This window comes from Shewanella sp. KCT, from assembly GCF_007636505.1.
Classification (GTDB): Bacteria; Pseudomonadota; Gammaproteobacteria; order Enterobacterales; family Shewanellaceae; genus Shewanella; species Shewanella halotolerans.
Genome location: NZ_LVDJ01000004.1, coordinates 1 through 56,809, shown reverse-complemented (window position 1 = coordinate 56,809; position 56,809 = coordinate 1). Strand labels below are relative to the sequence as shown.

General features: G+C 54.0%; 58 protein-coding genes and 1 pseudogene (1 of these 59 cut by a window edge). 27 read left to right on the top strand and 32 right to left on the bottom strand.

The window, feature by feature from the left end:
* The 3 genes in view from AYI87_RS07275 to AYI87_RS07265 are tightly spaced (each overlapping or abutting the next) and all read left to right on the top strand, a layout consistent with a single transcriptional unit that may run on beyond the window.
* Window positions 1-974, top strand: the final stretch of a protein-coding gene (locus tag AYI87_RS07275; RefSeq protein WP_144200890.1) for an ATP-binding protein. It extends 1,786 nt beyond the left edge of the window; only the last 974 of its 2,760 coding nucleotides appear in the window; the start codon falls outside the window, past its left edge; its stop codon occupies window positions 972-974.
* A complete protein-coding gene (locus AYI87_RS07270; protein WP_144200888.1) occupies window positions 964-1,302 on the top strand; it encodes an Hpt domain-containing protein in 339 nt (112 codons plus the stop codon). The genes AYI87_RS07275 and AYI87_RS07270 overlap by 11 nt, the downstream gene beginning before the upstream one ends.
* Complete coding sequence (locus AYI87_RS07265) at window positions 1,299-2,483, top strand: response regulator (RefSeq protein ID WP_144200886.1); 1,185 nt, start codon at window positions 1,299-1,301, stop codon at window positions 2,481-2,483. The genes AYI87_RS07270 and AYI87_RS07265 overlap by 4 nt, the downstream gene beginning before the upstream one ends.
* Here the strand turns inward: AYI87_RS07265 and AYI87_RS07260 are convergent.
* The 5 genes from AYI87_RS07260 to AYI87_RS07240 all read right to left on the bottom strand — a co-directional run bounded on the left by AYI87_RS07260 (window position 2,480) and on the right by AYI87_RS07240 (window position 8,948).
* Window positions 2,480-3,046: an acetate uptake transporter gene (locus AYI87_RS07260; protein ID WP_144200884.1), complete on the bottom strand. Its 567-nt coding sequence runs from the start codon at window positions 3,044-3,046 to the stop codon at window positions 2,480-2,482. The genes AYI87_RS07265 and AYI87_RS07260 overlap by 4 nt on opposite strands.
* A 556-nt stretch (window positions 3,047-3,602) precedes the next feature.
* Window positions 3,603-4,124: a GNAT family N-acetyltransferase gene (locus AYI87_RS07255; RefSeq protein WP_144200882.1), complete on the bottom strand. Its 522-nt coding sequence runs from the start codon at window positions 4,122-4,124 to the stop codon at window positions 3,603-3,605.
* Between the two features lie 157 nt (window positions 4,125-4,281).
* Window positions 4,282-5,358, bottom strand: a complete 1,077-nt coding sequence (locus tag AYI87_RS07250; RefSeq protein ID WP_260865098.1) for an ACP S-malonyltransferase — start codon at window positions 5,356-5,358, stop codon at window positions 4,282-4,284.
* 14 nt (window positions 5,359-5,372) lie between these two features.
* Window positions 5,373-7,664 (bottom strand): dehydrogenase E1 component subunit alpha/beta, encoded by a 2,292-nt coding sequence (locus tag AYI87_RS07245; protein ID WP_144200878.1) that lies wholly within the window; start codon window positions 7,662-7,664, stop codon window positions 5,373-5,375.
* A 108-nt stretch (window positions 7,665-7,772) separates the two neighbouring features.
* Complete coding sequence (locus tag AYI87_RS07240) at window positions 7,773-8,948, bottom strand: acyl-CoA dehydrogenase (protein WP_144200876.1); 1,176 nt, start codon at window positions 8,946-8,948, stop codon at window positions 7,773-7,775.
* Window positions 8,949-9,137: 189 nt separating this feature from the next.
* Between AYI87_RS07240 and AYI87_RS07235 the strand changes: the two genes are divergently transcribed.
* From AYI87_RS07235 to AYI87_RS07215, 5 genes are all read left to right on the top strand, one after another.
* Entirely contained in the window at window positions 9,138-9,974 is an 837-nt protein-coding gene (locus tag AYI87_RS07235) for a LysR family transcriptional regulator (protein ID WP_144200874.1), read from the top strand.
* A 174-nt stretch (window positions 9,975-10,148) separates the two neighbouring features.
* A complete protein-coding gene (locus AYI87_RS07230) occupies window positions 10,149-11,030 on the top strand; it encodes a MipA/OmpV family protein (protein ID WP_041406431.1) in 882 nt (293 codons plus the stop codon).
* Window positions 11,031-11,044: 14 nt separating this feature from the next.
* Window positions 11,045-11,446 (top strand): DUF3019 domain-containing protein, encoded by a 402-nt coding sequence (locus AYI87_RS07225; RefSeq protein ID WP_144200872.1) that lies wholly within the window; start codon window positions 11,045-11,047, stop codon window positions 11,444-11,446.
* Window positions 11,446-12,159 carry a response regulator gene (locus AYI87_RS07220; protein ID WP_011864701.1) on the top strand — a complete coding sequence of 238 codons (714 nt, stop codon included), beginning with the start codon at window positions 11,446-11,448 and terminating at the stop codon, window positions 12,157-12,159. Before AYI87_RS07225 ends, AYI87_RS07220 begins: the two co-directional genes overlap by 1 nt.
* A gap of 10 nt (window positions 12,160-12,169) precedes the next feature.
* A complete protein-coding gene (locus AYI87_RS07215; protein ID WP_144200871.1) occupies window positions 12,170-13,453 on the top strand; it encodes an ATP-binding protein in 1,284 nt (427 codons plus the stop codon).
* Window positions 13,454-13,531: 78 nt separating this feature from the next.
* On the opposite strand, the gene AYI87_RS07210 is transcribed toward AYI87_RS07215, so the two are convergent.
* Window positions 13,532-13,804, bottom strand: a complete 273-nt coding sequence (locus tag AYI87_RS07210; protein WP_144200869.1) for a DUF1289 domain-containing protein — start codon at window positions 13,802-13,804, stop codon at window positions 13,532-13,534.
* 191 nt (window positions 13,805-13,995) lie between these two features.
* Between AYI87_RS07210 and AYI87_RS07205 the strand changes: the two genes are divergently transcribed.
* The gene (locus tag AYI87_RS07205) at window positions 13,996-14,535 is read left to right on the top strand and encodes a DUF4136 domain-containing protein (RefSeq protein ID WP_144200868.1); all 540 of its coding nucleotides are present in this window, start codon (window positions 13,996-13,998) and stop codon (window positions 14,533-14,535) included.
* 12 nt (window positions 14,536-14,547) lie between these two features.
* Here AYI87_RS07205 and AYI87_RS07200 read toward each other — a convergent pair whose 3' ends face one another.
* A complete protein-coding gene (locus AYI87_RS07200) occupies window positions 14,548-16,017 on the bottom strand; it encodes an AAA family ATPase (protein WP_144200866.1) in 1,470 nt (489 codons plus the stop codon).
* A 285-nt stretch (window positions 16,018-16,302) separates the two neighbouring features.
* Here AYI87_RS07200 and AYI87_RS21495 point away from each other — a divergent pair, with 285 nt between their 5' ends.
* Window positions 16,303-17,616 carry a methyl-accepting chemotaxis protein gene (locus tag AYI87_RS21495; RefSeq protein WP_144200864.1) on the top strand — a complete coding sequence of 438 codons (1,314 nt, stop codon included), beginning with the start codon at window positions 16,303-16,305 and terminating at the stop codon, window positions 17,614-17,616.
* Between the two features lie 128 nt (window positions 17,617-17,744).
* On the opposite strand, the gene AYI87_RS07190 is transcribed toward AYI87_RS21495, so the two are convergent.
* Window positions 17,745-18,881 (bottom strand): HlyD family secretion protein, encoded by a 1,137-nt coding sequence (locus tag AYI87_RS07190; RefSeq protein ID WP_144200862.1) that lies wholly within the window; start codon window positions 18,879-18,881, stop codon window positions 17,745-17,747.
* 1 nt (window position 18,882) lies between these two features.
* Entirely contained in the window at window positions 18,883-19,272 is a 390-nt protein-coding gene (locus tag AYI87_RS07185) for a DUF3302 domain-containing protein (RefSeq protein ID WP_144200860.1), read from the bottom strand.
* Window positions 19,273-19,539: 267 nt separating this feature from the next.
* On the opposite strand from AYI87_RS07185, the gene purT reads away from it, so the two are divergent.
* A complete protein-coding gene (gene purT / locus AYI87_RS07180; protein ID WP_144200859.1) occupies window positions 19,540-20,718 on the top strand; it encodes a formate-dependent phosphoribosylglycinamide formyltransferase in 1,179 nt (392 codons plus the stop codon).
* 112 nt (window positions 20,719-20,830) lie between these two features.
* Here the strand turns inward: purT and AYI87_RS07175 are convergent, their stop codons facing one another.
* Genes AYI87_RS07175 through AYI87_RS07155 form a run of 5 tightly spaced genes read right to left on the bottom strand, consistent with a single transcriptional unit; the run spans window position 20,831 to window position 25,046 of the window.
* Window positions 20,831-21,784, bottom strand: a complete 954-nt coding sequence (locus AYI87_RS07175; protein ID WP_144200857.1) for a D-2-hydroxyacid dehydrogenase — start codon at window positions 21,782-21,784, stop codon at window positions 20,831-20,833.
* A gap of 20 nt (window positions 21,785-21,804) precedes the next feature.
* On the bottom strand, window positions 21,805-22,449 hold the full coding sequence (locus tag AYI87_RS07170; RefSeq protein WP_144200855.1) for an outer membrane beta-barrel protein: 645 nt from the start codon (window positions 22,447-22,449) through the stop codon (window positions 21,805-21,807).
* A gap of 22 nt (window positions 22,450-22,471) precedes the next feature.
* Window positions 22,472-23,248 carry a co-chaperone DjlA gene (gene djlA / locus AYI87_RS07165; protein ID WP_144200853.1) on the bottom strand — a complete coding sequence of 259 codons (777 nt, stop codon included), beginning with the start codon at window positions 23,246-23,248 and terminating at the stop codon, window positions 22,472-22,474.
* Between the two features lie 11 nt (window positions 23,249-23,259).
* Window positions 23,260-24,009 (bottom strand): N-acetylmuramate alpha-1-phosphate uridylyltransferase MurU, encoded by a 750-nt coding sequence (gene murU / locus AYI87_RS07160; protein WP_144200851.1) that lies wholly within the window; start codon window positions 24,007-24,009, stop codon window positions 23,260-23,262.
* Window positions 24,009-25,046 (bottom strand): aminoglycoside phosphotransferase family protein, encoded by a 1,038-nt coding sequence (locus tag AYI87_RS07155; RefSeq protein ID WP_144200849.1) that lies wholly within the window; start codon window positions 25,044-25,046, stop codon window positions 24,009-24,011. Before AYI87_RS07155 ends, murU begins: the two co-directional genes overlap by 1 nt.
* Before the next feature lie 156 nt (window positions 25,047-25,202).
* Between AYI87_RS07155 and lptD the strand changes: the two genes are divergently transcribed.
* The 7 genes from lptD (at window position 25,203) to AYI87_RS07120 (ending at window position 34,183) form a co-directional block, all read left to right on the top strand.
* Entirely contained in the window at window positions 25,203-27,524 is a 2,322-nt protein-coding gene (lptD, locus tag AYI87_RS07150; RefSeq protein WP_144200847.1) for an LPS assembly protein LptD, read from the top strand.
* A 126-nt stretch (window positions 27,525-27,650) separates the two neighbouring features.
* Window positions 27,651-28,955 carry a peptidylprolyl isomerase SurA gene (gene surA, locus AYI87_RS07145; RefSeq protein ID WP_144200845.1) on the top strand — a complete coding sequence of 435 codons (1,305 nt, stop codon included), beginning with the start codon at window positions 27,651-27,653 and terminating at the stop codon, window positions 28,953-28,955.
* A gap of 5 nt (window positions 28,956-28,960) precedes the next feature.
* Window positions 28,961-29,959 (top strand): 4-hydroxythreonine-4-phosphate dehydrogenase PdxA, encoded by a 999-nt coding sequence (pdxA, locus tag AYI87_RS07140; protein ID WP_144200843.1) that lies wholly within the window; start codon window positions 28,961-28,963, stop codon window positions 29,957-29,959.
* Between the two features lie 2 nt (window positions 29,960-29,961).
* Complete coding sequence (rsmA, locus tag AYI87_RS07135) at window positions 29,962-30,771, top strand: 16S rRNA (adenine(1518)-N(6)/adenine(1519)-N(6))-dimethyltransferase RsmA (RefSeq protein ID WP_144200841.1); 810 nt, start codon at window positions 29,962-29,964, stop codon at window positions 30,769-30,771.
* Window positions 30,772-30,822: 51 nt separating this feature from the next.
* A complete protein-coding gene (gene apaG / locus AYI87_RS07130) occupies window positions 30,823-31,203 on the top strand; it encodes a Co2+/Mg2+ efflux protein ApaG (protein WP_011864684.1) in 381 nt (126 codons plus the stop codon).
* Between the two features lie 26 nt (window positions 31,204-31,229).
* Window positions 31,230-32,054 carry a symmetrical bis(5'-nucleosyl)-tetraphosphatase gene (locus AYI87_RS07125; protein WP_144200839.1) on the top strand — a complete coding sequence of 275 codons (825 nt, stop codon included), beginning with the start codon at window positions 31,230-31,232 and terminating at the stop codon, window positions 32,052-32,054.
* 104 nt (window positions 32,055-32,158) lie between these two features.
* Window positions 32,159-34,183, top strand: coding sequence for a methyl-accepting chemotaxis protein (locus AYI87_RS07120; RefSeq protein WP_144200837.1), 2,025 nt, complete (start codon window positions 32,159-32,161; stop codon window positions 34,181-34,183).
* A gap of 114 nt (window positions 34,184-34,297) precedes the next feature.
* Here AYI87_RS07120 and AYI87_RS07115 read toward each other — a convergent pair whose 3' ends face one another.
* From AYI87_RS07115 to rplU, 7 genes are all read right to left on the bottom strand, one after another.
* The gene (locus AYI87_RS07115) at window positions 34,298-34,690 is read right to left on the bottom strand and encodes a DUF3718 domain-containing protein (RefSeq protein WP_144200835.1); all 393 of its coding nucleotides are present in this window, start codon (window positions 34,688-34,690) and stop codon (window positions 34,298-34,300) included.
* 85 nt (window positions 34,691-34,775) lie between these two features.
* Window positions 34,776-35,258 carry a type 3 dihydrofolate reductase gene (gene folA / locus AYI87_RS07110; protein WP_144200833.1) on the bottom strand — a complete coding sequence of 161 codons (483 nt, stop codon included), beginning with the start codon at window positions 35,256-35,258 and terminating at the stop codon, window positions 34,776-34,778.
* 40 nt (window positions 35,259-35,298) lie between these two features.
* Window positions 35,299-35,769 carry a threonine/serine exporter family protein gene (locus AYI87_RS07105; protein WP_011864679.1) on the bottom strand — a complete coding sequence of 157 codons (471 nt, stop codon included), beginning with the start codon at window positions 35,767-35,769 and terminating at the stop codon, window positions 35,299-35,301.
* Complete coding sequence (locus tag AYI87_RS07100) at window positions 35,766-36,527, bottom strand: threonine/serine exporter ThrE family protein (RefSeq protein WP_144200831.1); 762 nt, start codon at window positions 36,525-36,527, stop codon at window positions 35,766-35,768. The genes AYI87_RS07105 and AYI87_RS07100 overlap by 4 nt, the downstream gene beginning before the upstream one ends.
* 35 nt (window positions 36,528-36,562) lie before the next feature.
* A complete protein-coding gene (gene cgtA / locus AYI87_RS07095) occupies window positions 36,563-37,726 on the bottom strand; it encodes an Obg family GTPase CgtA (RefSeq protein ID WP_011864677.1) in 1,164 nt (387 codons plus the stop codon).
* Window positions 37,727-37,942: 216 nt separating this feature from the next.
* On the bottom strand, window positions 37,943-38,197 hold the full coding sequence (gene rpmA / locus AYI87_RS07090) for a 50S ribosomal protein L27 (RefSeq protein WP_011864676.1): 255 nt from the start codon (window positions 38,195-38,197) through the stop codon (window positions 37,943-37,945).
* Window positions 38,198-38,212: 15 nt separating this feature from the next.
* The gene (gene rplU, locus AYI87_RS07085) at window positions 38,213-38,524 is read right to left on the bottom strand and encodes a 50S ribosomal protein L21 (protein ID WP_011864675.1); all 312 of its coding nucleotides are present in this window, start codon (window positions 38,522-38,524) and stop codon (window positions 38,213-38,215) included.
* Window positions 38,525-38,799: 275 nt separating this feature from the next.
* Here rplU and ispB point away from each other — a divergent pair, with 275 nt between their 5' ends.
* Window positions 38,800-39,771, top strand: a complete 972-nt coding sequence (ispB, locus tag AYI87_RS07080; RefSeq protein ID WP_144200829.1) for an octaprenyl diphosphate synthase — start codon at window positions 38,800-38,802, stop codon at window positions 39,769-39,771.
* A gap of 133 nt (window positions 39,772-39,904) precedes the next feature.
* Here ispB and mdh read toward each other — a convergent pair whose 3' ends face one another.
* Window positions 39,905-40,840: a malate dehydrogenase gene (gene mdh, locus AYI87_RS07075; protein WP_144200827.1), complete on the bottom strand. Its 936-nt coding sequence runs from the start codon at window positions 40,838-40,840 to the stop codon at window positions 39,905-39,907.
* A gap of 307 nt (window positions 40,841-41,147) precedes the next feature.
* Here mdh and argR point away from each other — a divergent pair, with 307 nt between their 5' ends.
* The gene (gene argR, locus AYI87_RS07070) at window positions 41,148-41,618 is read left to right on the top strand and encodes a transcriptional regulator ArgR (RefSeq protein WP_011864672.1); all 471 of its coding nucleotides are present in this window, start codon (window positions 41,148-41,150) and stop codon (window positions 41,616-41,618) included.
* Between the two features lie 197 nt (window positions 41,619-41,815).
* On the top strand, window positions 41,816-42,274 hold the full coding sequence (locus AYI87_RS07065) for a cupin domain-containing protein (RefSeq protein WP_144200825.1): 459 nt from the start codon (window positions 41,816-41,818) through the stop codon (window positions 42,272-42,274).
* Window positions 42,275-42,417: 143 nt separating this feature from the next.
* Here AYI87_RS07065 and AYI87_RS07060 read toward each other — a convergent pair whose 3' ends face one another.
* From AYI87_RS07060 to AYI87_RS07045, 4 genes are all read right to left on the bottom strand, one after another.
* On the bottom strand, window positions 42,418-43,362 hold the full coding sequence (locus AYI87_RS07060) for a Dyp-type peroxidase (protein ID WP_144200823.1): 945 nt from the start codon (window positions 43,360-43,362) through the stop codon (window positions 42,418-42,420).
* 186 nt (window positions 43,363-43,548) lie between these two features.
* A complete protein-coding gene (locus AYI87_RS07055) occupies window positions 43,549-44,577 on the bottom strand; it encodes an ABC transporter ATP-binding protein (RefSeq protein WP_144200821.1) in 1,029 nt (342 codons plus the stop codon).
* A gap of 1 nt (window position 44,578) precedes the next feature.
* A complete protein-coding gene (locus tag AYI87_RS07050) occupies window positions 44,579-46,210 on the bottom strand; it encodes an ABC transporter permease (RefSeq protein ID WP_144200819.1) in 1,632 nt (543 codons plus the stop codon).
* 157 nt (window positions 46,211-46,367) lie between these two features.
* A complete protein-coding gene (locus AYI87_RS07045; RefSeq protein WP_144200817.1) occupies window positions 46,368-47,375 on the bottom strand; it encodes a Fe(3+) ABC transporter substrate-binding protein in 1,008 nt (335 codons plus the stop codon).
* Between the two features lie 169 nt (window positions 47,376-47,544).
* Here AYI87_RS07045 and AYI87_RS07040 point away from each other — a divergent pair, with 169 nt between their 5' ends.
* Complete coding sequence (locus tag AYI87_RS07040) at window positions 47,545-48,015, top strand: hypothetical protein (RefSeq protein WP_144200815.1); 471 nt, start codon at window positions 47,545-47,547, stop codon at window positions 48,013-48,015.
* 71 nt (window positions 48,016-48,086) lie between these two features.
* Here the strand turns inward: AYI87_RS07040 and AYI87_RS07035 are convergent, their stop codons facing one another.
* From AYI87_RS07035 to AYI87_RS07025, 3 genes are all read right to left on the bottom strand, one after another.
* On the bottom strand, window positions 48,087-48,686 hold the full coding sequence (locus AYI87_RS07035; protein WP_144200814.1) for a glutathione S-transferase N-terminal domain-containing protein: 600 nt from the start codon (window positions 48,684-48,686) through the stop codon (window positions 48,087-48,089).
* Between the two features lie 10 nt (window positions 48,687-48,696).
* On the bottom strand, window positions 48,697-49,437 hold the full coding sequence (locus AYI87_RS07030; protein ID WP_144201240.1) for a ferredoxin--NADP reductase: 741 nt from the start codon (window positions 49,435-49,437) through the stop codon (window positions 48,697-48,699).
* 129 nt (window positions 49,438-49,566) lie between these two features.
* On the bottom strand, window positions 49,567-50,148 hold the full coding sequence (locus AYI87_RS07025) for a DUF5610 domain-containing protein (protein ID WP_144200812.1): 582 nt from the start codon (window positions 50,146-50,148) through the stop codon (window positions 49,567-49,569).
* Between the two features lie 152 nt (window positions 50,149-50,300).
* Between AYI87_RS07025 and AYI87_RS07020 the strand changes: the two genes are divergently transcribed.
* Entirely contained in the window at window positions 50,301-50,837 is a 537-nt protein-coding gene (locus tag AYI87_RS07020) for a phosphoglycerate mutase family protein (protein ID WP_144200810.1), read from the top strand.
* Between the two features lie 113 nt (window positions 50,838-50,950).
* Window positions 50,951-51,160 (top strand): hypothetical protein, encoded by a 210-nt coding sequence (locus AYI87_RS21405; RefSeq protein ID WP_144200808.1) that lies wholly within the window; start codon window positions 50,951-50,953, stop codon window positions 51,158-51,160.
* A 30-nt stretch (window positions 51,161-51,190) separates the two neighbouring features.
* Here the strand turns inward: AYI87_RS21405 and AYI87_RS07010 are convergent, their stop codons facing one another.
* Both AYI87_RS07010 and AYI87_RS07005 read right to left on the bottom strand, forming a co-directional pair.
* Window positions 51,191-51,448, bottom strand: coding sequence for a hypothetical protein (locus AYI87_RS07010; protein WP_144200806.1), 258 nt, complete (start codon window positions 51,446-51,448; stop codon window positions 51,191-51,193).
* Window positions 51,449-51,523: 75 nt separating this feature from the next.
* The gene (locus AYI87_RS07005) at window positions 51,524-53,299 is read right to left on the bottom strand and encodes an ABCB family ABC transporter ATP-binding protein/permease (RefSeq protein WP_144200804.1); all 1,776 of its coding nucleotides are present in this window, start codon (window positions 53,297-53,299) and stop codon (window positions 51,524-51,526) included.
* A gap of 291 nt (window positions 53,300-53,590) precedes the next feature.
* Here AYI87_RS07005 and AYI87_RS07000 point away from each other — a divergent pair, with 291 nt between their 5' ends.
* A complete protein-coding gene (locus AYI87_RS07000; protein ID WP_041406420.1) occupies window positions 53,591-53,875 on the top strand; it encodes a hypothetical protein in 285 nt (94 codons plus the stop codon).
* A gap of 125 nt (window positions 53,876-54,000) precedes the next feature.
* On the opposite strand, the gene aroG is transcribed toward AYI87_RS07000, so the two are convergent.
* Window positions 54,001-55,053 carry a 3-deoxy-7-phosphoheptulonate synthase AroG gene (gene aroG, locus AYI87_RS06995; RefSeq protein ID WP_144200802.1) on the bottom strand — a complete coding sequence of 351 codons (1,053 nt, stop codon included), beginning with the start codon at window positions 55,051-55,053 and terminating at the stop codon, window positions 54,001-54,003.
* A gap of 377 nt (window positions 55,054-55,430) precedes the next feature.
* Between aroG and AYI87_RS06990 the strand changes: the two genes are divergently transcribed.
* Both AYI87_RS06990 and AYI87_RS06985 read left to right on the top strand, forming a co-directional pair.
* A complete protein-coding gene (locus AYI87_RS06990) occupies window positions 55,431-56,210 on the top strand; it encodes a substrate-binding periplasmic protein (protein ID WP_260865097.1) in 780 nt (259 codons plus the stop codon).
* Window positions 56,211-56,571: 361 nt separating this feature from the next.
* A pseudogene (locus AYI87_RS06985) lies at window positions 56,572-56,809 on the top strand (IS4 family transposase); the annotation flags it as partial.

Sequence of the window (56,809 nt, the reverse complement as noted above, 5' to 3'; positions counted from 1 at the left end):
ACTATGGCGGCACGGGTCTGGGACTGGCTATCTGCGGCAAGCTCACCAACCTGATGGGCGGCAGCATCAACCTTAAAAGCGAACTTGGCCAGGGGGCGCAGTTCTGTGTCGAGCTTCCCTTCTGGCGCGCCCATCACCATGAACAGACCCAGGAGCTTAGCGAACACACCATAGGGGTGGTGAACCTGGGCCAGCCCCAGGCCACGCTTGACTGGATAAAACAGTGTTTGACCAACAAGGGGGGCAGAGTTAAATGCTACCAGGCCGAGCAACTGGGTATCGACACCCTGGCTCTGCCTCTGGTGATAATTCTGGCCACCGGCGAGGCTGACGAGCTAGGCTTTCTGGCGAACCAAGCGGCGAGTCCAAAAGGCCACAGCAACTGGCTGGTCGCCCTACCACAGCATCACCGCAAGGCGCTGACACAGACGATTCCCCAGATAGACAGCCTGGACAGCTATCTGCTTTCCAAGGCCTTGCTGCTCAAGGCGGTGCACAAACGCCTAGACTCAGGCCTTGCCATCGACCTCGACGAGATGGAGCTGGATCTCTACGACCCTCTGACGCAGGAGCCAATGCCAAGGATTAAGGGGGATGCCGACATACTGGTGGTTGAAGATAACCCATTAAACCAGAAGCTGATCCTTAAACAGCTGGACATGCTCGGCTATCGCTGCAACCTCGCCGAAGATGGTCTGGTCGGGGTGCATCTCTGGCAATCGGCAAACTATAAGCTGATCCTTACCGACTGCCACATGCCCAACCTGGACGGCTATGATATGTCCAAACAGATCCGCCAGATAGAGAACAGCACCCAACGTAAATCTGTACCCATTGTGGCCATCACAGGGGCCGCCATGGCCACCGAGCTAGATGACTGCTACCGCTCGGGCATGAACGACTTTGTCAGTAAACCTGTTCAGCTTAGAGACCTAAAGAAGGTCATCCAGAAATGGTATCGCCATGAAGAATAGTCCCCAGATCCTCAACCCTAAGATCATGCGTGATCTTATCGGCAATGATCCTGCACTCATCGCCCAGTTTAAGCAGGACTTCGTCGCCCAGGCCCGCACCAGCCTGCGCGAGCTGGCCACCCACTACAACAACCGTGAATTTGCCGGCCTCAAGCAGAAGGCGCACTTTCTCAAGACCTCTGCCAAGGCAATCGGCGCCGAAGAGGTTGCCGACAAGCTGCAACAACTGGAATATGCCGCCCTGGGGGAAGATATGCCTCAGTGCAAGCAGCTCATCATCCAGCTCAAAAATGCCCTGCAGTCCCTGATAGAGGTGATCAACTCATGACTCGAAAACCCAGCGTTGCTTGTCGCCACCCCGAAGTGATCATGCTCTATGAGAAGGAGGAGGATATCTCGGGCGCCGCCAACATCATTGCCGAGCAGGTCGACGAATACCGCACCGTGCCTGTAACCCGACTAGTGGGCGAGCAGATAAGAGAGCATAAGCCCTCGGTGATCCTCTTTGCCATGAGCTCGGTGAAGCTCAGCATAGAACTCTATACCAAACTCCTTAAAAACCAGCAGATCGCCTACAGGCATTACGCCATAGTGCTGTGCAAGAACAAGGAGTCCGCCCTGGCCTTTCGCAGCTGCATCAAGGGGGTATTCGACAACTACTTCGTCTACCTGCCCCTGTATGAGAAGTTTCGCCTGAAGATGATAGTCCACAACGGACTGAGGCAGAGCCAGGGGGATGATCACTACGCAGGTCTGGATGACGACCAGCTGGAGCGCATCGATACCAACCTCGCCTCGCTTATCGAACTCAGTAGCCAGTGTAAGCGCCAGCTACTGGATTCGGTCGACTCCTGCAAGGCGTCAGTCGAACAGTCGACCGAGCAGCTCCCCCATGGCAGTGAGGGCATGAGCCACGACAAGGCGCTGGTCAAGTCACTGGCCAAACAGCATATCGAGCCCCTGCTGACCCAGCTGGAACTGGAGATCAAAGATGGTCTGGACCTCATCTTGGCGCAGCTCACCAGTCGCCATAGCGAGATCAAAGACATTAAACAGCAGGTGATCGCCAAACAGCAAGCCAAGATCCCCACCCATGCCCTGGTCAGTTCGCTGCTGGATGAACAGGAAGCCAAGCCGCCCAAGAAGAAGATCTTGGTGGTGGAGGATAATCAGATCTACCGGGAGATGATCGTCAAGGTATTGGAGCAGGATGAGTATGATACCGAGCAGGCCTGTGACGGTCTCACCGCCCTCAAGATGATCAAGGGCAACGATTACGCCCTGATCCTGATGGATCTCTACATGCCTCATCTGGATGGCATCAACACCACCAAGCAACTCAAGGCAGATAACGACGGCAAGGATATTCCCGTGGTGGCGCTGACCAGCAACAACAACCGTGAGCTGATCAAGCGTTGGGCCCAGGTAGGACTGAAGGGCTATATTCTTAAGCCCTCCAATCGCACCGAGATCCTTCAGGCGGTCAAGACCGCCATCGAATATGGCTAGGCCTTAACCTCACCAATGGGCAGGATCACCCGGCCATATTCCTGGTTAAGCACCTGAGCCATGGCGAAGTAGATGGCGCTGGCGCCGCAGAAGATCCCTTCGAATCCGGCGATCACCCCGATCAACTCGCTACCTGTGAAGTCGCGGGCCGCCAGCAGGAAGAAGAGTATCGTCAAGGAGCCGAACACCACCTGCTTGGCTCTTGGGTAACGCAAAGAACCGACAAACATGAAGGCGGTAAACAGGCCCCAGAGGCTTAAGTACCAGCCCATGAAGTGACTCGGACTGGCAGCGGCGAGGCCAAGCTTAGGCAGCATGATTAGCCCCACTAAGGTCAGCCAGAACAGGCCATAGGAGGTAAATGCCGTAGTGCCGAAGGTATCTCCCCGTTTAAAACACATCATGCCCACCAGCACCTGGCCCAGACCACCGTAGAAGATCCCCATCGCCAAGATCATGGCATCGATGGCAAAGAAGCCCGCGTTGTGTATGTTCAATAGCACGGTCGTCATACCAAATCCCATCAGACCCAGAGGCGCTGGATTGGCCAATTTTGTCGACATTTAATTCCCCTCGTTATCGCTCGCAGTGAATGATGCGCCCCCGTGGCGCGGTCAAATTCGCGGCGGATTCTAGAGAAGTCTTAAGGGCATCACAATGCCAGGCCAAATGGGCAAAATGCCATAATTAAAACCGATATAAAACAATATGATAACTAAATACAGTCGAGAGAGGATATAAGCAATAAGGGAAAATAGCTAATAAATTCATTAAGATAAAGATGAGCCGCAGACCGCGCGAGACCAGCGCCACAAAAGGCGAGATTTCGAGGGGTTCATCACAAAGGAAGTTTCGTACCGTCCCTGGATAAACATCAGATGCTAATGAAAAGCGGGCCAGACAAGACAAGCCTCACGCTTCTCCATTTGTCGTGATTCAACCCACAAAAAAATCAGCAGAGGGGCTTAGTTAACCATCTGCTGATCTAGATCAGTTTTGCGCCTCAATCAAAAGCTAATTTTGCGCTTAGCTTGTGTGACTGGCTTAAGTGCTTAGCTTGTGTGACTGGCTTAAGTGCTTAGCTCGAACCAAAGCTCTTAGCCAAGTTTTTTAATGGGCTTAGCAGCATCTGGCCATCAGGAAGGCATTCACATATCCGCCATCCCGAAAGGCGTAATCTTTGGCCTCACCTTCTATCTCAAAGCCATGGGACTTATAGAGGGCGACGGCGGCCTCATTGTCGGTATAGACCTCAAGCTCGATACGCCGCACCGCCAACCAGTTGGTCGCCAGATCTATCATGGCCCCCAGCAAGGCACTGCCAATCCCCTGCCCGCGGGCCGACTCGCACACCGCCATGCCAAAGTTGGCCACGTGCTTGCGCCTGGCATTGCTATAGACCTCCATGCCGAGCTGGCCCACTATCTTGCCCTCGCGTACGGCCACCAGGCTGTAACAGTTATCCGGCAGCTCCTTCAGCCTCTTCTGCCAGAAGGCCAGCGACGGAAAGGGACGCTGCAGGGTGCCGGCATAACAGCTGCGCTGGCCATAGAGGGCAAAAATCCCCTCTATGTCGCCATCTGTGCTGTGGCGTATACTGATCTCTGGCGCTTGGGGGGAATCAAACTGATGCTCTGCCATAAACGTCCTATATTTCCTTATAAAAGAAAGCAATATGCCATAGTATCAATATGCCATAGTTGCAATAAGCTAAGCAACGACAGCATTAGCAAGGCAGCCGCTCCCCCCTGCTATAGGTTTAACCCATAGCACTAATCCGCAACACTAATTCGCAACACTAGGCCTTACCCGTAGCAAGCGCCCGCTGCGCCGGATTCCCCATGGCGATAAGCTTAGGCGCCTGTTTCTGCGCCTCGCTGAAATCCTGCTTGCTCTGCCAGCCGAACCACTGGTTGGCGATCAGCGTCTGCGCCACGGGGCCGCCTAAGGTGTTGCCCGGGCCGAGCACTATCACACAGTCAGGGGCAAACTCCTTCACCCCAACCGCCATCGCCTGACTGAAGTCATAGGGCGCCACCACCTGATGATCTAAGGTGTAGTTGTGCAGCCTTTCCATGTCGCTTGAGAAGGGGCCCCAGATCTGTCCCCGGCCATCCACCATGGGCAGCTTAGGCCGATGAAACAGCGACGCGGGCAGCGCCTGCTGACCCCGGCGAGCGATCTCTTGCAGCAGCGGCGAGTGGAAGGCGCCGTGGTTGTAGAGGCGCATAGGGTAGCGCTCCTCCAGCTTGGGCAGACGGGCCTCGGCCTGGGTGAGACCCGCCTCGTTGCCCGCCAGCACGCGATAGCCCCCGAGATGTATAGAGGTGTAGAGCTCACAGCCCGCCTCCTGGTTCACCTCATCGATGACCTTATCCAGCAATGCTGTCTTGGCATTGTCCCGGCGCCAGTTCTCATCCATCTCGGGATAGATCATCTGCCCGCCGATTAGCCCGTCACTCATCATGCTGCCCATGGTGTTGATCACCTCGATGGCGCCGCGCTCATCCAGGGCACCGGCCAATGCCAAGGCGATATACCAACCCATGGAGTTACCGGTCACCGCCACTATCTCAAAGCGCTCGCGATCGATATCCATGAAGTCGGCCATGGCGCAGGCATAGATGAGGGCAGAAGCATTCTCCCCCGGCGTATGTAGCTTGAAGGAGTACTTCCCCTGGCCATCGAGGTCGGCGATCGGCCGCTGACCCAGGTCGCGTCGATAGGCATCGATCGCCTCGATAAAGCCGGACTTATCGCCGTGGTATCTGGCGAGATAGCCGAGCTCCTCCTTGTTGTAGCATCCTCTTCCCGGCGCCACCACCAAGGCTCTTAGCTTGCCTGTCGCACTACCCGCATGATCGCTCTTCATCATCTTAGCTTCCTGTGTCATAAGGCTTGTCTCACTCCCGCATCCTGGATGGTTTCACTGCCCTCATCGTCAACGGCGTGCTCGCCAACCAGGGCCTGCTCACCAACCAAGGCCAGTGCGGCCTCGACAATTTGCGAGCGACTCGGCAACGGCAGAGTCGCCGCCTCGGCCAGTGGGATAAAGCAATCCTCGGCGGTGAGCCTGGCCATCTGCGGCGCGAGATCCCCCAAACGCTCATGGACGCTGGTCACTATCGCCTCGCTTACCGAGCCACTGCGGCGGCACTCATCGACGATCAGCAGGTGTTCGCACTCGCTCACCGCCGCGATGATCGCCTCCTCGTTGAGGGGGATGAGATAGCGCAGATCGATCACCCGACAGTCGATGCCGAGCCCAGACAGCTCGCGCTCGGCCTGACGACTGAGATAGTAGCCGTTGCCATAGCTGAGAATGGCCAGCGTCTTACCCTTGCCATAGACCCCCAGCTCACCATAGGGCAGGGCTTTGGCCTTTTCCTGAGGACAATATTCATGACTCCAGAGGCCATCGCCCTCCTCATGGAGATCCCGCGTCATGTAGAGTGCAATTGGCTCTAAGAAGATCACCAGTCGCTGCTCCTGTTCGGCCAGTCGCACGCATTCCCGCAGCATCCCCATGGCATCGGCGCCGTTGGAGGGACAGGCCAAAATAAGGCCGGGAATGTCGCGAAACACAGCCAATGAGTTGTCGTTATGGAAATGGCCGCCGAAGCCCTTCTGATAACCCAGGCCGGCGATGCGGATCACCATGGGATTAGTAAATTGACCGTTGGAGAAAAACGGCAGAGTCGCCGCCTCGCCGCGGATCTGATCCTCGGCGTTATGGACATAGGCGAGAAACTGGATCTCAGGAATCGGCAGCAGGCCGTTGTGGGCCATACCTATGGCCAGGCCTAAGATTGAGGTCTCATCGAGCAAGGTATTGATCACCCGGTTGGGACCGAAACGCTCCACCAGGCGCGAGGTCACATGATAGACACCGCCCTTCTTGCCCACATCCTCACCGCAGACCACTATGTTCTGTTGACGCGCCATCAACTCGGTGAGTGTCATGTTGATAAGCTTACCCATGTGCAACGGTTTACCCAGAGAATTTTTGTCCGCACTAAAGAGCTGAGCGAAGGCCTCATCGGTCAGGTTATGGTGAGTCAGCGGCTTGTCATTGACGGGCGGAATCACCGCCGCCATCGCCGCCTTGGCGCTGGTCAGCTTTGGCCGCTCAACCGCCACCTTGGCAATCGCGGCGATGCGCGATTTGAGCGTTTGATACTGGTTGACTATCTCGTCCGGAGTCATCAGCTTGGCTTCGATGATCTGCTTGGCACTGAGCAGCAGCGGATCCTGAGCCTCGTTATCGAAGATCTTCTGTTTGCTGAGGTAGGCTATTTCGGCGTCGCTGCCGGCATGGCCCATCAGACGCACGGTTCTGACATGCAAGAAGACAGGCTTGCGCTTGACCCTGGCATACTCTGCCGCCTGACGGCTGACCCGGTAACAGTCCAGCAGATCCCGCCCATCACAGTAGAAATACTTGATACCGGCGCGATCTTTAAAGTTGGCGGCTATCCAGCCGTTTGGGGTCGCGGTAGAGATACCTATACCATTGTCTTCACAGACAAACAGCAGCGGCAGCGGCACCTGCTGGTAAGCGGCCCAACCGGCGGCATTGATCGCCGTCTGCGCGCTGGCATGGTTGGCCGAGGCGTCACCGAAGTTACAGAACACCAAGCTGTCTTCGGGCAAGAGGCTGTCGATATCTAGCCTATGCGTCAGCGGAATGCTCAGGGCCGCCCCCACCGCCTTGGGCAGATGCGAGGCTATGGTGGAGGTCTGCGGCGGTATCATCAGCCGCTTACTGCCGAGCACCTTGTGACGGCCGCCGGAGATAGGGTCTTCGCTGGAGGCGGCAAAGGAGAGCAGCATGTCCCACAGTGAGGTCTCGCCGGGCACCTGGCGCGCCCTCTCTATCATAAAGGCCGCACTGCGATAGTGCAGAAATGCCATATCGGTCGGGCGCAGCGCCGCGGCGCAGGCGGCGTTGCCTTCGTGGCCCGAGCTGCCTATGGTGTAGAAACCCTGATTGCGGGCGCGCATCTTACGGGACTCGAGATCCAGCAGGCGGCTCTTCATCTGTGACTCGAAGATGCCGACGAAATCGGCGTCACTGAGCCCCAGGCGGGTGTGGCACCAGCCCTGCTCTATCTCCAGGAAATCTTGCTGTGATACTCGTTCGACAAATTGCCTGTCGAGGGCAATAGCTCTATCTTCCAAGTTGATCTACCTCAATTGGGCGCAACAAGGCCTATACCACAGGCGTTCATTCGGCCGCTGCGACGAGAAGGCGGAGCGACGCCGTCGCTCCGAGCTGAAGGAGAAGGATTACCCGAAGGCCTGGATGCCAGTCTGCGCGCGGCCCAGGATGAGCGCATGAATATCATGGGTGCCTTCGTAGGTGTTGACGGCCTCGAGGTTCATCACATGGCGGATCACATGAAACTCGTCGCTGATGCCGTTGCCGCCGTGCATGTCGCGGGAGGTACGGGCGATCTCCAGCGCCTTACCGCAAGAGTTACGCTTGATGAGAGAGATGGCCTCGACGGGCAGCGCGTCCTGATCCATCAGGCGACCGGCCTGCAAGCAGGCAAACAAGCCTGTGGTGATCTCTGTCTGCATGTCCGCCAGCTTCTTCTGGATCAGCTGAGTGGCCGCCAACGGGCGGTTAAACTGAATACGGTCCAGGCTGTATTGACGCGCCGCGTGCCAGCAAAACTCTGCCGCCCCCAGTGCGCCCCAGGCGATGCCGTAGCGGGCCTTGTTGAGACAGCCAAACGGCCCCTTGAGTCCCTCGACGTTAGGCAGCAGCGCCTCTTCACCCACCTCGACGTTGTCCATCACTATCTCGCCGGTGATAGAAGCTCTAAGGCTGAACTTACCCTCAATCTTAGGTGCGCTCAGCCCCTTCATCCCCTTCTCTAGGATGAAGCCACGGATCACACCGTCGAGCTTGGCCCACACCACAAACACATCGGCGATAGGCGAGTTAGTGATCCACATCTTGGCACCATTGAGACGATAGCCGCCGTCGATACGCTCGGCGCGAGTCTTCATCCCACCGGGATCTGAGCCCACATCCGGCTCGGTCAGACCGAAACAGCCCACCCACTCGCCGGTTGCCAGCTTAGGCAGATATTTCTGACGCTGCGCCTCGTTGCCATAGGCATAGATGGGGTGCATCACCAGGGAAGACTGCACGCTCATGGCGCTGCGATAGCCGCTATCGACCCGTTCAATCTCGCGGGCCACCAGGCCGTAACTGACATAGTTAGCGTTGGCGCAGCCATAGGCCTCAGGCAGGGTCGCCCCCAGGAGTCCTAGCTCACCCAGTTCATTCATGATCTCACGGTCGAAATGCTCGTTGCGATTGGCCATCAATACCCGGGTCATCAACTTCTCTTGGGCATAGTCGTGCACCATGTCGCGGATCATGCGTTCATCTTCGCTAAGCAACGCATCGAATTGCAGTGGATCTTGCCAATCAAATTTCACTCGAGCCATGAGTCTGTTCCTTGCTGTCATTTATTGTTTTGGTTGCAGCTGGTGACTAATTCACCACTTGCTAATTCGACTAGCATAGGCATAATTTATCCGTAGGAAAAATATTCTTTTTGTTTAGCTTGCATAATTATTTCCTATATCTTACGTAAGCGTAAAGATGAGTCCCAACACTATCCTAAGAGCCTAGCCATGAACCTCAGAGCCCTAAGCTACTTTGTCGCCGTCTACGATAAGGGCACCATCAGCGCCGCTGCCAAGCAGTGCTATATCGCCCAGCCCTCTATCTCCTCGGCCATTCGCCAGCTCGAAGACGAGCTCAACACTCAGCTGTTCCAGCGCCACGGCAGAGGAGTTAGCCCCACAGAGTCGGCAGAGCGCCTCTATCCCCTGGCTCAGCGGCTGCTGAACGAGTCCAAGGCGATCGCTTCGCTGTTTAATACCCCGGAGCAGCGCCAGCCCTTCAAACTTGGGCTGATCAACTCCCTCGGGGTGCAGCGCATGAGCATGCTGCTCAAGGATTTTAGCCAGGCCTGCCATGATATGGAGCTCACCCTGGTCGAGGCCAACGAGCCCTGCGACGCCCGCATCATCACCACCAGTCAGCTAAAGTCGGACGAAGTGTTTCAGCCCATCTGGCATGACGACTATCTGCTGGCGATCCCCTCGACCATGAGCCTGGCCCTGAAGAAGGAGATCCGCCTGCAGGATCTTAGCGGCCAGCCCTTCATCCACCGCGCCCCCTGCGAGGCACTGGCGGATCTGCAGCAGCTGATGGATCTCGAGGGGATAAAGATGCAGATCCGCGCGCGGATCCAAACGGTAGAGTACGCGGTAGGCTTGGTAGCGGCCGGGGTCGGCATCGCCCTGGTGCCCGCCCTGCCAGTATTGATGGAGCAAAGTAACATCATCTATAAGGCGATTGGCGATCTTCAACTCAGGCGCACCGTCGGTCTGGCCATGCAAAGAGAAGGTGAGCGCACCGAGCAGCAGAAACAGTTGCAACAAGTCAGCAAACTCTATAGCTAAAAGGGATCACAGCGGCGTACTCACCAGGAAACATCTCGCCAAAGCTTAATCAACACTAGGCGTGAAGCTGTATCATTTTGCATCAGCAGCAGCGAAAACGCTGTGCATATATGACGTAAATGGTAATCTTTTGCTCAGACTCCTGTTTGACCCGATATTAGTGTATCTATACCCATGAAGAACAAGCTGCTGACAAGCCTACTTACCTCTTTGCTCCTCTGCTTCGCCGTACAGGCCGAAGAGCAGAAAGTTTGTCATATGGATGATGAATGTGTCGAAGTAGGCCAGTGGCAACTTGGCCTGGCGCTAGGCTATGGTGAGCGTAGCAACCCTGTCCGCGACTACGACGATATCCCCATCTACCTGGCACCTACCCTGGCCTACTATGGTGACAGATGGTTTTTCGACAATGGCAATCTGGGTTACACCCTGGCGGATGAGGAGCTGTTCAGCGTCAACCTGACCACCAGCTTCAGCAGCGACAGCGCCTATTTCTACCGTTGGGACCCGTCGAACATCTTTATCTCTGGCACCAGTCAGCTCAGCTCAACACCATCGGCATTTACCTCGCGTTTTCAAGCCTTTGGTGCCGAGCCCGAGCCGGTTTTTAACGAGCTGGAAGACAGAAAATTTACACTTCTTGGCGGAGCAGAAGCGTTTATTTACACACCAATGGGTATAATCAACCTCGCCCTGGCCCACGATCTTTTCGACGTGCACTCCGGCATGGAGGCCAAGGTGAAGTGGCTCTACAACCTATCATGGACCGACTGGAAATTTGAATTCGCCGCAGTGGCTAACTGGAAGAGCGAAGAGATCATCAACTACTATTACGGCGTACGTCCAAGTGAGAACACCTATTGGAGTGAACGCTACCGTGCCGGTTCTGGCACTAATTTAGGATTAGAATTGACGACACAATACATAATGAGTGAGCACTGGGAATTGCTCTTCCTGGTACGCTATACCGACTTGGCCGATGAAATCACCGCCAGTCCGCTCGTCACAGAAAGTTACACCAACACTTACTTTATCGGCACTGCCTATAGGTTCTAAGGTTAGTGTTTTCAATGACTTTTAAGCTGATACAGGCAACCCTTGTCATCATTTTACTGTGTAACATTACCTATGCCGCGGGCCAAGAGTCTACGGCCAGCTTGTCGTTGTCACCCCAATTTTGCATCACGGCCGATGTCGAGCAGAGCTGTGAAATCGAGTTGGTACTAAACTGGGAGACCTCCTATCCCCAGGTAGTTTGCATCATGTCGGATCATAACGAGCTGGAGAAGTGGTGCGCCGACTCGCCCAATACCCATTCACTCACCCTGAAGGTTGAGACACAAAAAGATATTCAATTTGTCATGATAGACAAAGAAAGCCACCAAACCTTGGCCGGCGTAAAATTAAAAGTTACCCCTACTTCGGCGCCTCAGGTGAGACGTCGTTATCGCAACCCCTGGAGTCTATTCTAATGACAGAATCTCAATCGACCCATAGAGTCTTGCTCGTCGAAGACGATATTCGTCTGGCAAACCTGATTGTGGATTATTTAAAGTCGCATGGAATGCACGTGGAAGTTGAGCGTCGCGGTGATACCGTATTGACCCGACTGATCAACTACAAACCAGATATCATCTTGCTCGATATCATGCTGCCAGGGATGGATGGCCTTACCCTTTGTGAAAAACTGCCCGACTACTTCGCCGGCCCAATCCTGCTGATGAGCGCACTGGGTTCCAACGAAGATCAGATCAAGGGGCTAGAACTGGGCGCCGACGACTATGTGGTCAAGCCGGTAGATCCTGCCCTGCTTATCGCCCGCATCAACAATCTGCTGCGCCGCACCGCCAAGCCGCCACAGGCAGAATCTCACTGCCTGAGTTTCGGCAAGCTGAGCATAGATCCCCACACTCAGGCGATTCGCCTTGGCGATCTCGAGGTGGATCTCACCAGCCATGAGTTCGAACTCCTCTGGCTGCTAGCTTCACAGGCGGGCCAGGTACTGAGCCGCCAATATATCTATCAATACCTGCTCAACATCGACTTCGATGGAAAGGACAGGAAGATCGACGTGCGTATCTCACGGCTGCGTAAGAAGTTAGGTGACAATATCGAAACCCCATTTAGAATTAAGACGGTATGGGGTCAGGGATATCTGTTCGCCCCAGAAGCCTGGAACAACTAACGGAGCTGCGTTGAAACGACTCTTCATCAGCCTATACCTGCTACTGAGCCTCAGTTTTCTCGGTATAGGCTGGACCTTAGACAGCATCTGGCAAAGCAATGTCGACGATAGCGGTGTCCAGGATGCGCCGCTCATCGCCTTAGCCCAGCTGATCGGCAAGCTGCCAGAGAGCCAGCGCGAGGCGTTTCTCGCCGAGCTTAGCACCCAACAAAGCTATCCCCTCAGGCTACTGCCTAAGACACAGGTGGCGGTCAATCTGGATGATTCACTCGCTCGCGACAGCGTCCTGGTCACGGCGCCGGACGAACAACACGAGCTGCATTTTATTCAAGTTGATGACCAACAGATTCTGATGGCCGGCCCCATAGAGATAGATCCCAGGGAGCAGCTACGCGGCCTGTTTACCCTCTTCTTCTACCTCTCCCTGGCACTGGTCGCGCTGATCTGGGTCTGGCCCCTGTCACGGGATCTCAAGACCTTGCGCCTGGCGACCAAGGCATTTGGTCAGGCCAAGTGGGACACCCAGATTCAACTCTCCAGCCGCTCTCAGGTGCAGCCGCTGGCCAGCACCTTCAACGAGATGGCGCGCCACATCAGCGCCCTGATAGAGAACCAGAAGCATCTCTCAAACGCCGTCTCCCACGAGATCAGAACGCCCCTGGCCCGGCTCAAGTTTGCCCTGGCCCTGGTGCCCCAATACTGCGCGCCGGACTCTGATCCCGCCCAGCGACAGGCGTTTCTCGACGAGATGCAGCAGGATGTCAAAGAGATGGAGACCCTGCTGCAGGAGCTGCTGACCTACGCCAGCCTGGAGTCTCAGCAGCAGGACCTGGAATTTGAGTGCTGTGAGCTGACCCGGCTCACTCAGCAGACCATCAGCCGGCTGCAAAACCGCCACAGCATTCCGATTTATTTTGACGAGCAGACGCCTGAGCTAAAGGTAATGGGCGACCCGTCGCTTATCGAGCGGGCGCTGCAAAACCTGATCATCAACGCCCAGCGTTTCGCAAAGAGTCATATCACTATCGCCATCCGTCAGGACAACAAATCGGTACAGCTAGAGGTAATGGACGATGGCCCGGGCATCGCCGCCGTGGATCAGGAGAAGATCTTCGAGCCCTTCTATCGCAGCAAAGTAGTACAGAACGGCAATAAGGGGCATGGCCTGGGACTGGCCATCATCAAGCGCATCATGCATAAGCACAATGGCCGGGTGTCGCTGGCCAGCGAGCCTGGCAACACGGTATTTACCCTGAGCTGGCCCAGGGTGAGTACGAACAGACTAAGAAAATAGCAGGCGGAAAACGGGCTTAAACGAGTAAGTGGTATGTTGATGAGGACGAACTCGACATTGGGTTAACGCCAGCCGAGATCATTCGGCATCGATGTCGAAGTCCAGCGATTGGGTGGCGGCGGCGCGCTCCTCCAAGATAGCCGTCTTCTTAGCCTTCAATAGCGCCAGGCGACGACGGCGATGGCGCTGCTTACACAGGCGGATCACCTCATTTTTCTGGGCGTCGGAGAAGTTCAGCCAGTTGAAGCGCTCCTCTCTGCTACGCAGGCAGCCCTTGCAATAGCCCCTGGCGTCTGTCTGACAGACACCGATACAGGGACTGGGGATCTCGAAAAACTCTAACTGTTCCATGGGGGCTGGCCACACCTAATTATCTATGTCATCTTGAATTCGGGCTCACATAAGGGGACGCTAAATGAGCCTATAGTTAAAACATAACCTAATTCTCGGTAACTGGCTAAACTTTATTCATATCGCTACACTAAAAACTCTAGTATAAATAAGCTGATAGCTGAATTTATGATTATTTCACAGGAAGCCCCATGAACTCACTACGCCTGCTCATCCTCACAATCGCCGCCTTGCTGCTGGGCGCCTGTGCCAGCAAACCCACCACAGATTACGATACCCAGTATGATTTTGACTCGCTCAAGCGTTTCACCCTGCAGAGACCGGCCAATATCGGCGACCCCCTCAGCACTGAGCGGATCGATAGTGCCATCGTCGACAGCCTGACACAGCGCGGCTACAGTCAGGTCGCCGATCAATCTCAGTTTATGGTGACCTATGGCTTTAAGGTGGTGGACAAGCCCAAGAGCTCTGGTCTCTCAATCGGCCTGGGCACAGGTAGCTGGGGCAGCTCTGGCGGTGTTGGTGTGGGCACCAGCGTCGGCGTACCTTTAGGTAGCGACAGTGCCAAGATGCAGATCATCCAGATAGATATCGTCGACAGCGCCAGTAACAAGCTGATCTGGCGCGGCAGCGACAAGTTTGATTACGATGACGGCGGCGAGAAGAAGGCCAAAGAGACCCGGGAAACCGTGAACAAAATTCTCTCTCAGTTTCCCCCTAAGGCCCAATAATCACCCCGGGCACTATTGATGGGCGTTGACCGTACGCCCCTTTGCCCAATCACGCAGCGCGGCCAGCTTTTCCCGCATCACCACGGACAGGGGCCGCGTCTTCATCAACTCACCCAACAGCAGCTGCTGTGACACGCACTGCTCCAGCGCCCGCGCCGTGTAACGGGCCGAGATGATCGCCTGCTCTATCTCGGCGCCGGAGAAGCCTTGACTGGCCTGTGACAGCTTGGCCAGATCAAAATTGAGCGGGTCCAACTGACGACGTTGCAGATGGATCAGAAAGATCGCCTGGCGCACGCTATCGTCGGGCAGATCCACGAAAAAGATCTCATCCATCCTGCCCTTACGCATCAGCTCCGGTGGCAAGGCGCTGATATCGTTGGCCGTGGCCACCAGAAACACCTCAGATTTGCGCTCGGCCATCCAGGTGAGCAGCGCGCCGAGTATCCGCTTAGAGGTGCCATCGTCGCTACTGCCGCTGCTGAGTCCCTTCTCTATCTCGTCTATCCACAAGACACAGGGGGCCATGAGGTCGGCCAGCGCCAGGGCGTTACGCAGATTCTTCTCGGTCTCGCCAATATACTTGTTATACAGCGCCGACATATCCAGACGCAGCAGGGGCCGCTGCCACATGCCCGCCACCGCCTTGGCCGCCAGGCTCTTGCCGCTGCCCTGTACCCCCAGCAGCAGAATCCCCTTGGGATGATCCACCCGCCCCTCAGCACTCGATGCAGGGCTACGCTGGGACAGCCATTTCTTCAGGTTATGCAGGCCGGCCACCTGAGAGAAGTCACTGGTGTCATATTCGAACTGTAATACTCCTTCCATATCCAGCAACTTAAATTTGCCCTGGTTGATCCTATCGACATCCGAGTGGGTGATCGCGCCGTCATCCACTATCGCCTTATGGGCCAGGCGGCGGGCATCGTCGAAGGTCAGCCCCCTGAGGTTCTCCGCCAGCTTGATCACCGCATCATCGTCGACACTCTGCAATAAGCCATCGGCACGGGCCCTGTCTATCTGCTCGTAGATGAGGTTCTGCAGCTGCGCCGTATCTGGCAGCGAGATGGAGAAATGGGCACAGTAGCGTTTGATCTCGGGCGGAATGTCGAAGGCATGACTCACCAGGACTATGGTATGTTTCAGCGCCTCATACTCCAGCGCGATCTCCTTGAGCAGGCGCACATTCTTGGGGGCGTTGTCGACGAAGGGATGAAAGTCACACAACACATAGATCCCCTGCTGACTGCTAGACTTGATCTGCCCCAGGATCTCGGTGGGATCTGTGTTGAACTTCTGGGTCCCCATCTTCACATCGGCGCGGGTCAGCCCCTGGGTGATGCTCCAGGTGAACAGCGGCTGATATAAGATGGTCGACACCCGCTTTAGCAGCTCGATCACCCGGTACTCTTCATAGGTTTCTATCACCACTATGGGGGTGTTTGAGCGCAGGACGGCGGTGAGGTCCCTGATATCTTGCATAATCATCCTTAGAAAAATAGTGGGTCGCCAGGCACAATACTCGCTTAATCGGCCAGGGGACGGCATCAGCTATTGATACCCCACAAGCCGGGGAATTACAATCTCAGAGGTAATGGGCGGCACATTTCGCCGCAGCAGTGATCCCAAGGGGGCTCACTGGCGTAGAAATAGATCGCTATTGCAAAATGTCTCTAAGCGTATCAATTCAGGCTATAGTCCTAGCACGCCCTTGTCGCCAAGTTAGTGCGTAGTTAATCTATTTGTTCGTAATCTAAAGGTGTCCAGATGTTTGGTTTTAATCGAAAAAAAGCGCTAATCCCACAGGATAAGGACTATCAGGCTCTGTGTGACGATAGTCAGATGCTTAGGGCGATTCGCCAGAGCGCGCCTTTTATCGAGTTCACCATAGAGGGGAAAATATTATCGGCCAATCAGCAGTTTCTCTCCGCCATCGGCTATAGACTCGAAGAAATACAGGGTCAACACCATAGGCTGCTCTGCAGCCCGTCACTGGCAAGCAGCGCCGCCTATCGCACCTTCTGGCAAAACCTCGCCAGGGGCGAGGCCAATCACGGCACCTTTCAGCGCCAACACAAGGATGGCTCACCAATCTGGATAGAGGCCACCTATGTGCCGGTTGCCGACGACACGGGGCGCATCACTAAGGTGGTCAAGATCGCCAGCGACGTTACCCAGGAGAAACAGCAGGCAGAGCGACAGGAAGCGATATTCGATGCCTTAAATAAGTCTCTGGCTTATATCGAGTTTACCCCGCAAGGGGAGATCATCAACGCCAACGCCAACTTTTGTAGCGCCATGGGCTACTCGCTCGAGCAATTAAAGGGGCAACACCACCGCCTCTTCTGCACCGAGGCCTTCATGCGCCAGCACCCCGACTTCTGGGCCGATCTCGCCAAGGGGCGTTTTCAGTCCGGCCTGTTTGAGCGCGTCACCAGACAGGGACAAGCCATCTGGTTAGAGGCCACCTATAACCCGGTATTCGATGATGCAGGACGGGTCGTGCGAGTAGTGAAACTGGCCAGCGACATCACCCCGCGCATCTTGCATCAGCAAGCGGTACAGGAGGCGTCACAACTCGCGCACCAAAGCGCAGTAGAAACCGTAGAGATCACCGGCCAGGGGGCAAGCACCTTGAGCGCCGCCACCAGCCTGGCCAATGAGATCGATGGTGCGGTAGCCGATGCCACAAGGCTGATGGGCGAACTGGCGCAGCAGTCGCAGCAGATCAGCCAGATAGTGCACACTATCGCCAAGGTAGCGGATCAGACTAACCTTCTGGCGCTGAACGCCGCCATCGAGGCGGCCCGCGCCGGCGAACAGGGCCGTGGTTTTGCCGTAGTTGCCGACGAGGTACGTAACCTAGCGGCCAACACCTCCAATGCCACCCAGGATATCGAGCGCATCGTCGCCCGCAACAGCGAGCTGACCCAAGTGTCTGAGCAGGGGATGCAATCGATTCAGCAGAAGGTCTCCCTCTCCAATCAACAGCTGGCGGCCACCCAAGCGTTGATCGACGAGATCCGCCGCGGGGCGCAGCAGGTAGCAGATACGGTCAATGGCCTGGTCAGCAAAGAATAATCTCTTATGATTTACATTGAATAGACAGCTAAGCCCAAGAAAACAAAGCGCCAGTAACAAAGCACCAGTAAAACAAAAGGCCCACCATGGGGCCTTTTAATGACGATTTATAATCTAGCAAGTAAGGGTTAGTGGAACAGGTAGTTCAACCAGCCCTGCATCCGCAATAACACCTTACGCATCACAGCCACATGGGAGAAATGCTCGGTATAGACGGCCGCCTGACCCGAGACCCCGGCAGGGAAATTACGTTTCGCCTCGTGATCATCGAGCTCTATCAAGACGATGGCACGCCCCCTGGGCAGCAGCGCCATGGAGGAGATGAGCGCCCCCTGAGACTGAAACTCGCCCTCGGCCATGGCTGGCAGCACCTTGGCCACCCGCCCCTTAAACACCTGACCCGGCGCGGCGTCCAAGATCATCTCGGCTTCATCTCCCTCCTTGAGTCGTAGCAGAGAGTTTTGCCAGAAGGCGCCGGCAAAGTAGCGATCCTCATCGGGAATAAAGCTCACCAGAGAGCGCAGCGGCATAGGCACTGCAATCACCCCGGGGCGCAGTGCCATCTGAGTCACTATGCCATCGGCAGGTGCCCGCACCACAGTGTGCTCGAGATCGTACAGCGCCTTATCAAGCTCGGCCCGAATCCCGGCCACCTTGGTATTGACGCCATCGACGTTGGACTCATAGGCGAGCCTGACTCTCAGCTCCTCGGATCGCGCCGCGGTGAGCTGTGCCTCTGAGGCCATGTAGAGTTGGCGCTTGTTATCCAGCTCAAGCTCGGTGAAGGGCGAATTGGCCCCGCCGCGCTTACGCCCCTTCTCATACCGCTCGAACGCCGACTTGGTGCGGTCTCTGTCCGCCGTGGCGCGCTCCACGCTGGCCTGCGCCGTCTGCCAGGCAGCCTCCAACTGAGGCACCTCAAGCTCGGCCGCCGCCAGGGCCGCGCGTTTTTGCATCACCACCGCCTCGAAGGGGGCGGGATCGATACGAAACAGCACATCCCCCTTCTTCAGGGGCACATTGGGTTTGGCCTCGACGCTGGTCACCAGGCCGCGCACCGCAGGGTTAATGGGCACGGTCGCAAATACCTGACGGGCATAGGGGGTATAAGGATGGTTGTAGTTCATCAAGAGCACCAGGGCGCCGACGAGCACTATGCCGCCGAGGATCGCCGTAGGCACTGTCCATTTATTGAGCGGGATCTTGAAGGTCTTAAAGATGGCGATGCAGATGGCGGTATAGGTCAGAATGAGTAGCAGATCCATCTTATGACTCCTTCTCTTGATCGTTGGACGGCGTTTCGACCACATGCAGGGCCTTTTGTCCGCCTTCGATAGCTGTGAGTCGCTGCTCAAGCTGGACTATGGTCTGATTGAGCTGTTTCACCTCATCTTCAAGTGCCAGCTCGCGCTCGACCACCTTGTTGAAACCCCAGCCCCTGTCCTCGCGATACAGGGTCGCCCAGATCCACAGGAAGGGCCAGATGGCATGCAGGGTAAACAGGCTCACCCAGCCGGCAACATGCAGGGCATCTTGCTGCGGATGATTACGCTTCTTGGCTATCTCATAGGGAATGTCGTGGATGACGATCACCCCATAAAACAGGAAAACGGCGACAAAGATGATGACGCCTAACGCAAAGTAATCCAGAAACACGGCTCTCTCCTTACTCTTATTTAATCCATTTAACAGGCGGTGCACCACCCCATTGAAACTGGCGCAAACGAGCGAATCTCGCAACATTAACTTAACTATACTAGTCATAAATTGCTGATATTTCTTTTCTAATTGGCGTCAGAATCTTGATCGAGTACACACTTGTCGGCGCAAAGGGTCTGCTTATTCCAGTGGACGGGGTAAGATAATCGCCAAATAACCTAAGTTGGGCGAACGACCCACTCAAGATAAAAAGGTACCCACACCATGATAGGCACCCCCTATTCACGCGGCGCGCTGCGCGCCATGCTGCTTGGCTGCGGCGAACTTGGCAAAGAAGTTGCCATCGAACTACAACGTCTTGGCGTCGAAGTGATAGGCGTCGACCGCTATCCCAACGCCCCGGCGATGCAGGTCAGTCACAGATTTCACGTGATCAACATGCTGGACGGCGAGGCCCTGCGCGCCATCATAGAGCAGGAACAACCTCACCTGGTGATCCCCGAGATCGAAGCCATCGCCACCCAGACTCTGGTTGAGATGGAGGCCCAAGGCCTTAAGGTGATCCCAACGGCCAAGGCCGCCCAGCTCACCATGGATCGCGAGGGCATACGCCGCCTGGCCGCCGAGACGCTGGGGCTACCCACCTCGCCCTATTTCTTCTGCGACACCCAGGCAGAATTTGAGCAGGCGGTCGCAGACATAGGACTGCCCTGTGTCGTCAAACCTGTGATGAGCTCGTCGGGTAAGGGCCAGAGCATCATACGTAGCGAGGAGCAGATCCTCGCGGCATGGCGTTATGCCCAGGAAGGTGGCCGCGCCGGTGGTGGCCGGGTGATTGTCGAAGGCTTCGTGCCCTTCGACTATGAGATCACCCTATTGACCGTCAGTGCCGTCAATGGCATCCACTTCTGCGACCCCATCGGCCACCGTCAGGAAGATGGTGACTACCGCGAGTCCTGGCAACCCCAGGCCATGTCTGATGCCGTGCTCGCCAAGGCGCAGGAGATTGGCCGCAAGGTGGTCGAGGCGCTAGGCGGCTATGGGCTGTTCGGCGTCGAGCTGTTTATCAAGGGAGAGGAGGTCTACTTCTCTGAGGTGTCACCTCGCCCCCACGATACCGGCCTGGTGACGCTTATCAGCCAAGATCTGTCTGAGTTCGCCCTGCATGTGCGCGCCATCTTAGGTCTGCCGATCGCCAACATAGTGCAGCACGGTCCATCGGCCTCGGCGGTGATCCTGGCAGAAGGCAGCAGTCACAACATAGGCTATCAGGGGATGGCACAGGCACTCGTTGAGCCCAACACCCAGCTGCGCCTGTTCGGCAAGCCAGATATCGACGGTCGCCGCCGTCTCGGCGTCGGCCTGGCCCGTGGCAACACCATCGATGAGGCGATCGACAAGGCGCTTAACGTAGCTAAACAGGTCGAGGTGATTCTGGATTAATCCACAAAAACCAGCGCCTTGCTGGATTAAACCAGCAAAGCGATGACAAAAAGGGCGCCTCTTCTCATGAATCAGGCGCCCTTTGTTTATCTAGTTAAAACCCCTACCATAGCTAATTCACCAGGTTCACCGGCTGACCCGCCAGATAGCCCTTGAGGTTATCTATGGCTATTGTCAGCAGTTGCTGGCGCGCCTCCCTGGTCGCCCAGGAATTGTGCGGACTGATGCTGATATGAGGCGCGCTCAGCAGCGGATTATCAGCCTGTGGCGGCTCGCTAGAGAGCACATCTACCCCGGCAGCGGCAATCTTCCCCTGCGCCAGGGCATCGGCCAGGGCCTGCTCGTCCACCAGACCGCCTCTGGCCGTGTTGATTAAGATGGCGTTTGGCTTCATGGCGCTGAGCCGCTCTCGATTAATCAACTTCTCGGTGTCCGACGTTAGCGGACAGTGCAGTGAGATGATATCGGCGCAGGCAAAGAGCGCCTCACGCTCGCACCAGCAGACCCCTTCAGGGAGGTCGTGCTTAATAGAAGGCGTGTTGACCAGCACCCGCATCTGAAACGCCTTCGCAATAGTGGCCACCTGCCGACCTATGTCGCCAAACCCCACCAGACCCAGCGTCTTGCCCTTGAGGGATTGTAGCGGTGCCAGGGTAAAGCAGAAATCTGGCGCCTGAGACCAGGCACCGGCCACCACGGCGTTGTGATGGTCCGACAAACGCTGGGTGTGATGAAGAATATGGGCAAACACCATCTGGGCCACCGCATCCGGGCCATAGCCTGGCACATTGGTCACCTTGATCCCAAGCTCGCTGGCGGCGTTGAGGTCCACCACGTTGGTACCTGTGGCGAGCACGCCGATATACTCAAGATCTGGCAGCGCCCTGAGCGCATCGGCGTCGAGCACTGTCTTATTGGTCAGCAGCACCTGTGCCCCCTGAGCGCGATCCAGGAGTTCGGCCGGGGAGGTTCTGTCATAGCAGTGAAACTCGCCCAGCGCCGCGAAGGGCTGCCAGTCGAGATCGCCAGGGTTGAGGGTGTAACCATCGAGTACCACTATCTTCATTAAGACTGCTCTCTTAAGGGTTAAAAGGAGTATTTAAATCCAGCGTTCACCTGGCCCTGCCACATGATATCGGCGCGGATATTCCAGATACAGCGGTTGGCATCACAAAACAGCGCATTGTCGCTGTTGATAAAAGTGGCGTAGCCGCGGCCATCGGCAAACAGGCTGAAGTTGTCGCCGAGCAGGTACTCCACCCCGCCCCCAATTCCCATGGAGAAGCGTGACTCGTCGGAGAAATCCCCCGACGGGCGCATCTGTGTCATGCCGACACTGACGGTAACATAGGGACGCAGGTTGCCCTTGGGGAAATAGAGCGAGCCGCCCAGGTGAGCGTAATCCAGCTCAAGCTTTGCCAAACGGTTGGGGTTGAACATGCCCGAGGCATGCATATCTGTGCTCTGGTGGCTGTAGAGCAGGTAGACATCGCCGGGATCCCGGGTCTTCATCCCCAATATGATGCCATAGTGGCTGGAATCCTTGATGCTGATGTTACCCTGGGTATTGGTGTCTATATCAGTGGCATCGAGGTCACTGGCGCCGAAGCTATAACCACCGAAGGGTGCGACGAAGATATCCGACTCTGCCCAAACAGACTGGGCCCAGAAAGACTGGGCCGCCATCCATGCTAAGAGTCCTGTCAATAAGGTCAGCCTTGTTCGCTTCATCGCCCTCTCCTTTGTTAGATAATCATCTCATGGCGCGGTCTTGCTTTACCCTGTCGTAGGCGGCCTGAATATCCTGCGCCTTCTGTTTGGCCAGCTCCATCATCTCGGCGGGTAACCCCTTGGCAACCAGCTTGTCGGGGTGATGCTCGTTCATCAACTTACGGTAGGCACGTTTCACCTGCTGATCCGAGGCCTGCTCATCCAGACCCAACACCTCGTAGGCATCCTTGATGGAGGTCTGCTGGCGACCATGGCGCTGGAAGTTCACTTCCGCCTGCCAGCGCTTGAGCAGCTCGTCGAGTTGCTCGCGGCTAAAGCCCAGCTCCTGCGCCACGGTTAAGAGTATGGCATGTTCTTTGGCATCTAGCTTGGCGTCCGACAGGGCGGTTTGGATCTGGATCTCCAGAAACATCTGCAGCAGCTCCCGCCGCCCCATGGAGATCAATCTGAAGGTACGCAGCGACGCCTTAAGATCGAAATCGGCGGCCTTGCCCTGGGTAAAGGCCGCCTGGGCCTCACGGCGGGCATCGCCGCTCAGGCGCATCTGATCCATCAGCGCCGTCGCCAAGCGGATATCATGTTCTGTCACCTGACCCGAAGCCTTGGCCACGTGGCCCATCACGGCAAAGGCGGTATTGAAGAACAGCGCCTGACGATCGCTGCCCTTGCCCATCAACTTTTCCACCTCACCGCGCTTCTTGTCATAGAGGTGGCCAAGCCAGAGGCCTATGAGTCCACCTATGATGCGGCCAAACATGAAACCTATGGCAAAACCGAAAAACTTACCCCAAATCTTCATCTAACAACCCTTCACCTAACAACCTTAGTCTTTGATAATGCTGGACCTGTATGTGAGAGTGCAGTCCTTAGCTCGGCGTCCAGTGACTCAAGCCTTGCCAGCGTGCCCACGTCGCACCAGAGGTGAGGATAATGCTCGCCGCCGATCAGCCCCTGCTGCATCTTGGCTCTTAACATAGGCGCCAGGCCAAAGCGGCCACTAGGGGCACCGTCGAAGAAACGCGGATGATAGATGGCCATGCCGGAAAAAGTCAGCTTAGGCTCATCCTCATCATTCACCTTGCCATCCCTCAGGGCAAAATCGCCCTCTGGGTGCTGCTTAGGGTTATCCACTAGCCAGAGATAGGCCTCCTGCTCCCTCATCAGCTCGGCAATCTTTGCCGTATTGAGTGCGGCATCCAGCGCCAACCCCTTAACACTTGGCAAGCTGTCAATATAGACATCACCATTGAGCACCAGAAAAGGCTCATCCCCAAGCAGAGGCAAGGCCTGCTTGATGCCGCCGCCCGTCTCTAACGCCTCTGTCTCTGGGCTGTAGCTGATACTCACGCCCCAGGCGCTGCCATCGCCAAGGCTGGCCTCGAGCTTGTGGCCCAGCCAGGCGTGGTTGATCACTATCTCAGTGATGCCAAGGGCTGCGAGACGCTCTATGTGATAGACGATCAGCGGCTTGCCCACGACTTCTGCCAGCGGTTTAGGCAGGGTGTCGGTCAGGGGGCGCAGGCGTTCACCGCGACCGGCGGCGAGTATCATGGCCTTCATCACAGCGCCTCCGTTTCATTTGTCAGCTGCGACAGCTTGTCGCTCGTCATCTGCGGCATCACCTCTCGCCTTAACCAGGCAACAAACTGCTCAAATTCAGGATATTGCTCCCCTATGTCACACACATAACTTAGAGTCAGCGGAATATCTTTAAGGTAGCCCGGCTTGGCGTCACGATAGTTGAGGCGGCAGAAGATCCCCGCCGCCTTGAGGTGGCGCTGCATCCCCATGAGATCGAACCAACGGCGATACAGGCTCAAGTTCACCTCATCGCCTATGCGTCCCAGGGCACGCATCTGATTATAGTGCTGCTCGAGTAAAGGCTCGACCACGTCGAGCGGCCAGCGCACATAGCAGTCGCGCAGCAAGGAGACGGCGTCATAGGTGATGGGACCTAAGACAGCATCTTGAAAATCGATCACCGCCAGCTCGTCATCACATAGCATGAGATTACGGCTGTGATAGTCCCTGTGCATGCCTACCTTAGGCTGCTGGGCGACGTTATCGATAAGCAGATCGAAACAATTATCGATTATCTGCCGGGTATGGCTGTCGAGACTCAGCTTAAGATGACGTTCGAGCAGCCACTCTACGAAAATATTCAGCTCACGCAGCACGAAGGCGTCATCATAATCGGGCAAGGGCTGCCCCGCCGCCGAGGTGATGGTCTGTAGCTTATCGAGCAGCCCAAGAGCCTTGCCATAATAGTGACCTACGTTGTCTAAGGTCAGCACCTCCAGCAGCTGGGTATCGCCGAGATCCGAGAGCAACAGAAAACCTTGAGACAGATCGGCGGCCTTAACCTCAGGCGCCAGTATGCCATGGTCATGATAGGCGTTTGCGAGGGCGATAAAAGGGGCGACGGGCACCAGATCCGGCGGCGAGTCCATGGCGATAAACGTCTGGTTTGAAAACTGGACACGATAGTAGCGGCGAAAACTGGCGTCACCGGAAATTAAGGAGACTCGCGCCTCATCGCCTAAAGTTCGCGCTATCCATGAATTAAGGGCAAGAAATCTTGGATCTGACAAGGGCACCTCATGGCTCTTAGAAGAAAATTGCTTTATTATAAAGCAAAATAGAAACAGCAATTAAGATGATTCTATCTCTTTTGCTAAGTTGCTTCCCAAGGGGGATGCAACTATTCTCACCGATAACTTGTCTAGACTAAGAAATCACAAAAACGATAAAAGATGCATATCCGTTACTTATTGGCATTGGCGCTACTCCCGCAGCTAGTCTTGGCAGACGAATCGGAAACCACTCCCGCGCCCGGTGCCCAGTGTCTGGTGCTCCCGCCTGTTCCTATTCCTGAGCCCAGCACAGACGAACGTCCCCTAGATCTGCAGCAGATTAAGATCGTTTCCGACTCATCGGCAGCTAAGATGGGGGACAAGGCCAGTTTCCAGGGAGATGTGACCTTCAGCCAGGGCGGCCGCCATATTGCCGCCGACAGCGCGGTACTGGATCAGGCTAACGAGCGCCTGGATGCCAACGGCAACCTGGTGTTCCAGGACAATATGTTTACCGTCACGGCCGACTCACTCAGCGCCGAGATGCGCAGCAACAGCGCCCAACTTAAGGGTGCCCAATATTGGCTCCACGGTCAGCAGATCCACGGCGAAGCGGAAAACCTGGAGATCACCCAAGACAACAACCTGCACCTGTCGAACACCAACTTCACTACCTGTCCGCCGGGCGATAGCTCCTGGCTGCTTGAGGCCGAGACCATCAAGATAGACAGCAGCGAAGAGTGGGGCGAGCTTTGGGATGCCAAGCTCAAGATAGGCGATGTGCCCGTCTTCTATCTGCCCTACATGACAATTCCCGTGTCGGAGAAGCGCAAGTCAGGCTTCCTGTTCCCCTATTTCAGCACCAGCACCACCAATGGTGTCGAGGTGGCGACACCCTACTACTGGAACATAGCGCCAGAGTATGATCTCACCTTTACTCCGCACTATATGTCGGCCCGCGGCCTGTTCCTCAAGTCGGAATTTCGCTATCTCGCCGGCGAGGCCCAGCAGGGGCAGTTGAATGTAGAATACCTGAGCAATGACGATCTGGTGCCCAACCGCGCCGACCGTTACCTCTACCACTGGGAGCATCAGGGGGCCATCGCCGACAACTGGCGAGTACTGGCCAACTTTACCGATGTGTCGGACAACAACTACTTCAACGATCTGCCCTCCGACGTGCTGCGCGCCACCGACAACCAGCTCTCTCGCATAGGCGAAATCGCCTATTTCGAAGATAACTGGGACATGTCAGCCCGGGTGCAGGATATCAAGGTATTGGGTGAAGAAGAGTCTCCCTATCAGGTGATGCCGCAGATAGGCTTTAACTATCGCGCCCCAGGTTTCTGGCAAGGCTTGGACTTCAACCTCATGGGGGAAGCCAGCAACTTTCGTCATAAGGAAGACCAGTATGCCACCGCCAGCCGTCTGCACTTCGAGCCCAGTGTCTCACTACCGATCCACGGGCCGGCTGGATCGCTGACCAGTGAGCTTAAGCTGCTGCAGACCAACTACTGGCAGGACACCAAAAACTACACAGGCACTGAGCCGCTGGACAGCTCGGTGAGCCGTACCCTGCCCCAGGTGCGTATCCACGGTCAGATTAACTTCGAGCGTTTCACCGACTACTTCGATGCCAACTACCGTCAGACCCTGGAGCCACAGTTCCAGTATCTGTATGTCGGCTATGAGGATCAGTCCAACATCGGCATCTATGACACTGCGCTGCTGCAAGAAGACTACTACGGCCTCTTCAGGGATCGCCGCTTCTCGGGTCTGGACCGTATCGCCGACGCTAACCAGATGACACTGGGTTTAACCACCCGTCTATTTGACGACCATAACCTTGAGCGCTTCAAGTTCAGTCTGGGTCAAATCTACTACTTCGAAGACAGCAAGGTTGGCATTACAGATCCTTCACGTCCCAACGAGATCTTTAAGCAGGAAAATACCTCAAACTCAGTGCTGGCGGCGGAGCTCAACACTCAGCTCTACAGCGATTGGTTCTTGAGCGGCGCCATTCAATATGACACCAAAAACAGGAACAACAAGAAGAGTGAGGTCACCCTGGATTTCCGCCCTGGGGTCAACAAGCTGTTGCAGCTCAGCTACCGTTATGTGCCCGATTTAGTTAACAGCAACACCAACGAATCTGTTAATGTGTCGCAAACCGGCTTGCGTACGGCTTGGCCGATCAACGACAACTGGTATATCGTGGGCAACTGGTATTACGATCTCAATGAGAAGCGTAGCGTCGAGACCTACACAGGATTTCAATACGAATCTTGTTGCTGGGCGGTGCGCTTAAGTTATCATTACCGCATTAAAACCAACTATGTGGACAACCTGGATCCCACGTTCAACGACAGGGAGCTGTTCGAAAGCGGCTTCTACCTGAACTTTGTGATCAAGGGATTAGGTGGCTCCGGCCCACTTGGGGTATCGGACATGCTTAACGATGGCCTGTTTAACTATCGCAAGCCGCTCTACCTGAAAAACTAGTTTTGATATTTTAATCGGCTTTGCGCTGAACCTAGATACGGACTTGTAGTCCAATCAGAATAGTCGAATTAGATACTCGGTCGACACCTGTGTCGACCGACCTGAATATGCCAAGGATTTTTGTGGATGAAACCCTGTAAACAACTGATTTTTGCTTTACTTACACTGGCGATGAGCCACGGCGCGATGGCCGAGAACGTGCCCCTGGATAGGGTGACGGTTCAGATCAACGAAGGCATAGTGCTGGAAAGCGAAATCGTCAACATGTTGAAGACAGTCAAAGCCAACGCAAAAGCCGCCGGCCAGTCATTACCTTCTGACAAGGCGCTGCGCACTCAGGTGATCGAGCGTCTGATCGTGACCCGTCTACAGCTACAAATGGCCGACCGCATCGGCCTGCACATAGGTGACCTGCAGCTGGACCAGACAATCGAGAACATCGCCAAGGAGCAGAAGATGACTCCTGAGATGATGCGCGAAAAGGTCGAGGCCGAAGGCATGAGCTGGAGCCAATACCGCGAGCAACTGCGTGAAGAGATCACCCTGGGTGAGATCCAGCGTATTCAGGTACAGCGTCGTATCCAGGTCTCTCCACAGGAGATCAACAGCCTGGTTAAGCTAATCGAAGAACAAGGGATGCAGCAGGTGGAGTACCAGATCGGTCATATCCTGATCGAGGTGCCCAACAGCCCTAACAGCGAACAACTTGAGGCCGCCAGCAGCCGTGCCAACGCCGTGCTCAAGCGCCTACAAGACAATGCCGACTTCAAACAGACCGCCATCGCCTCCTCTTCAGGCCCTAAGGCGCTAGAAGGCGGTATCTGGGATTACATGAACGTCAATGAGATGCCAACCCTGTTCGCCGAGCTTTTAGTCGGCGCCAAGACGGGTGACATCATAGGCCCCGTGCGCAGCGGCGCCGGTTTCCACATCATCAAGGTGATGGATGCCCGCGGCCTGCAGACCAAAGAAATTGACGAAGTACGTTCACGTCATATACTGATCAAGCCGTCGCCTATCCTGTCGGAAGAGCGTGCCAAGGCGATGCTCGACAAGTTTGCGGCCCAGCTGAGAAGCGGCGAAGCAGACTTTGCCACCCTGGCCCGTCAATACAGCGAAGATCCAGGTTCGGCGGCCAAGGGCGGCGAACTCGGCTGGGCAGATCCTACCGTCTATGTACCAGCCTTCGCACAAACATTGGGCGCACTGAAGATCAACGAGATCAGTGAGCCATTCCGCTCTAGCCACGGCTGGCACATAGTGCAGCTGGAGGAGAGACGTAAGACGGATGCGACAGATAAATTTAACACTAATCGGGCTCACCAGCTCATCTTCCGCCGCAAGTTTAATGAAGAATTACAAAACTGGCTGGATGAAATGCGAGCAGAGGCTTACATTGAAGTATTCGATGCCGATTTCAATCGAGGTTAATCATATTGACGACTAAACGCATCGCCATCACACCGGGAGAACCTGCCGGTGTGGGCCCAGACTTAGTCATTCAACTTGCTCAGCGCGCTTGGCCCGCTGAGCTTGTTGTTTGTGCCGACCCCACATTGCTGACCAGTCGCGCCAAACAGATCGGCTTGCCGATCCAGTTGCGACCCTTCCAGCCCAATCAGGCGCCGAAACCGCAGGAAGCCGGCACCCTGACCATAGTGCCCTTCCCCCTAGTAAAAGAAGCTGTGTGCGGTAAGCTCGATGAACAGAACAGCAGCTATGTGATCGACACCCTGGCCTATGCCGGTGAGAAGAATATGAATGGCGAGTTCGACGCCGTGGTGACAGGCCCTGTCCACAAAGGGATCATCAACCAGGCGGGTATCCCCTTCAGCGGTCATACCGAGTTCTTTGCCCATCAGGCCAACTGTCAGGATGTGGTGATGCTGCTCGCAGCCCCTGGCCTGCAGGTGGCGCTGGTCACCACTCATATTCCGCTGGCCTATGTGTCTAAGGCGATCACCCGTGACCGTCTGCATCAGATCATCAAGATCTTGCACACAGATCTGGTGACCAAGTTTGCTCTGAATGATCCTAAGATCTATGTCTGTGGCCTCAACCCCCATGCGGGTGAAGATGGCCACCTGGGCCGCGAAGAGATCGATGTGATCATTCCCGCGCTCAACGAGCTGCGCGAGCAAAATATGAATATCGTCGGGCCACTGCCCGCCGACACCCTGTTTCAGCCTAAATATCTGGAAGATGCCGACGTGATCCTCGCCATGTATCACGATCAGGGACTGCCGGTACTCAAGTCCCAAGGCTTTGGTAGCTCGGTCAATATCACCCTAGGCCTGCCCTATATCCGTACCTCGGTGGACCATGGTACGGCACTGGAGCTGGCCGGCACAGGCAAGGCCGACATCGGCAGTTTTGTCTGCGCGCTAAACAAGGCTATCGAACTAGCCACCAAGAATGAGTCACTTAAAGAGTAGTAATGAGTAATAAAGTACATTTAGGCCACACGGCGAGAAAACGTTTCGGACAAAACTTTTTGACCGACAGCAATGTGATCAACCGTATCGTCGGCGCCATCTCGCCCGATAACGATCACGTGATGGTCGAGATTGGCCCAGGCCTGGCGGCGCTTACCGAGCCGGTAGCCGAAAGCATCGACAAGCTGACCGTGGTCGAGCTGGATAAAGATCTGGTTGAGCGTCTGCAGACACATCCGTTTCTCAAGGACAAGCTGGAGATCCACCAGGGCGACGCGCTGAAATTCGACTTCATGCAGCTGGTCGAAGAAGGCAAGCAGATGAAGGTGTTTGGTAACCTGCCCTACAACATCTCTACGCCGCTGATGTTCCACCTGTTTGAGTTTGCAGAGCATATCGAGAATATGCACTTCATGCTGCAAAAAGAGGTGGTACTGAGATTATCTGCCGCACCCGGTACCAAGGCCTATGGCCGTTTGACCGTGATGGCACAATATTTCTGTCAGGTAATGCCGGTACTCGAAGTGCCACCAGGCTGCTTCACACCGCCGCCAAAGGTCGACTCTGCCGTGGTGAGACTCGTGCCCTACAAAGAGAAGCCCTACCCCTGCAAAGATGTGGATCTGTTGAGACACCTGTGTACTACCGCCTTTAACATGCGTCGTAAGACACTGCGTAACAACCTCAAGCAGTTGTTAAATGATGACGACTTCAGCGCGCTGGGCATTGATGCCAGCATGCGCCCTGAGCAGATCACTGTGCAGCAATATGTCGCCATGGCCAACCATCTGGTCGATAAACGCCAAGCCTAACCGTGACGGAGGCGCTGTGCGCCTCCCACCCGTTAACCTTTAGGGATCCGAATGAAACAACTCGAATCCTCAATCAGGATTGAGGTCAAAACCGACTATATAGAAGAGCAATCTTCGCCCGAAGAAGAGAGATACCTGTTCAGCTACACCATCACCATCATCAACTTAGGGGATGAAGCCGTCACCCTGAAGAGCCGCATGTGGTGCATCACAGACGCCAATGGCCATGAAAGCAAGGTTGAAGGTGCAGGTGTGGTTGGCGAGACCCCCACCATCAAACCTAATACCGCCTACCAGTATACCAGCGGTACGGTATGCGAGACGCCCTTTGCCGTCATGCAGGGCTACTATGTGATGGTGACCGAACAGGGTGAGACCTTCAAGGCGCCCATCGCCCCCTTCCGTCTAGCGGCCCCAGGCCTGCTGCATTAATTCGACACAGCGAGCCGAGAGCATCTATGGCAACATACTTCGTGGGCGACATTCAGGGCTGTTTCGATGAGCTCCAGGCCCTGCTGGCCAAGGTGGACTTTAACCCTTCAAAAGATGAGCTCTGGGTGGTCGGCGACATGGTGGCCAGGGGCACCCAATCCCTGGAGACACTACGTTACCTCAAGGGGCTTGAGGGCTCGGTAAAACCCGTGCTGGGCAATCACGACCTGCATCTGATGGCGCTGCACGGCAAGGTGAAACGCGTTAATCCCAAGGATAACCTGGGCGCCCTGTTAGCGGCGCCGGATCTCAACCAGCTCATCGATTGGCTCAGGCTACAGCCGCTGGCCCGGGAACATAAAACCCATTCGGTTTTGATGGCCCACGCCGGCATTCCGCCCCAGTGGGACGTTAAAACCGCCCTCAAGGAGTCGCGCAAGGTACAGGAGGCGCTGGCAAGAGATGACTATATCGAGCGCCTCATCGCCAAGATGTACACCAACGCCGTCAGTGAGTGGTCACCCGAGACCAAGGGACTCAAGCGCCTTGTCTATACCATCAACGCGTTCACCCGAATGCGCTTTCTCCACGCCGATGGTCGATTAAACTTCGATTGTAAGCTGCCGCCAGCGAAAGGCGAGGAGGAAGGCTTGATCCCCTGGTTTAAACAACCAGGCCGGGCCATGAAAGGCCATACTTTGGTCTTTGGCCATTGGGCGGCCTTGATGGGAGAGGTGAACCAGCCTGGATTGCAAGCACTGGATACCGGGTGCTGCTGGGGACAATATTTAACCCTCTGGCATCTTGAATCGAATCAAAAAATTACCCAAAATAAGTTAAAAAAGAGTTAAACTAGCCCTTAGCTTGGCCGATAAAAAAATAAGCGGAAATCACCGCCCTGCCCTGAGAATATGTTATGTAATTAGGGATATAACAACAAAAACCGGAGTGCCCTATGAAATTGAATGTCGCCACTCGAGTCATCGGTGGATTTAGTGTCGTCACCTTACTGCTTATCGTCTTAGGTGTGGCGTCCCTGGTCACCAACGACAACATCAAGAGCAGCACCCTCGTTTTGCAAGACCTGAGCCTTCCCGCCCTGAAGAGCAGCAATGGCCTGACACAAAATCTTGCACTACAGGAAAAACAGCTACTGGTGGCCTTCCATAGCAAGCAATCCAAAGAGCTACCTCAGGTTCGCAGCCAATTCACCAGCCTCAGCAAAGGCTTTATCACAGAGCTGGATCAACTCAATCGCATCATTCAGGGCCACGAGGATAATCTTGGCGGCCAGATCAAGTCACTCAGAGCCAACTACCAGTCGTTCAACGACAACAGCCTCAAGATGATGCAGGCAAGAGAGCAGTCGCTGCAGACTCAGGAGTCTTTGGTCGACAACCTGGAAAATCTCGAAGCTGCCGCCGATGATACCGCATCACTACTACTGGACCTTATCGATCTGGAGACGAGCGAAGATCCCACAGAGCGTGAAATTGCCGCCACGGCCAGTAACATAGACAACAGCTTCAGCAACCTGATCACCAGCAGTTATGACCTGGTCAATGCCAAGGAGAAATCCAAGTACGAGACCATTCTCAAGGAACTGGACTACATCATCAGCGAAGCGCAAAACAAGCTGGAGTATGTAAGCCGTCACTGGGAAGGCGTCATCGACCAAGAGATGCTGGACAATATCAACGCAGAGGCTGGCAAGGTATTTACCATGCTCAACGGCCCGGACTCGATTCTTAAGCGCAAGGGTCAGCAGCTGGATTTTAACCTGCAGGCCAGTCAACTGCTTAATACCGTCGAATCCAACGCCACCGCCGTTAACCAGAGCATGGGCAGCCTGAACAAGGCGATCGAGTCCACCTCGCAAGCCGTAAGCGTCAAGGCGATCGACGAGATCGACAGCGCCAGCTATAAGACCCTAGCACTGGTCCTGATCGCCATCGTCGTCGCCGTGCTGGTGAGTATCGCAGTGATCCGCCCACTTAAGAACTCACTCGATAAGGTCAACAACGCCCTCAATATCCTGGCCTCGGGTAACCTGACTCATAAGCTGGACGACAGCGGCCACGACGAATTTGCCGAGCTGTCGCGCAACTGTAACCGACTGGTAGACAGCCTGCGTACCCTTATCCAAGGGATCCTGGACCGCTCTAACCAACTGGCTGCCGCCGCCGAAGAGACGTCGGCCATTACGGCGCAGACCACAGCAGGCATTCAAGAGCAGAAGAACCAGGTCGATCAGGTGGCAACCGCCACGACCCAGCTCAGCTCAAGCGCCATGCAGGTAAGCACCAGTGCCGACGAGGCCCTGAACCAGATCAGGCAAGCCGATGAAGAGGCGCAGCATATGCGTGCCATCGCCGATGAGAATAAGCGCACCATACTGGCGCTGGCCGACGAAGTCGCCAAAGCGGGACAGGTGATCAACAAGGTTCACTCAGACAGCGCCTCTATCGGCTCGATATTGGATGTGATCCGTGGCATCGCCGAACAGACCAACCTGCTGGCGCTGAACGCCGCCATCGAGGCCGCCAGAGCCGGTGAACAGGGCCGAGGCTTTGCCGTGGTAGCCGACGAGGTTCGCAGCCTGGCATCACGCACTCAAGACTCAACCCAAGAGATCCAGCAGATGATTCAGGTGCTGCAACAGGGTACCCAGGAAGCCGTTTCCGTGATGGAGCTGGGTCGTCAACAGGCTAGCAGCTGTGTCGAGAAGACAGAGCAGGCCAACGTCGCCTTGGAGAGCATCAGCAACGCTGTGCACTATGCCCATGACTCAGGTACTCATATTGCTAATGCGGCCCAGGAGCAGAATTTGGTGAGCCAGCAGGTATCTGAGAAGCTAGAGCATATCGCAGCGATCTCCGAAGAGACGGCCACAGGCGCCGATCAGACGGCACAATCTAGCCATCAGGTGGCCCAGCTTGCCGAAGAGCTCCAGGCCTCTGTGGGCGAGTTTAAGGTGTAAAAGCTAAAGACAAAGCTAAAAAAAAGTTAAAGACATAGTAACGCCTTTAAACAGATACAAAAAACCGGACTTAAGGTCCGGTTTTTTTATGCTTACTCGAAGTGTTCTGGCAAATTAGTTGCCAGCAAGACGTTCCTTGATTGCCGCCGTAATTGGGCTACCGCCGTGACCATTACCCTCGGCCCACTCGACGACGGTCAGACCGTCGGCTTCCTTGACGCTCAACTCTTCGGTAGAGAGGCGCTTGCTCATGAACTCACCCACATCGTTGGCGCCGCTGATCATGGCGAAACGCAGCAGGCTGTTGCCGTCACAGGCCACCCCTTCGTACACGTTACGTAGCTTAACGCGCGCTTCTTTTAATTTCTTACGTAAACGGTTTTTATCGTCTGCCTGAACATAGTTACAGATGTTGGCAACGAGTTGATCGTTGGCTTTAACTGGCGCTGGAACAGTATAAACAGAGGCTGCAATCACCACAGCTAACGTAGTCGGTAAAAAACGCATCGGGTACTCCTATAATATTTATTATTTTTTTCAGTAAGCTATCACTAAAGTGATGCCTAAAGACAACTCGGGGTAACACCATAAGTTAACATTTTTTTGCCAAATTGATAAAGCGATATTCCAAACCTTTATCATTTATGTGAGATTCACTGTCGAGCAGCTGCCAACTGCCATCATCCCACTCCGGGAAATGGGTATCGCCCTCGACATCGAGATTGATCTCGGTCAGATACAGGCGATCCGCCTGAGGCAATAGCTCGGCATAAAGCTGGCCACCGCCAATCACCACCAACTCCTCACAGCCCTGCACCACTTCCTTGGCTTGTTCGAATGAAGTCACGCAGGTCACGCCCTCGATAACCAGATCTTTTTGTCGACTCACCACTAGGTTGTGGCGCCCAGGTAGGGGTCTACCGATGGATTCGAAGGTCTTACGGCCCATGACCATAGGCTTACCTAGGGTCATCTGTTTAAAGTGGCGCAGGTCTTCGGGCAGATGCCAGGGCATCTGATTATCTTTGCCGATAACCCGGTTATTTGCCATCGCGGCAATCATAGCTATTTTCATGGGCTCTCCAACGGTCTTGTGCCGTCTGTAGGGTTAAGAATTAGATCACTGGGCGCGTACGAAAATAAAGCAGACTGGGCATGGCGAGTCCGACAGATAACGCCCCTAAGATGAAGATGGTCTTCAAGCCATTGCTGATCACCTCTGCGGTCAACTCGGGGCTTACCTCAGACTGGGCAGACAGCTGCACCAAGGCGATCACTGTGTTGTAGGCATAGGTTCCCGGGATCATGGGGATAATCGCCGCTACGGCGTACATCAGCGGCGGTGCCAGATGTTTCTTGGCAAAGCCTATGGTTAACACTCCGACCAAGGCCGCCGCGGCAAAGGTACACCACTCTATCGGCATACCGAAATGCAGCAGTAAGGTGCGCAGGCTGTGGCCGAGGGCGCCAGCCAGGGCGCAGTAAGGCAAGAAGCGTTTGGGCACATTGAACACCATGGCGAACCCCACCGCAGGAACAGCCGAGAAGGCCGCATCGTTTAGCAGCTTGAGCAGGAGCTCCATCATAGGAAAAGTCCTCCCAGTTGCATGGCGATGGTGATCCCTATGACGGATGAGACGGTCAACAGGGTGGCGTGTCCCCAACGGGAGATCCCCACGTTAAGGTGCCCCTTCACCATATCCGAGATCGCATTGATCATGGGAAAACCCGGCACCAACATCAGCACGCTGGCGGCCATCGGCAGCTTAGGGGTATCGGTCAGTTGCAGGTGATAGCCCATCTGCGCCACCAAGGTGGTAATAAAGGCGGTCACGGCAAAATTCACCAGCAGGTTGAAATGATGCTTGGCGATGGCCAGACGCACCGACATGCCCACTGATGCCGCCAGTATGGTGATCAATACCGCCATGGTATCGCCACCAAATAAGTGACAGAAGCTGCCACAGGATAGGCCGATCATGGGCACCAGATAGCGCCTCGGATAGCTCTTTGGCTGGATCCGCGAGACACGTTTACGCACCTCGTTGAGGCCGTAGATCCCCTTCTCGGTCAACAGACAGATGCGCTGCAGCTCGCAGATGATGGTCATATTGATGCCATGCTCGCGAATGCGCCGGGTAGTGGTGATACAGCGACCGTGCACCAGGCTGGTCAGCACCAGGGAATTAGAGGAGATGGAGATCTCGACACTGGCGAGACCTAATGCCTGACCCAGGCGCTGACTGATCTCTTCGACGAGGTCGGACTCAGCACCATAGGCCAGTAAGAGTTGAGCAACCCGGACAACCTGCCGGGTAATATCATTTTGAGTATCGGCGTACACAATTCTCTCAGAATGAAAGGGGTAACTTAATAAACTTACCTTTGATAGATGATTTCGACATCATAGTCATCATCATCGAAGTCGTCGTCGAAGTCGTCATCATAGTCTTCGTTGACCACTTCCTGGGTCTTCTGATGATAGTTGTCCCACTTGAACTCGACCTCGGCATCGGGATCTTCCTCGACCTCTGGTGGCAGAGCATCGATAAAGTCCATCAGCTTGAGCGCCAGTTCCTGCGTGCCTTCGCGGTTGTAGGCCGAAATACAGTAGACATCGCCCTGCCAATCCAGCTCTTTGACGATGCGATCGACGCGCTCTTGCAGCTCCTCTTCGAGCAGCAGGTCAGTCTTGTTGAACACCAACCAACGTGGCTTGCTGGCCAGTAGCGGCGAGTGCTTCTCTAGCTCACCCACTATGGCGCGGGCGCTGTCGACTGGATCGCTGCCATCGATAGGCTCGATATCCAGGATATGCAGCAGCACACGGCAACGCTCGAGGTGCTTAAGGAAGCGAATACCCAGGCCAGCCCCTTCGGCGGCGCCTTCGATCAGACCGGGAATATCGGCGATCACAAAGCTTTGGCCATGTCTTGGTGTCACAACCCCTAGGTTAGGCACAAGAGTGGTAAATGGATAATCGGCGACCTTGGGCTTGGCACGAGACACTGAGCGAATAAAGGTCGATTTACCTGCGTTAGGCATACCCAGCAGACCCACATCCGCCAACAGCATCAGCTCGAGTCTCAGGCTACGCACCTCACCCGGCGTCCCTAATGTCTTCTGACGCGGTGCGCGGTTGGTGCTGCTCTTAAAGCGAGTGTTACCCAGGCCATGGAAGCCACCTTTAGCTACCAACAGCTTCTGACCATGGGTCTTGAGATCCCCAAGGGCTTCCTGGGTCTCTTCATCGACGGCGCGGGTCCCGACTGGCACCTTAAGAATAAGATCTTTACCGCCATGACCGGTACAGTCGCGACCACGACCATTCTCGCCACGCTCGGCAAAATGGAAACGCTCGAAACGGTAATCGATCAGGGTGTTGAGGTTTTCATCGGCCTGCAGATAAACACTGCCACCGTCACCACCGTCACCACCATCTGGGCCGCCATCGGGCACATACTTCTCGCGTCGAAAACTAACGCAACCACTACCGCCATCACCAGCTTCGACTCTGATCACGGCTTCATCGACAAACTTCATACCAACTCCAGGCGCCAAACAATAGACCGATTATACTGCCTATCGAAACTTACCGCCAAAAAACAATGATGCAACTGCCCCAGCACACAAGCGGCAGAGACAATATTGGACTGGTGCTGGAGCGATATACAGGCTCTTTCACCAGTAATGATTCTTCATAAACAATAAAGCCCCACCAGAGGCAGGGCTTTAGAAACTAGCTTGGGTAGCTAAGTATTAAGCTTCGATGCTAATGAACTTGCGGTTCTTAGGACCTTTAACTTCGAACTTAACTTTACCGTCAGTTAGTGCAAATAGAGTATGGTCACGACCGATACCTACGTTAACACCTGCGTGGAACTTAGTACCACGTTGACGAACGATGATGTTACCAGCTAGAACTGATTCACCACCGAAACGCTTAACACCAAGACGTTTGCTTTCTGAATCGCGGCCGTTACGAGTAGAACCGCCAGCTTTTTTATGTGCCATTAGTTAGACCCCTTATTAAGCGTTGATAGCTGTAATTTTAACTTCGGTGAACCACTGACGGTGGCCCATCTTCTTGTCGTGGTGCTTACGACGACGGAACTTAACGATAGTTACCTTCTCGCCACGGCCATGGCTGATCACTTCAGCTACAACCTTACCACCTTCAACTAAAGGTGCACCAACGTGTACAGTTTCACCATCTGCAACCAAAAGAACTTGGTCGAATTCGATAGTTTCGCCTGTAGCAACTTCTAATTTTTCTAGACGTACAGTATGGCCTTCAGCAACACGGTGTTGCTTACCACCACTTTGAAAAACAGCGTACATAGCTATTTTACTCCGATATTTCTAGCACGCAGACCCTTTTTGTTTGGCTGGGTGCTATAAAAGCTTTAATGACAATGGTCGCGGAGTTTACGCTAAGTTCGCCTGGCTGACAAGTCCTAATTCACTTTGATCAAAAAAAGATCGGAATTACTCGCACAATACTCTTCTGCTACTGTCAGGCGAGGCATTTTTAGGTAGAATCTAATAATTATAACATTTTCGCCTTAATTTGGGCTGTCTGAATTACCTCGCAACCCTAAAAGTAGAGCCATTATATGGATTTGAATGCCATTCGTCAGCTGGCAGACGCTGATATGAAAGCCGTCGACCAACTTATCTATAAGCAGTTGGAATCGGATGTCGCCCTTATTAATCAACTCGGATTCTACATCATCAATGGCGGCGGCAAACGCATGCGCCCGTTGCTCTCTATCTTGGCCGCCCGCGCCATCGCCTATGAAGGTGAAGCGCATCTCAAACTGGCGGCAATCGTTGAGTTTATCCATACCGCTTCTCTGCTACACGACGACGTGGTCGATGAATCTATGCTTAGGCGCGGCCGGGAAACCGCCAACGCCCTGTTCGGTAACAGCGCCAGCGTATTGGTAGGTGACTTCCTCTATACCCGCTCTTTCCAGATGATGACAGAACTTAAGAGCATGGAGGTGCTTGAAGTGCTCGCCGATGCCACCAACGTACTGGCAGAAGGCGAAGTATTGCAGCTAATGAACTGTAACGACCCAGACACCAGTGAAGAGAGCTACATGCGGGTGATCTACTGCAAGACGGCGAAGCTATTTGAAGCCGCCACCCGTCTGGCAGGCGTGCTGGCCGATAGCAGCATAGAAGTGCAGACTGCACTGGCCGACTATGGCAAGTATCTGGGCACCGCCTTCCAACTCACCGACGACCTACTGGACTATACGGCCGATACCGAGGCCCTGGGTAAGAACATAGGTGACGACCTGGCCGAGGGTAAGCCTACCCTGCCGCTTATCTACGCCATCGCCAACGGCAACGAGCTGGAGCGTCAATTGATTCGCGATGCGATCGAGAAAGGCGACGGCACTGAGCATATCGATACCATATTAAATGCCCTTAAGCAGTGTGGCGCCCTGGACTACACAGAGAAACGCGCTCAGGAAGAAGCAGAGAAGGCGATACGCGCATTAGATATGCTGCCAGATAGTGGCTACAAGCAGGCCCTGATATCGCTGGCGAGAATCGCCGTGGCGCGCGATCACTAAGTTGCAGACTATTAGCTCCTAATCAGCCTTTCGGCCCTCGATACCAAGGTAAAAGTTACCCATAAAAAAATGGAGCCAATCGGCTCCATTTTTATTTAAGGACTAACACTCACACTAACTTAGAGGCTTAGCCTTATTTTACGAAGTCGACACCCAGTGCGATATCGGCTTTAAGCGTGTCTAGCATAGCATCACGTGCGTTAGCTTCGAACTCGCTAACCTCACCATAGGCAAGTACCTGCTCGATACCGTTCTTACCCAGTAGTACAGGTTGCGCGAAGAAGTCAGCATGCTCGCTGCCACCATCGACATAGGCACACTCAACAACGTTAGCTTCGCCCTGTAGGCCGCGAACCAGTGACAGACCGAAACGACATGCCGCCTGACCCATAGACAGAGTCGCGCTACCGCCACCCGCCTTAGCTTCAACCACTTCGGTACCCGCGTTCTGGATACGAGTCGTCAGTGCAGCCACTTCTTCATCAGAGAAGCTTACGCCTTCGACTTGAGACAGTAGTGGCAGAATAGTCACGCCGCTGTGTCCACCGATAACATTCACTTTAACGTCGGCAACGTTCAGACCTTTCGCTTCGGCAACGAAAGTTTCAGAGCGGATAACGTCAAGGGTAGTCACACCGAACAGACGGTTCTTGTCGTATACACCGGCAGCCTTCAGTACTTCTGCAGCGATAGCGACAGTAGTGTTAACTGGGTTAGTGATGATACCGATCAGCGCCTTAGGGCAAGTTGCGGCACACTTCTCAACCAGGTTTCTTACGATACCCGCGTTGATGTTGAATAGATCTGAACGATCCATGCCTGGCTTACGTGCAACACCGGCAGAGATCAGTACCACGTCGGCACCTTCCAGCGCTGGCGTTGGATCTTCACCCGCAAAACCCTTAACTTCTACAGCAGTCGGGATGTGGCTTAGGTCAACGGCAACACCAGGAGTGACTGGCGCGATATCATAAAGGGATAGTTTTGAACCGGCAGGCAGTTGAGTTTTGAGTAGTAGGGCAAGAGCCTGGCCAATACCACCGGCGGCACCAAGTACAGCAACTTTCATAGTTATCTCCGTTAATTCTTGGATATTATGTGATATAGATCTAGATTTACCGATGGCGCAACATTACTGGAATCACGGTAAAAATTCAATTATCCCTTAGTCGTGTGGCCAGATAATTTCAATTTCTCCCAGCCCACTGCCATTTACAGGCCATTTAAGATATACTGCCCAGCCTTGCCTGTTAGCCTTTGCCTCCAAGAACCCTCTGCAAATCTGAATTTTTATTCACACAATCCGAATAACGCTTGACTGATGGCGCAAAAATATTCAAAATAAGCCAGTTTTTTGAATATAAGAATAATTCGATATGCAAGCCAATAAAAATCAAGACGAACTTGTAAAGACCTTTAAGGCTATCTTGAAAGAGGAGCGTTTTGGCTCCCAGAGCGAGATAGTCAACGCCCTGCAGTCCGAGGGCTTCAACAACATTAACCAATCCAAAGTCTCACGCATGCTGAGCAAGTTTGGCGCCGTGCGCACCCGCAACGCCAAGCAGGAGATGGTCTACTGCCTGCCCGCCGAGCTTGGGGTCCCGACGGCCGGCAGCCCACTGAAGAACTTAGTACTGGATGTCGACCATAACCAATCTATGATAGTGGTCAGAACCAGCCCAGGTGCGGCCCAGCTGATCGCCAGACTACTGGACTCCATAGGTAAGCCAGAAGGCATTCTTGGCACCATCGCCGGTGACGATACCATCTTTATCTGCCCTTCCAACATTCAGGAAGTGGACAAGACACTCGAGACCGTCAAGTCGCTATTTAACTACGCCGATTAATCCGCTTCTCAAGGATGGCCTAGGCCGTCCTCTCAAGAGACACCCTTTAGCCAGTTTGGGCAAAGGGTGTTTTTTTATCTAAGTTTTGACTTGGTTTAACCTAGGTTTAATCACGCTCAAATTGAATACTGTATATCTGATAGGATACACTGAGTTTAAACCATCCCCCTCTGTCACCCGATGGTTAAGGACCCGAGATGAATAACAATAAGATAATCAATATCGACAACCTTTGCTGGGAATCTTGGCAACACTCAGATCGATACGCCAGCCATCAGAAACATATCGGCGATGCCGCCGGTTGTCAGCAGATCGGCGTCACCATGGAACGACTGGAGCCCGGCAAGCTCTCCTCCGTCGCCCACTATCACACCAAGGAAGAGGAACACCTCTACGCGCTGCAAGGCGAAGCCACCTTATATATCGACGGCGAGCCTCACCCCTTTAAGCAGGGCGACTATATCTGTTTTACCGCCAACTCAGGCATCGCCCATACCCTGAAAAACGAATCCGAAGCCGACTTCCTGTTTCTGGTGCTGGGCAATCGCGATCCCCATGATGTGGTGGTGTACCCAGAGCACAATAAGGTGCAGGTGCGCTCCATCGATGAGATCTATGCCAAGCGTCCCACCAACTACTGGGATCCCGACCGTTAAGTCACCGTTAAGCGGGCACAAAAAAACACACCTTAGGGTGTGTTTTTTATTAAGTTAGCGTCTAGCAGCTAGACGTTGGTCACTTTGAGGAGCTCACATCGAGAGACTCATATTAAGCGACTGATTAAGAGAGCCGCTTTGCCTTAATCCTCGAACTCTGCCTCTCGCTCCATGAAATCAAGCGACGGGGCAAAGAATGCAGAGCCTGTCAGTGCCTGGGTAAAGTGCATCAGGTGATCGTGATTCCCCTCGCCGTCGCCATGGACCATGCTGCTCAGCATCTTCTCGAAATGTACCGAGTTGCGACAGACTGAGATAAACATCAGCCCCTGCTCCTTCATCGACCCGTAAGGCATACTCTGGCGCAGGATCTCCATCGACTTGCCGTCGGCATCCTTCAGATTGACCCGCTTGATGTGGCTGGTAAGCGGCTTGTCCTCAGAGGCATACTCGATATTGTCTATCTTGGTACGGCCTATGATATCTTCCTGCTTCTTCTGCGGCAGACGGTTCCACTTACTAAGGTTATGGGCAAACTTCTGCACATGAATATAGCTGCCACCACGGAAATACTCGTCTTCGTCGCCCACCAAGGCCACATCCTGACGATGACGCCCCTTAGGGTTCTCTGTGCCGTCGACAAATCCAGTTAGATCCCGGGTATCCATAAACTGGAATCCCCTCTCCTCATCCACCAACTCAACCAAATCTTCAAACATCTGACACACCTCGTTGGCCACCAGATGCAAGATATCGTAACGATCGCAGCGCAGATGCACGAAGAGATCATACTCATGGGCCGGTGCATCGCGGTTGTCGGCATGCATAGCCGGGAAAGGCTTGAGCTGTGAAGGACGACACCCTGGATACAGGCTATCCCAGTAGTTGGCACCTATGGCCACGAAACCGTTGAAGGCGCTGTCGGCATACTGGTCGGCCAATTCATAGATATACTGAGCGACATTGGCGACGCAGGGACGCAGCTGAGACTCGACGCCGTCGTTGGCGTTGAACATCAGATACACGCTATGTAAATTTCCTTCGGCACACACACCCAGCTGTTCACGTGGCATAACCAGACTATCCATAAATAAACCTACCTTTCGTCAGTCTCAATTTCGGCGTTATTATCCGAAACTTTAGCGATAATTAGTATTACACAACCCACAAACCGTTAAAGCGAAACGTCATTTACCGGCTAGATTAACTTTTTTTTAGGTTGGCAACCATAGCCAGACGCAAATGCCCTTCACAAAAATGTTACATAGGCCAGCTTAGAAGAGCACCGCCGGATGAGGCGTCACCGACAGGCCAACCTTCTGCCCAGGGCTAAAATGATGCAGGGGCGAGCGCACTGCCAATATCTCCTCGCCAATTAAGATGCTGTAGTGGCACAGATTACCGAGGAAGCGCCGCGCTATTATAGTGCCCTCACCTTTCTCATCTTCTGCCATCTGCAGCTGCTCCGGGCGCAGCAGGAGTTCACCACGATAGCCGGCGGCTTTGACCAAATCGCTACTGCTTTGTACTTCACCCAGCAGGGTCTGTAACCGGGCCCTATCTTTCACCTCACAGCTAAGATAATTCACCTGACCGAGGAACTCCGCCACATACTTATCCGCTGGCTCGGCGTAGAGGGTCTCAGCACTGCCATATTGAGCTATGGCGCCATCCTTGAAGAGCGCCAGCTTATCGGCGAACACGAACGCCTCATCCTTACTATGGGTCACGAACACGGCGCTTACCCCGCGCTGCTTTAAGATCTCGCGGATCTCCACCATCATCTCGCCGCGCACCTTAGCGTCGATATTAGAAAAGGGCTCATCGAGTAGCAAGAGTTCTGGCTCATAGGCGAGCGCCCTTGCAATCGACACCCGCTGCTGCTGCCCCCCCGAGAGTTCGTGAGGATAACGGCCCCCTAGGCCCTCTAGCTTCACCAGCGCCAGCATCTCACCCAGCCTCGCCTGTCTGGCAGACTTATCCAAGCCTTTCACCCCGAACAAGATATTCTCGGCCACAGTCAGGTGAGGAAACAGAGCGTAGTCTTGGAAAATCATCCCGACCTCTCGCCGCTCGCTGGGCACAAACGTCTCGGGTCCAGAGAGCAGTCGGCCATTGATGCTGATACGCCCTTGGGAGATAGGCTGCAGCCCGGCAATCGCCTTGAGGAGCGTGGTCTTGCCACAGCCGCTTGGGCCGAGCAGGGCGGCAATTTCTCCCTGATGCAGCACAAGATCTAAGCCGCGCAGAATCGTCAGCCCCTGATAATCGCTGTGAACCTGTTCTATGGTAAGTGTCGACATATTAGTTACCTTGCTCCAAGGAGCGATTGAGATAAATAAGCGGGACTAACCCCACCAAGACGATCACTATGGCCCCCAGGGCGCCCTGCTCGAGCTGTTCGTCCGAGACAAACTGATAGACATAGGTGGCGAGATTCTCAAACCCCACGGGCCTGAGCAGCAAAGCCGCCGGCAGCTCCTTCATACACTCGATAAAGACCAGCAAGATGGCGGCGAAGATGCCGCTGCGAAGCAATGGTAGATGGATCCGCGATAGAATGGCGCTGGGCCTCATCCCCATGGTAACCGATGCCATATCCAGCGAGGGACTGATCTGCTTATAGCTGTTTTCTATGCTGCCGATGGCGATGGCGGCAAAGCGGATCGCAAAGGCAAAAATTAATACAAACAGGGTACCACTGAAGATAAGCCCAGGCCCACTCTGGTCGAAATAGGCATAGAGATCGTTGACAGTGAAATCAAGAAGGCTCAGAGGCACCAAGACGCCAATCGCCAGCACAGTACCCGGCAGGGCATAGCCCGTCGAGGCCAGACGTGACGGCAGGATATCGATTTTTCTTGGGCTGCAGCGCCGGACAAACATCAAGAGCAAGGCGAACACCACAGTGACTAGACTGACCACTAGGGCAATGATCAGGCTGTTGAGACTGTATTCCCAGAAGGCCTGATTCCAACTGACATCAAAGTAGTCCCAGGCATACCCCAGCAAGACCCAAATCGGCAGGCCGAAGGCCAACAGCAGCAGCACAGCGCAATAGCCCGCGGCGAGCCAGGCCTTGAAACCCGTTAGCGCATATCGTTCGTGGGAGGTTATCGGCGTCTGTTTCTGAAACAGCTGCTGTTTACGCCGGGCAAAGCGCTCGGCGCCGATCAGACAGAAGACCACCAGCAGTATGATGGCTGAGAGTTTAGCTGCCGCCGCCAGACTGCCGTATCCCAGCCAGGTATCGTAGACCGCCGTCGTCAAGGTAGGCACGGCAAAGTAGCTGACGGTAGCGAAATCGGCGGCCGTCTCCATCGCCACCAGCGCCGCCCCCACCGCCAAGGCGGGCCGTGCCATAGGCAAATTCAGACGCCAGAAACTGCGCCAGGGCCCCACCCCCATCACTCTGGAGGCGTGCAGCAGGCTTGGCGACTGCTCCATGAAGGCGGTGCGCGCCAGCAAATAAATATAGGGAAACAGCACCAGCGCCAGCATCACAGACGCACCGCCCAGGGTGCGCACATCGGGAAAATAATAATCCGTAGGCGACAACCAGCCGTTAACTTGCCTCAGCCAGGCCTGAACCGGCCCGGCATAATCCAGCAGGTCCGTATAGACATAGGCCACCACATAGGCGGGCATGGCTAGGGGTAGCAGCAACGCCCACTGAAACCCATTGCGTCCGGGAAAATCACAGCGGGCCACACACCAGGCCGCAGGCACGGCGATCAGCAAGGCGCCCAGGCTGACAAACAACATTAAGGCCAAGGTGTTGAAAATATAGGTCGGCAGAACGGTTTGCATCAGGTGACCGAATACCGCCTCATCTGGCACCATTGCCTGTATGCAGATGGCTCCCAGCGGCAGGGCGAAGCAGATGGCGGTCAGATAGCTTAGGGTCGACCAGGATTTGGGAAAGCCTAAAATCATAGAAAATCTCAATAAAGCGAGTCAGGCCATTATCTGTGACCAACTTAAATCTAAGCTTAAACGCAAACGATTATTAATTGAATAGTGACCCATGCGGCATAAAAACGAGATAGCCTTCCCGAAGGAAGGCTATCTTTTGAGCAACGACCGCCTATCACTAGAGATCGAACTTGACCTGATCGAGTAACTTCACCGCCGCGCCGTGATACTCGGCCAGCTTGTGGATGGGAAGTTCATCGGCCTTATACTCTCCCCAGGAGGCTACCAGCTTAGACGGCTTCACATCTGCCTTGACTGGATATTCCATGTTGAGCTCGGCGTAAGTCTGCTGCGCCTGTTGACCTGAGAGGTATTCCATCAACTTGATGGCGTTCTCGCGCTCTGGAGCATACTTAGCCAGGGCCATGCCTGAGACATTGATGTGAGCACCGCGATTTTTCTGATTCGGGAAGTTGATGTTGACCGCCTCGGCCCAAGGCACCTGCTTAGGATCTTGTAACATCTTACCCAGGTAATAGCTGTTACCTATGGCGATATCACACAGCCCCTCTTTAACCGCCTTCACCTGCGCCCTGTCGTTACCCTGTGGCTTGCGGGCCAGGTTTACCTTAACGCCTTCTAGCCAGGTCTTAGTGTCTGCCTCACCATGATGGGCGATCATCGACGCCACCAGAGAGATGTTGTAGGGGTGCTTACCGCTACGGGTACAGATCTTGCCCTTAAATTTAGGATCCGCCAGATCTTCATAATCGATCTCCAAGGGGCCCAGACGCTCCTTAGAAGAGTAGATATTTCTCACGCGTTTCGTCAGGGCAAACCAATCGCCATTGGGCGAGCGAAGATTCGCAGGAATATTCTGCGCTAAGGTCTCGCTGTCGACCGAGGCCACCAGCCCTTTATCCGCCAACTCCATCAAACGGGAGAAATCTGAGGTGAGCACAAGATCCGCTGGTGACAGACGTCCCTCGCGGGCAATTCGCTCGGCAATGCCCTGTTTGGCAAAAACCAGATTGACCTTGATGCCAGTCTCCTTGGTAAAGTCAGCCAAAATGGGATCGATAAGAAAAGCCTGTCGGTAGGAATAAACCGTGATGCTGTCGGCCGCATTGGCCATTGAAGTGACACAAGCAAAACCCAGAACAGCCAAACGTTTCATGAATCTCATGCAATACTCCGCTATAAGTTTAATGATAATAATTATCAATTGCGTCAAGGGTAATCAATCTGGCAGAAAACGGCAAGTGAGATTCATCAAAATTTGCGAGGCCGCTCATTTTGACCAAAAAAGCCTCGCTGACTAGACTCAAAGGACTCGGCCACAAAAAGGATCTCATATGTTTCTGGAAATTCTCGCGCTGATACTCGCCGTCATTCTTATTTTATTCCTGTTTAAACATAGATTTACTCGGGTACGAGTCAGGCGGGCCCGCAGGGCCGCCGTGCAGCAGGCCAACCTGAGTGCCAGGATGATCAGCGAAGAAGTTCCCCATGCGCCGACGCCCAGCCTCAATACCAGTCACCCCTATCACTGTGTCGAGATAGTCAACGACGAGGGCCTGTGTGGCAGCGCAAAGAAATTAAAAGGCAAACGATTCCTCTCCAAAGATGCGCCGACGTTTCCGCTCCCAGGCTGCAGCGAGAGTGAATGTAGCTGCCGATATCTTCATCATGAAGACAGACGTGGACAAAATGAAGACAGGCGGGTCGACTTCGGTGTAACCCGTGAACTCTATGGTGTGTTTGGCGAGCCCAACAGGCGCAGTCAACCGGCTAAGGGACGGCGCCATACTGATACTCGCCACTAACTTCTAACGGCTAACTGCTAAGCACTGCACCCAAATCTGTGAGTACAAGCTCTTTAGTGATACAGCCAAGCCTAGACGTGGGGGCGTGTGGTTAACATGGCCGCGCTCTTGGAGAAGGTCTCTAGCCATCTGGCCGTCGCCGGGGCAACCTTACGCCAATCCAGATCCGGATGACGAAAATCTATATACTCTAGCAGGCAGGCGAGGCAGATCTGCTGCAAGGACACCTTGCTGTGGCCAGAAATGGCCATCAGCTCTATCTGCGCCAAGCCCCTGAGTAATGCCTGTTCAAACCGCGCCGTCCAAAATGGACTACGCAAGCCCTCATCGTCGCGCATCTGCTCCTGTCTTAAGGCCACCGCGCTATCGAGTAAGCCCTTAATCAGGGAGTACTGGGTCTCGCCATACCAGGAATCACCGGGCTGTCCAAACAGCTCGCCACCGCAATACTCATGATCCAGATAGCGCAGGATCACTTCGCTGTCATACAAGGTGCCACCATCGTTTAACAGCAGACAAGGGATCTTGGCCAGCGGATTGGCATCCAGCAATAGCTCGGTATTCTCAAGAGGATTGACGGCAACCGGCTCGATCCCCCTGATGGCAAATTGTGCAATAACGACCCGCACGGTTCTGGCGTAGGGTGACGCCAGCGAAAAGAGTAATTGCATATCGCTTCCTCTACCAATATTTCTCGACGGTGATCTGCCCTGGCGCGCGGCGAAGATTCTTAGCCAGCCCGCGGGACTGCAACAGGGTATTGAGCTCCTTGATCATCTCTGGATGGCCACAGATCATCACCTGCGAATCTTGCGCGCTCAGCTTGAGCCCAACCTGCTGCTCGATCACACCGCTCTCGACGCCTTGGGTGATGCGGCAACTGAGCGCGTCTTCCATCGGCTCCCGAGTCACTGAGGTGACTAAGGTAAACTTTCCGGGGTATTTGGCCTCGAACGCCTTAAGCTCTTCATAATAGGCGAGATCCTCTTGATAGCGCACGCCGTAGACCAAGATCACCCGCTCAAAACGCTGCCATGGCTCGGTGGTTCTCATCATGGAGATAAAGGGGCCCACCGCGGTTCCTGTGGCAAAAAACCACATATGCTTGCCCTGGGCTGGGATCTCATCCAGCGTCATGAAGCCCGCCGCCTTAGTGGAGATATCGATACTGTCTCCCGGGGCTAGGGCCTGCAACTTAGGCGATAGCAGACCATCGTCGACACTGACCGCCAGCACCTCCAGCAGCGGCGCATCGGGCGCATTGACCAGTGAATAGGCTCTGGCGACACGTTTATCGTCAATATGCAGCGACAACTTAATGAATTGCCCGGCAATGAACTCGCCGATATCGGCCGACAGCTTCAGGGTAAATAACTGATCGCTCCAGTCAATCCGCTCTACAACCTTTGCCTCTCCCCACATATCGCCACCTCTGCTGGCATCAATCAATACTGATACTCCCATGATTCATAGATTTTCTATCCGAGTCAAGACAACAAAAAACCCCTTATCTTAAGGGGTTTATCGAAATCTAATGGGAGTCAGGAGGCCTTATTCTTGCTCTGTCTCTTGATTGAAACTGTCTCTGAATGCCTGCAGCCCTTCCTGTACTAGGCCATAGGTCTTGTCGACCCCAGCAGCAATATCACCTTCAAGCACCTTGAGTCCTGAGAGGATATCTTTGGCCTCATCGAAACCTTGGTCTATGGCACCACCGATTTTGTCCATGAAGGAGCTGAGCTGCTCATCGAAGGACATGCTGCTGTTTTGCTCCTGATGTATGGCAAAAAACTGAGTCGCAAAGCTGACGATGCGCTCGGCCGTCGCCTCGGGTGAGGTATCCACCCCTTGAGCTACCGCCGTCTCGATGGCGTGCTCACCCATGGTTGGTGCCAGCTCTTCATTAATCGCCTCAATCGCCGCCTTATACAACAGCTGCATGGGCTCATTGCCCGCGCTCAAGTTCACCTCTTGCTGCGCTTCCAGGATCGCCGTATTCATCAGCTGTTTACTGGCCGCCAATGCCGTCTTGTTCTTGGCCACTTCGGAGACTTGTTGACCATGGTTAGTCGTCGAATCTGTCTTGTTGTGCGCCGCCGCAGATACGGCTCCGCCGTGATTTTGAATCTCCATAATCGCCTCGCTCACCAAATTAAATTAACCCTCAGCTATTATTATCGTCCATTTTGTAAGCAACTTTAGCGCAAATGCCCAATTAATCTGTCATCGGCAATACAGCCAAAATGCGATATGCTAACCAATTCGTTAATTAAATAAGGGTTCCCATGTTACGACTCATCAGCTTTGGACTTCTCGCCCTGGTAGCATACCTGCCGATGGCGCAGGCCAATCCAGCGATCGCCAGCAAGACGGTAATTCTGGTGCGTCATGCCGAAAAAGCCGACCAGGGACGCGACCCTAGCTTGAATGACGCGGGCAAGTTGCGAGCACAGGCATTGGTTGAAAGCTTGGGCGATACCCCACTCAGCCTAGCCATATCCACACAATTTAAGCGCACCCAGGAAACCTTAACGCCGCTTATTATCGCCAGAGGAATTCCTTTAGTTGTCATCGACGCAGGCAGGGATATGGACAAACATATTGCGACCATTGCCGACAAGGTGATGGCGCAGCAGGGCAATGTGATCATTGCCGGCCACTCCAATACTGTGCCACTGATCATCAAGGCACTTCGAGGACCCGAAATACCTCAATTGAGAGAGGATGAATATGACAATTTGTTTATCCTTTCCCTGCCCCAAGATGGCGCAAGTAGCCTGATAAAAACCCAATATGGTGCAACTTCAGGCAATACCCAATAAGGATTAGACATTAGTCTAGATAGCGCTAGCTTTATGATCTAAACTTGATTACATTAGCGATATATGGAATAGCAGCACGCGCTGACATTAAGCGCAGCCACGGAGAATCACTGGTGAGTAATTCGTTTTTTGGAGCGGGAAATAAAAGTAAACCTTTGTCGGTTAGCTGTCAAAACTGCAACCGATTAACGGTTATCGAAGGCGAGACCATCTGCTTCAAGGGTGGAGAGATCATTAGACTGACCCCCTATGAGCCGCAAAATACCAAGCTCAGCCTCCTCTGTGACGGTTGGAAGCCGATCAACACCTCAAAAACTGCCTAGTCCTTCTGCCAGCCAGTCTGGCGGCAAACCCTACATCATCCCCGCATAGTCATTCGCGTAGTGCTTTACTTCACGCGTAAGGCCTTCGATTACGGTCGAGGGCGGGATCATGGCAAGGGTCAGACCCCGTGTCGTGACCCTCAGGTAGGAACTCAGCTGAGCATAGACTACCACCAACTCCTCCTGTCCCAATCCCCGCTCTCTTAAGGTCGCCATGATGGCAAGCCAATCGGTATCAACGATCCGTGCCTGGCCTTCGATACTTGCATGTATAGGGATGTTTTTCATGGGACCGCCTCCGTAGGTTAGTTATTAACAAATATTATGCAAATCAAACCTGAACGAATACTTAATCCCACACAATTAATGCTGATTTTGTACGGTCCACAATTTCTTATACTGGCCATCGGCCGCCAGCAGGCTCTGATGATCGCCACGCTCAACTATCTTGCCCTGACTCAGCACCAAGATCTGGTCGGCATCCACGACCGTCGACAGCCTGTGGGCGATAACCAGACTCGTATGCCCCTTGGCCATCTCCTTGAGCGCATTAAGAATGGCCTGCTCCGAATGGCTGTCCAGCGAAGAGGTCGCCTCGTCGAACACCAGTAATGGAGAACCCTTGAGGATCGCCCTGGCGATCGCCACCCTCTGTTTCTCGCCGCCGGAGAGTTTTAATCCGCGCTCACCCACCTTGGTGTGCCAGCCTTCGCTGAGTTGCGAGACGAAGTTTGACAGATGCGCCAGCTCTATCGCCGCCTTCACCTGCTCATCGCTCGCCCCCGGCAGACCATAACGAATATTCTCCAATAGGGAGTCGTTAAACAACACGGTATCTTGGGGCACTATGGCGATGGCGCTACGCAGCGCGTGTTGAGTCAGCGCCTTGGTATCATGGCCATCTATAGTGATAGACCCCTGCTGCGTCTCATAGAAGCGAAACAGCAGTTTCACTATGGTAGATTTCCCCGCGCCGCTATCGCCCACTATCGCCACCTTGTGACCGGCGGGGATTTCGAAACTCACATCGGACAAGATAGGCCTGTCACTGTAACGAAAACTCACCCCCTCAAATTTAAGGCTCCCTTGGGCGATCTGGGGCGATGTCGCATCGGGGGCATCCTCAATCTTGGGCTGTCTGTCTAGCAGGCTAAACATGCGCTCTATGTTGGCCAGGGCGCCGCGGATCTCACGGTAGACGAAGCCTAAAAAATTCAGCGGCATAAACAGCTGCATCATGAAGGCGTTGATTAGCACAAAGTCACCTATGGTCATGGCTCCCTGGCTCACCTGAGTTGCCGCCAGCGCCAACATCAGCGTCATCGCCAGCGAGATGATCAGCGCCTGACCGGCGTTGAGCGCAAACAATGAGAGCCGATTCTTACGCTTGGCCACCTCCCAGCGCTCGAGGGCATGATCATATTGCTCAGATTCATAGGCCTCGTTGTTAAAGTATTTCACCGTCTCATAGTTAAGCAGGCTATCTATGGCGCGGGTATTGGACTGAGAATCGGCCATCGCCGCCTCACGCACGAAGCCAGTACGCCATTCAGTGGCGAAGATAGAGAAGAGAATATAGGCGACAACGGCGCTCAGGGTAATTAACGCAAACGCCCAGCCATAGTTATAAAGCAAGATACCCACCACCAGGGCGATCTCAAGCAGGGTCGGTACTATATTGAATACCATGAAGCGCATCAGGAAGCTGACCCCGCTGGTACCGCGCTCGATATCCCGCGACAGTCCCCCGGTACGCCGCTCAAGATGAAACGCCAGATCCAACCTGTGCAGATGGTCAAACACAGACAAGCCAAGGCGTCTTATCGCCCGCTCGGTGACCCGGCCAAATAGTGTGTCTCTCACCTCTGAGATCACCGTATTGAGCAGGCGCAGGCTGCCGTATGCGAGCACCAGGGCGATGGGTACGGCGATCATCTGCTCGACTGAGGCCTCACTCAGGGTATCCACCAGCTGTTTGAGTACGAATGGCAGGCCGACACTCGCCATTTTGGCCACCACAAGACAGGCCAGCGCCAGCACGACCCGCCCCTTAAATTCCAACAAATAGGGCCAAAGCAATTTCAGGACATGCCAGTTCAGTTTATCGATAGGACCATCAAAATAGAGCGTGGGACGCATGGCAACTCCAGCTAGCATCAAGATAAGGACGATGGCATTTAGGTGAGGTTAAGATAAAAGCCATAACATACACCATCTTACCTCAGTAGACTTACCCGCCACTAGCTCAATTATCCACCTTTGCCAAGGGGTTAGCATTTTGCCTTAGATAAGGAGGTCAATTTCAGACTTTTGGCGCAGTCCCCCGTACAAACAGGTACAACTTTAGACTGATTAAATGATGGCAAAACCAGAAAAAAGCATTATTCTTGAGAGAATAATTATCAGTTTAGTGTTTCAACGGGGTAATTATTGTTATCTCTTGCCGGAGATTTTGATAATCTCAAGATCAGCTTAAGGCAGTTCAAGCTGAGTAAAAAGCAGAGCGGGAATAACCCCAAATTTTTAAAGGAAGCCGATATGCCACAATCATCTGACGTGCAATACCCTCCATTGCCATTGGTACAAACTTGGGTATGGATGATGACAGAATCGAACAGCCCAGAAATCCAACAAAAGGGTCAAAACAATTTAATATCGTCTTTTGGCAGTCTTGCTAAAGCCAACGAATATCTGGTGAAACAACAAGCCAAATAAACGGGCCAGCAGAACGCAAAAAAGGAAGCCAATTGGCTTCCTTTTTCATATTAGGGTCGGCATAGCATCAAGCGACTATCGCTAACTCCGCAACCAACAAAACTTTGGGCAAAGCTGGCATAGCGTTAGCCGCGGCGCTCGAGCACACACTGATTCAAATTTGCCAGCAAGGTTTCGGTATCTTCCCAACCGATACAGGCATCAGTGATGCTCTGGCCGTAACACAGCGGCTGCCCTTCGATATAGTCCTGACGTCCCTCAACCAGGTGGCTCTCAACCATCACACCGAAAATCGCCCGCTCACCGGCGCTTATCTGGCTGGCCACATCCTCGCCCACCAGCATCTGGCGCTTAAACTGTTTGCTGCTGTTGGCATGGCTAAAGTCCACCATAATATTTTGTGGCAGGTTAGCCTTAGCCAACTGCTCGCTGATCGCCTGCACGTGCTCGGCGCTATAGTTAGGCTCCTTGCCGCCACGCAGAATGATATGACAATCTGGGTTGCCCTTGGTGGAGACGATCGCCGAATGACCATACTTGGTCACCGACAGGAAATGATGCGGTGCACTGGCGGCGCCGATAGCATCGATAGCCACCTTGATAGTGCCATCGGTACCATTCTTGAAACCAACGGGGCAAGAGAGGCCAGATGCCAGCTCTCTGTGTACCTGTGATTCTGTAGTGCGAGCACCGATAGCGCCCCAACACATGAGATCCGCCACATATTGGGGCGTGATCATATCCAAAAATTCACCCGCGGTCGGCACACCTAACTCATTGAGATCTAAAAGCAGTTTTCGAGCTGTGCGCAGGCCATCATTCAGCTTGAAGCTATTGTCCATGTAAGGGTCATTGATCAGGCCCTTCCAACCCACTGTGGTGCGCGGTTTCTCGAAATAGACGCGCATCACTACCTCGAGTTGATCCTTATATTGCTCGCGCAATTTGGCGAGTCTCTCACCGTATTCCAGCGCCGCCTTAGGGTCGTGGATAGAACAGGGTCCGATGATCACCAGCAGACGATCATCTTCTTTTTTCAGGATATTGTGAATATTCTGCCGCGCGTTAAACACTGTTGCCGATGCATTTTCGCTTGCCGGAAATCGCTCGAGGATAGCGACAGGGGGTAACAACTCTTTAATTTTATTAATGCGAACGTCATCAGTTTGATAATACATGATATTTATTTTCCACTCCGGCTCTGGATTAAATAAGGGTCTCTCTATTGCACTACTGATTTCAATTTATCCAGTATCCACAGCTATTGCAACCAAACATTAATAAAATAAAGAAGATAAAAATAACCATCTGTTATATAAGATTAAATTATTATTTTTATTTAAAACTTCCTCAGCTAAGCCTGCTAGAAAAAACAGAAGTAACAAAACAAAGTGTTAACATTTATCTGGAAATCGACCAAAAGCCTATCTATAGTAGATTATTAATGGTCATAAGAGAGTCACATTGAGGCTCTCGATACCGCGCCGATGGCGCTACAGCCCCTGTTGAGGTAACCATCAACCCGATGAGAAGATTGCTGCTGGCATCTGGTTTTATGTTAGTTTCTAACCCACTCCTGGCACAAAATGCTAACACTGAGATCTCCTTTGCGGTCAGCAACACCATACCCCCTTACTTCTTTGCTAACGGTCAAAGCGGAATTCAATATGAGCGTCTCGCCTCCGCGTTAGCCAAGCAGTCCCTATCGATAGGCCATATCTATCTGTCACCCAATAAGCGAGCCTTTCGTCAGGTCGCCAGTGGCAATGTCGACTGCCTCATCAATGCGCCGGAAAACTTGGCGGGTCTCTACTACACCCGCAGCCTAATCAGCTACCAAAACAGCGTGTTCACCCTGGCCAGCAATAAACTGGCCATCGACTCGGTTGCCGATCTGGCCGGGATCTCTGTCATGGGGTTTCAGAACGCGACCCAATACTTAGGTAGAGACTTCTATCAGATGGCGCTCAGTAACCCACAATATGGCGAATCCAATAGTCAGAAGAGTCAGGTGATGATGCTGTTTTCCGGGCGGGTCAATGCCATCATCCTAGAGGGGCGCATCTTCGACTACTACCGCGAGCAACTCAAGTTTAGAGTCGACACCCAACAGCCAACCTCTCGCCACTCCCTATTTGCAGCGGCGCCACGCAAGATAGCCTGCCACAGTCAGTCCTTAGCGGAAAAGATAGATCTGGGTATAGCACAACTGGATAGGGAAGAAGCCGAGGTGGTGAGGAAAAGCATTCCCTCTGTACCAGAACCCAAACTCAAGCCAGAGTCTAAGCCTGAGTCGGAACTTGAACCAGTAAGGATGCCTTTAGATCTCAAGTAACCCGCTAGCTATTCATACGGCTAGCGACTCATAGGGTGAGCTGGTTATATATGGTCATTAAACCAAGGCATACATGCCTGTTTGCCTTGGTTTATGGAAGACTTAATCTTTGAATGACCTGTCTATGAATAAACTAGCCTATGAGAAAGCTTCTCTCTGAATAACATTTTCTCTAAATAACCATTTCTCTGAATAAACAGGCTAATGGATCCCTTGATGGGATTGCATCGCCTGCAGCTTGGCCTGATAACGCCGCTGACTAGGGAATCCCCAGATAATTCCCTTTTTATTCAATTCAGTAGACACGCATGGTGTTGATTGATCTAATTGATTTCGCCAAAAAACTACCAGATCCAACACCATGCGTGATGTCCATACCTTACACGATTTACTCAAAAAGCAATGCCCGCAAATACATCAAAAACGGCTTAATTCTCTGATGGTTGCTACAGAAGCGTTACTTGATGGCAATCAGTTGTCACTCACTCAGCTTGGTCGCAATATCTCTGGTGCGGTGGCGCCAAAGCACAACATCAAACGGATAGACAGGCTACTCGGCAACCCGCATCTACACTCTGATAAATTCGCTATTTATCAAT

Bases quoted from the DNA above. Each gene is read 5' to 3' on its own strand.
- AYI87_RS07175 (WP_144200857.1), bottom strand. From the start codon at position 21,784: ATGAAGATAGTGGTACTCGATGGTTACACCCTCAACCCTGGCGATCTC.
- folA (WP_144200833.1), bottom strand. From the start codon at position 35,258: ATGAAAATAGCTATGATTGCCGCGATGGCAAATAACCGGGTTATCGGC.
- AYI87_RS07030 (WP_144201240.1), bottom strand. From the start codon at position 49,437: ATGTGGGGAGAGGCAAAGGTTGTAGAGCGGATTGACTGGAGCGATCAG.
- AYI87_RS07005 (WP_144200804.1), bottom strand. From the start codon at position 53,299: ATGCGTCCCACGCTCTATTTTGATGGTCCTATCGATAAACTGAACTGG.
- AYI87_RS07255 (WP_144200882.1), bottom strand. From the start codon at position 4,124: ATGGCAGAGCATCAGTTTGATTCCCCCCAAGCGCCAGAGATCAGTATA.
- AYI87_RS07035 (WP_144200814.1), bottom strand. From the start codon at position 48,686: ATGCAATTACTCTTTTCGCTGGCGTCACCCTACGCCAGAACCGTGCGG.
- rplU (WP_011864675.1), bottom strand. From the start codon at position 38,524: ATGTACGCTGTTTTTCAAAGTGGTGGTAAGCAACACCGTGTTGCTGAA.
- murU (WP_144200851.1), bottom strand. From the start codon at position 24,009: ATGAAGGCCATGATACTCGCCGCCGGTCGCGGTGAACGCCTGCGCCCC.
- argR (WP_011864672.1), top strand. From the start codon at position 41,148: ATGCAAGCCAATAAAAATCAAGACGAACTTGTAAAGACCTTTAAGGCT.
- AYI87_RS07010 (WP_144200806.1), bottom strand. From the start codon at position 51,448: ATGAAAAACATCCCTATACATGCAAGTATCGAAGGCCAGGCACGGATC.
- AYI87_RS07265 (WP_144200886.1), top strand. From the start codon at position 1,299: ATGACTCGAAAACCCAGCGTTGCTTGTCGCCACCCCGAAGTGATCATG.
- AYI87_RS07020 (WP_144200810.1), top strand. From the start codon at position 50,301: ATGTTACGACTCATCAGCTTTGGACTTCTCGCCCTGGTAGCATACCTG.
- AYI87_RS07105 (WP_011864679.1), bottom strand. From the start codon at position 35,769: ATGATGGAGCTCCTGCTCAAGCTGCTAAACGATGCGGCCTTCTCGGCT.
- AYI87_RS07220 (WP_011864701.1), top strand. From the start codon at position 11,446: ATGACAGAATCTCAATCGACCCATAGAGTCTTGCTCGTCGAAGACGAT.
- AYI87_RS07120 (WP_144200837.1), top strand. From the start codon at position 32,159: ATGAAATTGAATGTCGCCACTCGAGTCATCGGTGGATTTAGTGTCGTC.
- AYI87_RS07170 (WP_144200855.1), bottom strand. From the start codon at position 22,449: ATGAAGCGAACAAGGCTGACCTTATTGACAGGACTCTTAGCATGGATG.
- AYI87_RS21495 (WP_144200864.1), top strand. From the start codon at position 16,303: ATGTTTGGTTTTAATCGAAAAAAAGCGCTAATCCCACAGGATAAGGAC.
- rsmA (WP_144200841.1), top strand. From the start codon at position 29,962: ATGAGTAATAAAGTACATTTAGGCCACACGGCGAGAAAACGTTTCGGA.
- AYI87_RS07240 (WP_144200876.1), bottom strand. From the start codon at position 8,948: ATGGCTCGAGTGAAATTTGATTGGCAAGATCCACTGCAATTCGATGCG.
- AYI87_RS07235 (WP_144200874.1), top strand. From the start codon at position 9,138: ATGAACCTCAGAGCCCTAAGCTACTTTGTCGCCGTCTACGATAAGGGC.
- AYI87_RS07190 (WP_144200862.1), bottom strand. From the start codon at position 18,881: ATGGATCTGCTACTCATTCTGACCTATACCGCCATCTGCATCGCCATC.
- AYI87_RS07125 (WP_144200839.1), top strand. From the start codon at position 31,230: ATGGCAACATACTTCGTGGGCGACATTCAGGGCTGTTTCGATGAGCTC.
- lptD (WP_144200847.1), top strand. From the start codon at position 25,203: ATGCATATCCGTTACTTATTGGCATTGGCGCTACTCCCGCAGCTAGTC.
- purT (WP_144200859.1), top strand. From the start codon at position 19,540: ATGATAGGCACCCCCTATTCACGCGGCGCGCTGCGCGCCATGCTGCTT.
- surA (WP_144200845.1), top strand. From the start codon at position 27,651: ATGAAACCCTGTAAACAACTGATTTTTGCTTTACTTACACTGGCGATG.
- cgtA (WP_011864677.1), bottom strand. From the start codon at position 37,726: ATGAAGTTTGTCGATGAAGCCGTGATCAGAGTCGAAGCTGGTGATGGC.
- ispB (WP_144200829.1), top strand. From the start codon at position 38,800: ATGGATTTGAATGCCATTCGTCAGCTGGCAGACGCTGATATGAAAGCC.
- AYI87_RS07045 (WP_144200817.1), bottom strand. From the start codon at position 47,375: ATGAGATTCATGAAACGTTTGGCTGTTCTGGGTTTTGCTTGTGTCACT.
- AYI87_RS07270 (WP_144200888.1), top strand. From the start codon at position 964: ATGAAGAATAGTCCCCAGATCCTCAACCCTAAGATCATGCGTGATCTT.
- rpmA (WP_011864676.1), bottom strand. From the start codon at position 38,197: ATGGCACATAAAAAAGCTGGCGGTTCTACTCGTAACGGCCGCGATTCA.
- AYI87_RS07210 (WP_144200869.1), bottom strand. From the start codon at position 13,804: ATGGAACAGTTAGAGTTTTTCGAGATCCCCAGTCCCTGTATCGGTGTC.
- AYI87_RS07200 (WP_144200866.1), bottom strand. From the start codon at position 16,017: ATGCAAGATATCAGGGACCTCACCGCCGTCCTGCGCTCAAACACCCCC.
- AYI87_RS07225 (WP_144200872.1), top strand. From the start codon at position 11,045: ATGACTTTTAAGCTGATACAGGCAACCCTTGTCATCATTTTACTGTGT.
- mdh (WP_144200827.1), bottom strand. From the start codon at position 40,840: ATGAAAGTTGCTGTACTTGGTGCCGCCGGTGGTATTGGCCAGGCTCTT.
- AYI87_RS07230 (WP_041406431.1), top strand. From the start codon at position 10,149: ATGAAGAACAAGCTGCTGACAAGCCTACTTACCTCTTTGCTCCTCTGC.
- AYI87_RS07250 (WP_260865098.1), bottom strand. From the start codon at position 5,358: ATGATGAAGAGCGATCATGCGGGTAGTGCGACAGGCAAGCTAAGAGCC.
- AYI87_RS07260 (WP_144200884.1), bottom strand. From the start codon at position 3,046: ATGTCGACAAAATTGGCCAATCCAGCGCCTCTGGGTCTGATGGGATTT.
- apaG (WP_011864684.1), top strand. From the start codon at position 30,823: ATGAAACAACTCGAATCCTCAATCAGGATTGAGGTCAAAACCGACTAT.
- AYI87_RS07040 (WP_144200815.1), top strand. From the start codon at position 47,545: ATGTTTCTGGAAATTCTCGCGCTGATACTCGCCGTCATTCTTATTTTA.
- djlA (WP_144200853.1), bottom strand. From the start codon at position 23,248: ATGAAGATTTGGGGTAAGTTTTTCGGTTTTGCCATAGGTTTCATGTTT.
- AYI87_RS07055 (WP_144200821.1), bottom strand. From the start codon at position 44,577: ATGTCGACACTTACCATAGAACAGGTTCACAGCGATTATCAGGGGCTG.
- AYI87_RS07065 (WP_144200825.1), top strand. From the start codon at position 41,816: ATGAATAACAATAAGATAATCAATATCGACAACCTTTGCTGGGAATCT.
- AYI87_RS07050 (WP_144200819.1), bottom strand. From the start codon at position 46,210: ATGATTTTAGGCTTTCCCAAATCCTGGTCGACCCTAAGCTATCTGACC.
- AYI87_RS07025 (WP_144200812.1), bottom strand. From the start codon at position 50,148: ATGGAGATTCAAAATCACGGCGGAGCCGTATCTGCGGCGGCGCACAAC.
- AYI87_RS07060 (WP_144200823.1), bottom strand. From the start codon at position 43,362: ATGGATAGTCTGGTTATGCCACGTGAACAGCTGGGTGTGTGTGCCGAA.
- AYI87_RS07115 (WP_144200835.1), bottom strand. From the start codon at position 34,690: ATGCGTTTTTTACCGACTACGTTAGCTGTGGTGATTGCAGCCTCTGTT.
- aroG (WP_144200802.1), bottom strand. From the start codon at position 55,053: ATGTATTATCAAACTGATGACGTTCGCATTAATAAAATTAAAGAGTTG.
- AYI87_RS06990 (WP_260865097.1), top strand. From the start codon at position 55,431: ATGTTAGTTTCTAACCCACTCCTGGCACAAAATGCTAACACTGAGATC.
- AYI87_RS07205 (WP_144200868.1), top strand. From the start codon at position 13,996: ATGAACTCACTACGCCTGCTCATCCTCACAATCGCCGCCTTGCTGCTG.